This window comes from Brevundimonas sp. LjRoot202 (assembly GCF_964253355.1).
Lineage (GTDB): Bacteria > Pseudomonadota > Alphaproteobacteria > Caulobacterales > Caulobacteraceae > Brevundimonas.
In genome coordinates this window covers 158,770-214,030 of sequence record NZ_CAXUQW020000001.1, presented here as the reverse complement: position 1 = coordinate 214,030, position 55,261 = coordinate 158,770, and the positions used below count along the sequence as shown (strand labels likewise).

55 protein-coding genes (2 of these 55 running past the window's edge) are annotated in these 55,261 nt (G+C 69.5%); 28 read left to right on the top strand and 27 right to left on the bottom strand.

Translation table 11 applies throughout. The annotated features are described in order from the left end of the window. Together ACSQ1L_RS01160 and ACSQ1L_RS01155 are read right to left on the bottom strand one after the other, a co-directional pair. Positions 1–443: the 5' portion of a hypothetical protein gene (locus tag ACSQ1L_RS01160; protein ID WP_435991139.1), read on the bottom strand. 10 nt of this gene lie to the left of the window's left edge; the window shows 443 of its 453 coding nt (coding positions 1–443); it begins with the start codon at positions 441–443; the stop codon falls past the left edge of the window. A gap of 54 nt (positions 444–497) precedes the next feature. Further along, positions 498–1,367: a 50S ribosomal protein L11 methyltransferase gene (locus ACSQ1L_RS01155; RefSeq protein ID WP_435991137.1), complete on the bottom strand. Its 870-nt coding sequence runs from the start codon at positions 1,365–1,367 to the stop codon at positions 498–500. Positions 1,368–1,461: 94 nt separating this feature from the next. Here ACSQ1L_RS01155 and ACSQ1L_RS01150 point away from each other — a divergent pair, with 94 nt between their 5' ends. Beyond that, the gene (locus ACSQ1L_RS01150) at positions 1,462–1,938 is read left to right on the top strand and encodes a hypothetical protein (RefSeq protein WP_435991135.1); all 477 of its coding nucleotides are present in this window, start codon (positions 1,462–1,464) and stop codon (positions 1,936–1,938) included. Between the two features lie 85 nt (positions 1,939–2,023). Here ACSQ1L_RS01150 and ACSQ1L_RS01145 read toward each other — a convergent pair whose 3' ends face one another. The 3 genes from ACSQ1L_RS01145 to ACSQ1L_RS01135 form a co-directional block, all read right to left on the bottom strand. Beyond that, the gene (locus ACSQ1L_RS01145; protein ID WP_298743451.1) at positions 2,024–2,236 is read right to left on the bottom strand and encodes a DUF3126 family protein; all 213 of its coding nucleotides are present in this window, start codon (positions 2,234–2,236) and stop codon (positions 2,024–2,026) included. A 71-nt stretch (positions 2,237–2,307) separates the two neighbouring features. Then, positions 2,308–3,129, bottom strand: coding sequence for a serine O-acetyltransferase (gene cysE / locus ACSQ1L_RS01140; RefSeq protein WP_435991133.1), 822 nt, complete (start codon positions 3,127–3,129; stop codon positions 2,308–2,310). Positions 3,130–3,149: 20 nt separating this feature from the next. After that, positions 3,150–3,800, bottom strand: coding sequence for an NUDIX domain-containing protein (locus ACSQ1L_RS01135; RefSeq protein WP_435991131.1), 651 nt, complete (start codon positions 3,798–3,800; stop codon positions 3,150–3,152). Between the two features lie 45 nt (positions 3,801–3,845). On the opposite strand from ACSQ1L_RS01135, the gene ACSQ1L_RS01130 reads away from it, so the two are divergent. Continuing rightward, positions 3,846–4,445, top strand: coding sequence for a nitroreductase family protein (locus tag ACSQ1L_RS01130; protein ID WP_435991129.1), 600 nt, complete (start codon positions 3,846–3,848; stop codon positions 4,443–4,445). Here ACSQ1L_RS01130 and hutI read toward each other — a convergent pair. Genes hutI through ACSQ1L_RS01115 form a run of 3 tightly spaced genes read right to left on the bottom strand, consistent with a single transcriptional unit; the run spans position 4,363 to position 7,250 of the window. Next, positions 4,363–5,649 (bottom strand): imidazolonepropionase, encoded by a 1,287-nt coding sequence (gene hutI / locus ACSQ1L_RS01125; RefSeq protein ID WP_435991127.1) that lies wholly within the window; start codon positions 5,647–5,649, stop codon positions 4,363–4,365. The two genes, ACSQ1L_RS01130 and hutI, sit on opposite strands and share 83 nt — an antisense overlap. Further along, on the bottom strand, positions 5,646–6,539 hold the full coding sequence (locus ACSQ1L_RS01120; protein WP_435991125.1) for an agmatinase family protein: 894 nt from the start codon (positions 6,537–6,539) through the stop codon (positions 5,646–5,648). Before ACSQ1L_RS01120 ends, hutI begins: the two co-directional genes overlap by 4 nt. 3 nt (positions 6,540–6,542) lie before the next feature. After that, positions 6,543–7,250, bottom strand: a complete 708-nt coding sequence (locus ACSQ1L_RS01115; RefSeq protein WP_435991123.1) for a UTRA domain-containing protein — start codon at positions 7,248–7,250, stop codon at positions 6,543–6,545. Between the two features lie 66 nt (positions 7,251–7,316). On the opposite strand from ACSQ1L_RS01115, the gene hutU reads away from it, so the two are divergent. Both hutU and hutH read left to right on the top strand, forming a co-directional pair. Continuing rightward, positions 7,317–8,984 (top strand): urocanate hydratase, encoded by a 1,668-nt coding sequence (gene hutU, locus ACSQ1L_RS01110; RefSeq protein WP_435991121.1) that lies wholly within the window; start codon positions 7,317–7,319, stop codon positions 8,982–8,984. 2 nt (positions 8,985–8,986) lie between these two features. Next, a complete protein-coding gene (gene hutH / locus ACSQ1L_RS01105; protein ID WP_435991119.1) occupies positions 8,987–10,516 on the top strand; it encodes a histidine ammonia-lyase in 1,530 nt (509 codons plus the stop codon). Positions 10,517–10,519: 3 nt separating this feature from the next. On the opposite strand, the gene ACSQ1L_RS01100 is transcribed toward hutH, so the two are convergent. The 3 genes from ACSQ1L_RS01100 to ACSQ1L_RS01090 form a co-directional block, all read right to left on the bottom strand. After that, on the bottom strand, positions 10,520–11,284 hold the full coding sequence (locus tag ACSQ1L_RS01100; RefSeq protein WP_435991118.1) for a peptidase: 765 nt from the start codon (positions 11,282–11,284) through the stop codon (positions 10,520–10,522). Positions 11,285–11,662: 378 nt separating this feature from the next. Next, complete coding sequence (fni, locus tag ACSQ1L_RS01095; protein WP_435991116.1) at positions 11,663–12,685, bottom strand: type 2 isopentenyl-diphosphate Delta-isomerase; 1,023 nt, start codon at positions 12,683–12,685, stop codon at positions 11,663–11,665. Between the two features lie 37 nt (positions 12,686–12,722). Continuing rightward, a complete protein-coding gene (locus ACSQ1L_RS01090) occupies positions 12,723–14,555 on the bottom strand; it encodes a PPC domain-containing protein (RefSeq protein ID WP_435991114.1) in 1,833 nt (610 codons plus the stop codon). 96 nt (positions 14,556–14,651) lie between these two features. Here ACSQ1L_RS01090 and folD point away from each other — a divergent pair, with 96 nt between their 5' ends. The 5 genes from folD to ACSQ1L_RS01065 all read left to right on the top strand — a co-directional run bounded on the left by folD (position 14,652) and on the right by ACSQ1L_RS01065 (position 18,643). Beyond that, entirely contained in the window at positions 14,652–15,575 is a 924-nt protein-coding gene (gene folD / locus ACSQ1L_RS01085) for a bifunctional methylenetetrahydrofolate dehydrogenase/methenyltetrahydrofolate cyclohydrolase FolD (RefSeq protein WP_435991111.1), read from the top strand. Between the two features lie 61 nt (positions 15,576–15,636). After that, on the top strand, positions 15,637–16,308 hold the full coding sequence (locus ACSQ1L_RS01080) for a LemA family protein (protein WP_435991110.1): 672 nt from the start codon (positions 15,637–15,639) through the stop codon (positions 16,306–16,308). Beyond that, a complete protein-coding gene (locus tag ACSQ1L_RS01075; protein ID WP_435991108.1) occupies positions 16,305–17,132 on the top strand; it encodes a TPM domain-containing protein in 828 nt (275 codons plus the stop codon). Before ACSQ1L_RS01080 ends, ACSQ1L_RS01075 begins: the two co-directional genes overlap by 4 nt. Beyond that, positions 17,126–17,818 carry a TPM domain-containing protein gene (locus ACSQ1L_RS01070; protein ID WP_435991106.1) on the top strand — a complete coding sequence of 231 codons (693 nt, stop codon included), beginning with the start codon at positions 17,126–17,128 and terminating at the stop codon, positions 17,816–17,818. The genes ACSQ1L_RS01075 and ACSQ1L_RS01070 overlap by 7 nt, the downstream gene beginning before the upstream one ends. Before the next feature lie 90 nt (positions 17,819–17,908). Continuing rightward, entirely contained in the window at positions 17,909–18,643 is a 735-nt protein-coding gene (locus ACSQ1L_RS01065) for an endonuclease/exonuclease/phosphatase family protein (RefSeq protein WP_435991104.1), read from the top strand. On the opposite strand, the gene ACSQ1L_RS01060 is transcribed toward ACSQ1L_RS01065, so the two are convergent. Then, positions 18,633–20,099: a phospholipase D-like domain-containing protein gene (locus ACSQ1L_RS01060; protein ID WP_435991102.1), complete on the bottom strand. Its 1,467-nt coding sequence runs from the start codon at positions 20,097–20,099 to the stop codon at positions 18,633–18,635. The genes ACSQ1L_RS01065 and ACSQ1L_RS01060 overlap by 11 nt on opposite strands. Positions 20,100–20,246: 147 nt before the next feature. Between ACSQ1L_RS01060 and ACSQ1L_RS01055 the strand changes: the two genes are divergently transcribed. After that, complete coding sequence (locus tag ACSQ1L_RS01055; protein ID WP_435991100.1) at positions 20,247–20,435, top strand: hypothetical protein; 189 nt, start codon at positions 20,247–20,249, stop codon at positions 20,433–20,435. 115 nt (positions 20,436–20,550) lie between these two features. After that, a complete protein-coding gene (locus ACSQ1L_RS01050) occupies positions 20,551–23,070 on the top strand; it encodes a tipN (protein ID WP_435991098.1) in 2,520 nt (839 codons plus the stop codon). A gap of 129 nt (positions 23,071–23,199) precedes the next feature. Here ACSQ1L_RS01050 and ACSQ1L_RS01045 read toward each other — a convergent pair whose 3' ends face one another. Continuing rightward, entirely contained in the window at positions 23,200–24,168 is a 969-nt protein-coding gene (locus ACSQ1L_RS01045; protein ID WP_435991096.1) for an MFS transporter, read from the bottom strand. 105 nt (positions 24,169–24,273) lie between these two features. On the opposite strand from ACSQ1L_RS01045, the gene ACSQ1L_RS01040 reads away from it, so the two are divergent. After that, on the top strand, positions 24,274–24,645 hold the full coding sequence (locus ACSQ1L_RS01040) for a DUF423 domain-containing protein (RefSeq protein WP_435991094.1): 372 nt from the start codon (positions 24,274–24,276) through the stop codon (positions 24,643–24,645). A gap of 23 nt (positions 24,646–24,668) precedes the next feature. Then, positions 24,669–25,643 (top strand): prolyl aminopeptidase, encoded by a 975-nt coding sequence (pip, locus tag ACSQ1L_RS01035; protein WP_435991093.1) that lies wholly within the window; start codon positions 24,669–24,671, stop codon positions 25,641–25,643. Positions 25,644–25,675: 32 nt separating this feature from the next. Here pip and ACSQ1L_RS01030 read toward each other — a convergent pair whose 3' ends face one another. The 7 genes from ACSQ1L_RS01030 to ACSQ1L_RS01000 form a co-directional block, all read right to left on the bottom strand. After that, positions 25,676–26,164: a DUF6173 family protein gene (locus ACSQ1L_RS01030; protein ID WP_435991091.1), complete on the bottom strand. Its 489-nt coding sequence runs from the start codon at positions 26,162–26,164 to the stop codon at positions 25,676–25,678. 28 nt (positions 26,165–26,192) lie between these two features. Beyond that, positions 26,193–27,350 carry a rod shape-determining protein RodA gene (gene rodA, locus ACSQ1L_RS01025; RefSeq protein ID WP_435991089.1) on the bottom strand — a complete coding sequence of 386 codons (1,158 nt, stop codon included), beginning with the start codon at positions 27,348–27,350 and terminating at the stop codon, positions 26,193–26,195. Continuing rightward, on the bottom strand, positions 27,347–29,428 hold the full coding sequence (mrdA, locus tag ACSQ1L_RS01020) for a penicillin-binding protein 2 (RefSeq protein ID WP_435991087.1): 2,082 nt from the start codon (positions 29,426–29,428) through the stop codon (positions 27,347–27,349). Before mrdA ends, rodA begins: the two co-directional genes overlap by 4 nt. Continuing rightward, the gene (locus ACSQ1L_RS01015; RefSeq protein WP_435991085.1) at positions 29,425–29,943 is read right to left on the bottom strand and encodes a hypothetical protein; all 519 of its coding nucleotides are present in this window, start codon (positions 29,941–29,943) and stop codon (positions 29,425–29,427) included. The genes mrdA and ACSQ1L_RS01015 overlap by 4 nt, the downstream gene beginning before the upstream one ends. Beyond that, positions 29,940–30,953 (bottom strand): rod shape-determining protein MreC, encoded by a 1,014-nt coding sequence (mreC, locus tag ACSQ1L_RS01010; RefSeq protein WP_435991083.1) that lies wholly within the window; start codon positions 30,951–30,953, stop codon positions 29,940–29,942. The genes ACSQ1L_RS01015 and mreC overlap by 4 nt, the downstream gene beginning before the upstream one ends. A gap of 149 nt (positions 30,954–31,102) precedes the next feature. After that, positions 31,103–32,143, bottom strand: a complete 1,041-nt coding sequence (locus tag ACSQ1L_RS01005) for a rod shape-determining protein (RefSeq protein ID WP_168048822.1) — start codon at positions 32,141–32,143, stop codon at positions 31,103–31,105. A 251-nt stretch (positions 32,144–32,394) separates the two neighbouring features. Next, positions 32,395–33,114, bottom strand: coding sequence for a TVP38/TMEM64 family protein (locus ACSQ1L_RS01000; RefSeq protein WP_435991082.1), 720 nt, complete (start codon positions 33,112–33,114; stop codon positions 32,395–32,397). A 124-nt stretch (positions 33,115–33,238) separates the two neighbouring features. Here ACSQ1L_RS01000 and ACSQ1L_RS00995 point away from each other — a divergent pair, with 124 nt between their 5' ends. The 6 genes from ACSQ1L_RS00995 (at position 33,239) to ACSQ1L_RS00970 (ending at position 36,381) form a co-directional block, all read left to right on the top strand. Next, positions 33,239–33,562, top strand: coding sequence for an ArsR/SmtB family transcription factor (locus ACSQ1L_RS00995; protein ID WP_435991080.1), 324 nt, complete (start codon positions 33,239–33,241; stop codon positions 33,560–33,562). After that, positions 33,559–34,008: an SRPBCC family protein gene (locus tag ACSQ1L_RS00990; RefSeq protein ID WP_435991078.1), complete on the top strand. Its 450-nt coding sequence runs from the start codon at positions 33,559–33,561 to the stop codon at positions 34,006–34,008. Before ACSQ1L_RS00995 ends, ACSQ1L_RS00990 begins: the two co-directional genes overlap by 4 nt. 11 nt (positions 34,009–34,019) lie before the next feature. Then, positions 34,020–34,232, top strand: a complete 213-nt coding sequence (locus ACSQ1L_RS00985) for a hypothetical protein (RefSeq protein ID WP_435991076.1) — start codon at positions 34,020–34,022, stop codon at positions 34,230–34,232. A gap of 5 nt (positions 34,233–34,237) precedes the next feature. Further along, on the top strand, positions 34,238–34,666 hold the full coding sequence (locus tag ACSQ1L_RS00980; RefSeq protein WP_435991074.1) for a DUF1801 domain-containing protein: 429 nt from the start codon (positions 34,238–34,240) through the stop codon (positions 34,664–34,666). A 25-nt stretch (positions 34,667–34,691) separates the two neighbouring features. Further along, entirely contained in the window at positions 34,692–35,093 is a 402-nt protein-coding gene (locus tag ACSQ1L_RS00975) for a DUF1801 domain-containing protein (protein WP_435991072.1), read from the top strand. A gap of 82 nt (positions 35,094–35,175) precedes the next feature. Continuing rightward, positions 35,176–36,381, top strand: a complete 1,206-nt coding sequence (locus tag ACSQ1L_RS00970) for a pyridoxal phosphate-dependent aminotransferase (RefSeq protein ID WP_435991070.1) — start codon at positions 35,176–35,178, stop codon at positions 36,379–36,381. Here ACSQ1L_RS00970 and ACSQ1L_RS00965 read toward each other — a convergent pair. Next, a complete protein-coding gene (locus ACSQ1L_RS00965; RefSeq protein ID WP_435991063.1) occupies positions 36,378–37,406 on the bottom strand; it encodes a polyprenyl synthetase family protein in 1,029 nt (342 codons plus the stop codon). The two genes, ACSQ1L_RS00970 and ACSQ1L_RS00965, sit on opposite strands and share 4 nt — an antisense overlap. A gap of 101 nt (positions 37,407–37,507) precedes the next feature. Here ACSQ1L_RS00965 and ACSQ1L_RS00960 point away from each other — a divergent pair, with 101 nt between their 5' ends. Both ACSQ1L_RS00960 and ACSQ1L_RS00955 read left to right on the top strand, forming a co-directional pair. After that, entirely contained in the window at positions 37,508–38,266 is a 759-nt protein-coding gene (locus ACSQ1L_RS00960; protein WP_435991061.1) for a tRNA1(Val) (adenine(37)-N6)-methyltransferase, read from the top strand. 29 nt (positions 38,267–38,295) lie between these two features. Continuing rightward, complete coding sequence (locus ACSQ1L_RS00955) at positions 38,296–38,907, top strand: TIGR02466 family protein (RefSeq protein WP_435991059.1); 612 nt, start codon at positions 38,296–38,298, stop codon at positions 38,905–38,907. Between the two features lie 114 nt (positions 38,908–39,021). On the opposite strand, the gene ACSQ1L_RS00950 is transcribed toward ACSQ1L_RS00955, so the two are convergent. Together ACSQ1L_RS00950 and ACSQ1L_RS00945 are read right to left on the bottom strand one after the other, a co-directional pair. Continuing rightward, on the bottom strand, positions 39,022–39,471 hold the full coding sequence (locus ACSQ1L_RS00950; protein ID WP_435991057.1) for a ferritin-like domain-containing protein: 450 nt from the start codon (positions 39,469–39,471) through the stop codon (positions 39,022–39,024). Between the two features lie 94 nt (positions 39,472–39,565). Continuing rightward, entirely contained in the window at positions 39,566–40,186 is a 621-nt protein-coding gene (locus tag ACSQ1L_RS00945; protein WP_435991055.1) for a hypothetical protein, read from the bottom strand. A 153-nt stretch (positions 40,187–40,339) separates the two neighbouring features. Here ACSQ1L_RS00945 and ettA point away from each other — a divergent pair, with 153 nt between their 5' ends. The 3 genes from ettA (at position 40,340) to ACSQ1L_RS00930 (ending at position 43,904) form a co-directional block, all read left to right on the top strand. Beyond that, on the top strand, positions 40,340–42,007 hold the full coding sequence (gene ettA / locus ACSQ1L_RS00940; protein ID WP_435991053.1) for an energy-dependent translational throttle protein EttA: 1,668 nt from the start codon (positions 40,340–40,342) through the stop codon (positions 42,005–42,007). Between the two features lie 44 nt (positions 42,008–42,051). Further along, positions 42,052–42,984, top strand: a complete 933-nt coding sequence (locus ACSQ1L_RS00935) for a 2-hydroxyacid dehydrogenase (protein WP_435991051.1) — start codon at positions 42,052–42,054, stop codon at positions 42,982–42,984. A gap of 92 nt (positions 42,985–43,076) precedes the next feature. Then, positions 43,077–43,904, top strand: coding sequence for a DUF6065 family protein (locus ACSQ1L_RS00930; protein WP_435992481.1), 828 nt, complete (start codon positions 43,077–43,079; stop codon positions 43,902–43,904). Here ACSQ1L_RS00930 and ACSQ1L_RS00925 read toward each other — a convergent pair whose 3' ends face one another. Further along, on the bottom strand, positions 43,905–44,381 hold the full coding sequence (locus tag ACSQ1L_RS00925) for an EF-hand domain-containing protein (RefSeq protein WP_435991049.1): 477 nt from the start codon (positions 44,379–44,381) through the stop codon (positions 43,905–43,907). It abuts the gene before it with no gap. Positions 44,382–44,492: 111 nt separating this feature from the next. Here ACSQ1L_RS00925 and ACSQ1L_RS00920 point away from each other — a divergent pair, with 111 nt between their 5' ends. The 4 genes from ACSQ1L_RS00920 (at position 44,493) to metH (ending at position 50,303) form a co-directional block, all read left to right on the top strand. After that, positions 44,493–45,455, top strand: a complete 963-nt coding sequence (locus ACSQ1L_RS00920) for an ArsR/SmtB family transcription factor (RefSeq protein ID WP_435991047.1) — start codon at positions 44,493–44,495, stop codon at positions 45,453–45,455. Beyond that, the gene (gene metF, locus ACSQ1L_RS00915; RefSeq protein WP_435991045.1) at positions 45,452–46,408 is read left to right on the top strand and encodes a methylenetetrahydrofolate reductase [NAD(P)H]; all 957 of its coding nucleotides are present in this window, start codon (positions 45,452–45,454) and stop codon (positions 46,406–46,408) included. Before ACSQ1L_RS00920 ends, metF begins: the two co-directional genes overlap by 4 nt. Then, the gene (locus ACSQ1L_RS00910) at positions 46,405–47,472 is read left to right on the top strand and encodes a homocysteine S-methyltransferase family protein (protein ID WP_435991043.1); all 1,068 of its coding nucleotides are present in this window, start codon (positions 46,405–46,407) and stop codon (positions 47,470–47,472) included. The genes metF and ACSQ1L_RS00910 overlap by 4 nt, the downstream gene beginning before the upstream one ends. Positions 47,473–47,639: 167 nt before the next feature. Further along, a complete protein-coding gene (metH, locus tag ACSQ1L_RS00905; RefSeq protein WP_435991041.1) occupies positions 47,640–50,303 on the top strand; it encodes a methionine synthase in 2,664 nt (887 codons plus the stop codon). A gap of 6 nt (positions 50,304–50,309) precedes the next feature. Here metH and ACSQ1L_RS00900 read toward each other — a convergent pair whose 3' ends face one another. From ACSQ1L_RS00900 to ACSQ1L_RS00890, 3 genes are all read right to left on the bottom strand, one after another. After that, on the bottom strand, positions 50,310–50,858 hold the full coding sequence (locus ACSQ1L_RS00900; protein ID WP_435991039.1) for a hypothetical protein: 549 nt from the start codon (positions 50,856–50,858) through the stop codon (positions 50,310–50,312). 153 nt (positions 50,859–51,011) lie between these two features. Continuing rightward, positions 51,012–54,191 (bottom strand): TonB-dependent receptor, encoded by a 3,180-nt coding sequence (locus tag ACSQ1L_RS00895; protein ID WP_435991037.1) that lies wholly within the window; start codon positions 54,189–54,191, stop codon positions 51,012–51,014. A 456-nt stretch (positions 54,192–54,647) separates the two neighbouring features. Continuing rightward, positions 54,648–55,261: the end of a carboxypeptidase regulatory-like domain-containing protein gene (locus ACSQ1L_RS00890; RefSeq protein WP_435991035.1), read on the bottom strand. Its footprint extends 2,446 nt past the window's final position; 614 of the gene's 3,060 nt are visible here — the last part of the coding sequence; the start codon falls outside the window, past its right edge — the gene reads right to left on this strand; its stop codon occupies positions 54,648–54,650.

The window sequence follows — 55,261 nt, the reverse complement described above, 5'->3', positions numbered from 1 at the left end:
GGCGAGGTGGGCGACACCACCGGCGTGTCGGGCGCTGGCGCCGGAACCGGCACAGGGACTTCACGCTCGATGATCACCGGCTCGGCGGCGCGGGCTTCGGCCGCACGCGCCTCGGCGGCGGCGGCGGCGGCGTTGGCGCGGGCGATGTCGACGCTGGCCTGGGCGCCGGCGACCTGGCCCTGCACCAGGGCGGCGTCGGCCTGGGCCTGGGCCTCGGCGGCGTCGAGGCGGGCTTCCAGCACCTCCTCGTCGGTCTGCGGCGCGCCGCCACGGGCGAACAGGATCCACAGCACCGCCAGCAGCACCAGGCCGCCGAGGATGCCGGCGATCCACCAGCCGGTGTTGGACTCCCGCACCACCACGGTCTCGGTAGTGGTCTCGCTGTAGGCCGGCTCACCCGGACGGGTGCGGGTCGGATCGGTGTTCGGATCGTACTGGGTCACGGGCGGTTCTCCATTGAACCACCGCAACGGCTCCGGTTGCCGTCCGTTCCGCCGTCAGCCCACCCGGCGCAGCACCAGCGCGCTCCACGCGTCGCGGCGGATACGCCGCTCCAGCACGAAGCCACGCGACAGATAGGCCGCCGTCACCCGGCGCTCCTGCGTGCGCAGAAGCCCCGACAGAATGGCCACGCCGCCCAGCTTCAGCGCGCCCTTGATGTCCTGGGAGAGGCTGACCAGCGGTGGGGCGAGGATGTTGGCGAAGACCAGATCGTAGGGCCCCTGCCCCCGCACCTTGCGGTCGTTGAGGCCAAAGGCGTGCACGAACCGCGCGTCGGCCATGTTCAGCTTTGCATTCTCGTTGGCGATGCGCACCGACGGCGCGTCGATGTCGGTGCCCAGAGCAACCTTCGACCCGGTCTTCGCCGCGGCGATGGCCAGCACCCCGGTGCCGCAGCCGACGTCCAGCACCCGCTCGAACCGCTCGCGCTTCAGCAGTTCGTCGAAGGCCAACAGGCAGCCGACCGTGGTGCCGTGGTGTCCGGTCCCGAAGGCGGCGCCCGCGTCGATCTTCAGATTCACGGTGTTCTTCGGCACGACGCCCTGGTCGTGCGCGCCGTAGATGAAGAAGCGGCCGGCCCGCACCGGCGGCAGGCCGGACAGCGACATGGCCAGCCAGTCCGCGTCGGCCAGCTTCTCGACGATGACCGTCAGGCCTTCATGCGCCTTGAGCCGCCCCTCGATGCCCAGGGCGTCATCTTCATCATTGGGAAAGGCGTCGATGCGCCAGATGCCGCGGTCTTCGTCCTCTTCAAGAATCGAATAGGTGGCGCCTTCCAGCAACGGGTCTGAATCCAGCGACGCGGCCGCGGCCTCGGCGATGGTTCGGGGACCTCTCGCGATTATTTGAACTGCGGACTCGGACATTTCTCAAACACCGCTATCATTGCGAATCGAGACACGCGCTGGCGTGCTCTCCCGCGCCAGCATCAACCAACTGAACCGAGGGGTCGGGGAAACCATGGCTAAAGCACCGTCCAAGCCGAGCACCGCCAAACCGAAGGCGGCCGCCGCTTCCAAGCCGAAACCGGCGACAAAGTCGAGCGCCGCGAAAGCCGCGACCGCCAAGCCCGCGGCCAAGGCCGTCGCGCCCAAGGCCGCCGCCAAGCCCGCCGCTGTGAAGAAGCCGGTCGCCAAGGCCGCTCCGAAGGCCGCTCCGAAGGCCGCCGCCAAGCCCGCGGCCAAGGCTGCGGCTCCCAAGGCCGCGGCCGCGAAGAAGCCGGTCGCCGCGAAGAAACCCGCCGCCAGGAAGCCCGCCGCCAAGGCCGCTCCGAAGGCCGCCGCCCCGGCTCCGAAGCCCGCCGCTGCGCCGGCTCCGGCTCCGGCTCCGAAGCCGGCCGCCGCTCCCGCTGCCGCCGCTCCGGCCGCCGCCAGGCCCGCCGCGAAGAAAGGCTTCCTGACCGGCCTGCTCGACGCGATCTTCGGCAAGACCAACTGATCGGCGCCGGAAACGGAGCCTGAAACGACGAAGCGCCGGAGGATCGCTCCTCCGGCGCTTTTTCATGCGCGCTCGTCCGACGCGGTCAGGCTTCCGGCAGGTCTTCCGCCAGGATGGCCATCTCGAACATGAAGCTGCCCGCCTCGTCCTCGTCCTCGAAGACCACGCCGATGAATTCGTCGCCGACATAGACCTCGGCCGAGTCGCTGGGCTTGCCGCGTGGCTTCAGGATGATGCCGCCGGTGTTGAAGGTGCGCTTCAGGTGCGTCTCGACGCGCTTCATGTCGGCGGTGTTCATGGTCGGCCTCAGGTCTGTCTTGAAGCGGCGGACCCTAGAGAAAGCCCCGCCGGAGGGAAAGCCTCTAGGCCTCAGATCACGAAGTCATAGACGATGTCGGCCAGCGTATGGTCCATGGTCCGCGCCGGCGCCGCCTCGGTGGGGCAGTTGACCAGCCGGGCCGGGACACCCGCCACGGTGCAGCCCGCCGGCACCGGCTTCAGCACCACCGAGCCGGAGGCCACCTTGGCGTAGTCGCCGACGGTGATGTTGCCCAGCACCTTGGCCCCCGCTCCCAGCAGCACGCCCCTGCCGATCTTGGGGTGGCGGTCGCCGCGTTCGGCCCCGGTGCCGCCCAGGGTCACGGCGTGCAGCATCGACACCTCGTCGCCGACCACGGCCGTCTCGCCAATGACGATGCCGGTGCCGTGGTCGAGGAACAGGCCCGAGCCCAGCCGCGCGGCCGGGTGGATGTCGACCTGGAACAGCTCCGACATCCGGCTCTGGAAATGGAAGGCCAGCGCCTCGCGCCCCTGCCGCCACAGCCAGTGCGCCACGCGGTGCCCCTGCAGGGCCTGAAAGCCCTTGAAGTAGAGGAAGGGCTGCAACAGCGACTTGATGGCCGGATCGCGCTCGGCCACGGCGCGCAGGTCGGCCTCGGCCGCCGCGATGATCGACGGGTCGGCCTCGAAGGCGTCGCGGCAGATTTCGCGCACCGACATCGGACCCAGTTCGGCGTCGCCCAGCTTGCGCGCGATCTGGAAGCCCAGCGCCGCGGCCAGCTCGGCGTGCGACAGGATCACCGCGTTCATCTGCGAGGCCAGGTGCGGCTCGGCGCGGGCGGTCGCCTCGGCGGCCGCGCGCAACTGGCTCCATGTGTCGGAGCGCGCGGCGACGACTTCGAGCTTGGGCATCGGTGACTCCTTCGGCGGCATCATACGCTTGCCAGCATGGCCTTCGCCAATTCCGCCGGCAGTTCGCCCTCGCGCGCCATATGGTAGGCGCGCAGGGTGGTCGCCACCGTGAACATGTCGCGCACCGCGCCGCGCCCGACCTCGCGCAGCAGGTCGCCGAACGGTACGCGGGCGACGCGGATCACCTCGGTCGGGTCCGGCGCGACGGGCACGGGCGTCAGACCCCAGGCGATCCACGCTATGGCCCGCTCGTCGGTGATGGAGTTGGTCATCTCCGCCTTCAGGGCGTCGCGCCAGTGTTCCGCCCGCAGCCCCGCCTCCTCGGCCAGTTCGCGGCGGGCGCCCTCGATCGGATCCTCGTCGAACGGCGCGCCGCCCTCGGGCATTTCCCACGACCAGTTCATCAGGGCGAAGCGCTGCTGGCCGACCAGGGTCACGGTTCCGTCCCCATGCACCGGCAGCACCCCGACCGACAGGTTCCTCGGCCGCATCACCACATAGTCGCACGCCAGCCCCGTCGGCGCCGTCGCCGGATGCCGCGTCAGCCGCATCCACGGGCTCTCGAAGATCACTGTCTCGCCGTCGCTGCGCCACGGCGGCGGCCGGTCGGACGGATCGTCCCAGGCCGGCGTCGGGCGGTCGGCGTCGAAGGAATCGCGAGAGTCTGTCATCCGCCGCATATGGCGCAGGGAGGCGCGGACGCCTAGCTAGGCCGCATGACCGACGCCGACCTGGGCCAGGCCCTTCCCCTCCCGACCCCCTCGATCGAGCTGCAGACGCGGCTGGCCACGCGTCGCTCGGCGCCCGCGCAAGCTCTCGGCGCCCCCGGCCCCTCGCCCGCCGAGATCGAGCGCATCCTGACCCTCGGGGCCCGTTCCCCCGATCACGGCAAGCTGTTCCCGTGGCGCTTCGTGGTCATGGGGCCGCAGAGCCGCGCCGCGCTGGCCGAGGCCCTGCTCCCGCACGCCGCGCGACAGCCGGACCCGGGCAAGGCCCGCAAGGTGCTGACCAAGCTGACCGCCCCGCCCCTGACCATTCTGGTGATCTCCGCGCCGGTCGACAGCGCCAAGCCGGTCTGGGAGCAGGAGCTCTCCGCCGGAGCCGTGTGCATGAACCTCGAACACGCCGCCAACGCCTTCGGCTATTCGGCCAGCTGGATCACGGATTGGTACAGCTATGACCCGCAAGCTCTTGAACTACTGGGTGTAACATCCAGAGAACGGGTCGCGGGCTTCATTCACATCGGTACGCTGGCGGAGTCGCCGCTGGAGCGCCCCAGACCCGATCTGTCGACCCTGGTCGTCCACCGCCCCTGACGGCTCGGGCCGCAATGCCGCCGAGATAGCGCCGCGCCAGCAGCGGCTTGCCCAGCCAGTAGCAGAGCTCGGCCGGCCGCTCGATGTCCCACACCGCCAGGTCGGCCGCCTTGCCCGCCTCGAGAGTCCCGACATCGGCCAGGCCCAGCGCCTTCGCCGCGACCCGCGTCGCCCCCGCCAGCGCCTCCTCCGGGGTCAGGCGGAACTGCACGCAGGCGAGGTTCAGCGCCGCCGTCATCGAGGCCACCGGCGAGGTGCCCGGATTGCAGTCCGTCGCCACCGCCATGGCCACGCCGTGCCGCCGCAGCAGGTCGATCGGCGGCGGCGTGGTCTCGCGCAGCATCAGATAGGCCCCGGGCAACAGCACCGCGACGACGCCCGCCTCCGCCATCGCCTTCACCCCGGCCTCGCCGGTGTGCTCGATGTGGTCGGCCGACAGCGCTCCATATTTCGCCGCCAGCGCCGCCCCGCCGCCGTCCGACAACTGGTCGGCGTGCAGCTTGACCGGCAGGCCCAGCGACTTCGCCCTTTCGAACAGCCGCCCGACCTCCCCGGTCGAGAAGGCGATGGGCTCGCAATAGGCGTCGACGGCGTCGACCAGCCCCTCGGCATGGGCCGCGGGCAGGATTTCGTCCACAGCCTTGTCCACATAGGCCGCGCGGTCGGCGCGATGCTCCGGCGGCACCGCGTGCAGACCCAGATAGCTGGTCCGCACCCGCACCCCGGCCTCGCGCCCGATGCGCCGCGCCACGCGCAGCATCTTCAGTTCGCTGTCCCGATCGAGGCCGTAGCCCGACTTGATCTCGACCGTGGTCACGCCCGACGCCGTCAGCCCGGCCAACCGCGTCAGCGCGCTCGCATACAGATCGTCCTCCGACGCCGCCCGCGTCGCCGCCACGGACGAGACGATGCCGCCGCCGGCGCGGGCGATCTCCTCGTAGGTCGCGCCGCCCAGCCGCTGCTCGAACTCCCTCGACCGGTCGCCGCCGAACACCAGATGCGTATGGCAGTCGATCAGCCCCGGCGTGACCCAGCGCCCTTCCAGCCGGTCGGTCTGCTTCGCATCATGGGCGGGCAGCTCCTCGCGGGGTCCGGCCCAGACGATGCGGCCCTCCGCGGTCAGGATCGCCCCATCGTCGATGGCGCCATAGGGCTCCCCGCCCTCGGCCATGGTGGCCAGGCGGCAGTCGGTGATGAGCCTCATCGCCCCTCGAACCCCGCCAGCAGCTCGCAGAACCACCGCCCTGCCGTCAGCGAGCCGAGGTCGCCGATCTCCAGCGACGGATCGTATTCGGTCAGGTCCACGGCCCTCACCTTCGGATGGGTCCCGATCACCCGCGTGGCGTCGAAGAAGTCCTGAACCGACACCCCCCCCGGCCGCGCCCCCGGCGAGGCCGGCCACTGGCTGCGGTCGATGACGTCGATGTCGAAATCGACGTAGATCACCTCGCACAGGCTCGACAGCCGCTCGAGCTCCTCGTCGACCACGGCGGCCAGCCCGCGCTCGCGGCACTCCCGCGCCGTCCGCACCGAGATCCCGGCCGCCGTCGCCTTGTCGTGGGCCCGCTTGGTATTGGCGAAGGGCGCCAGACCGACCTGGCTGATCCGCCGCCCCTCCAGCCCGTCCTCCAGCAGCGCCTGCACCGGATTGCCGTTGGTCAGGCCCTGGTCGGTGTCGCGCAGGTCGAAATGGGCGTCCAGCGTCAGCAGCCCCGTCCGCGCCAGCCCCAGCCCATGCACGCCCGGCCGGGTGATGGCGTTGTTGCCGCCGATCAGCACGGTCAGGCCGCGCGTCCCCTGCCCCGCCACCGCGTCGCGCACCGGCCCGAACGCGTCGGCCGGCGACAGCGCCTTCACCGCCACGTCGCCCGCGTCATGCACCCGCGTCGACAGCTCGGCCCCAGTCTCCACGTCATAGGTCGAGAAGCGCGGCAGCGCGGCCCGAAACGCCCTGGGCCCGAGATCGCATCGCCCCGGCGTCAGCGAGCGCTCGTTCAACCCGGCGCCGATGAGGGCCACGGGCGCGTCCGGATGCGACCCGACCAGATCGGCGATCGAGCGCCAAGACAGGGCTTCGGAAGAGGTCTGGCTCATGCGTCAGGCTTTCGTCGGCTGGAATCGGGCGACCAGATCGTAGGCGTCGCCGGGAAAGGTCTGCCAGGCCCAGGTCACCCCAAGCCCGTCCCGCCACGTCCTGCGCTCCAGCCTCAGGCACGGCGCGCCCGGAGGCAACAGCAGACGTTCGGCGACCTCGCCGGTCGCACCCACGGCGGAGATGCGGTGTTCGGCCTCGGTCCACGGCGTGTGGGCCAGCAGCCAGCTGCCCGCCGCCTGCTCGCGGAAGTCCGCGGTCTCCGCCTCCGGCGCGCCCGTCAGCGAGATCAGCCGCCGCTCGTGCACGAAGGGGGCGTCGTCGGCGAGGTGCAGGGTCTCGAGCTCGATCACCCGGCCGCCATCCGCCAGCCACGCCTCAGCCTCGCCCGCCGCGCGGACGGTTCGCGCCAGCAAACGATGCGACCAGGCCAGGCCGCGTCCCTCGACCTCGACCTGGATGTCGGGGATCGCCACCAGCGCCGCCGAATGCAGGGGCGGATGGGCCACGATGGTCCCAGCCCGTCGCCGACGCGTCACCAGACCCCGCGCCGCCAGCCCCGACATTGCTTTCGAGGCCGTCATGCGGGCGCAGCCGTACTCGGCCATCAGTTCGCTCTCGGTCGGCAGCCGATGGCCCGGCCGCCACTCGCCGGACAGGATGCGCCGCTCGATGTCGCTTTCGATGCGCCGGTGGATGACCGTCATGTCCATGGCCGAACTATCCGGCTTGCGCCGATATATGTCTAGACATAATGATGCGCCGAACAGGAGGCCTCCATGAGCAACACGTCGAACGCCCGTGTCGTCCGCGCGCCCCGCGGCCCGGAGATGACGGCGAAGACCTGGGCCGCCGAGGCCGCCCTGCGCATGCTGATGAACAACCTCGACCCCGAGGTGGCCGAACGGCCCGAGGATCTCGTCGTCTACGGCGGCATCGGCAAGGCCGCGCGGGACTGGGCGTCGTTCGACCGCATCGTCAGCGAGCTGCGCGAGCTTGAGGCCGACCAGACCCTGCTGGTCCAGTCGGGCAAGCCGGTCGGCGTCTTCCGCACCCATCCCGACGCGCCGCGGGTGCTGATCGCCAACTCCAACCTGGTGCCGAAATGGGCGACCTGGGAGCATTTCAACGAGCTCGATCGCAAGGGTCTGATGATGTACGGCCAGATGACGGCCGGCTCGTGGATCTACATCGGCACCCAGGGCATCGTTCAGGGCACCTACGAGACCTTCATGGAGGCCGGGCGCCAGCACCATGGCGGCGACTGGTCGGGCAAATGGATCCTGACCGCCGGCCTCGGCGGCATGGGCGGGGCCCAGCCGCTGGCGGCGACCATGGCCGGCGCCTCCTGCCTGGCGGTGGAATGCCAGCGCAGCCGGATCGAGATGCGGCTGAAGACCCGCTACCTCGACGTCATGGCCGAGACGCTGGACGAGGCCCTCGCCCTGATCGAACAGTCGAAAATCGATAAAAAGCCGATATCCGTCGGCCTGTTGGGCAACGCGGCTGACGTCCTGCCTGAACTGGCCCGGCGCGGCGTGCGGCCTGATCTGGTCACCGACCAGACCAGCGCCCACGACCTCGTCAACGGCTACCTGCCGCAAGGCTGGACCGTCTCCGAATGGGAAGACAAGCGCGTCTCCGACCCCGAGGCGGTCAAGGAGGCGGCGCGCCGGTCCTGCGCCGTCCACGTCCGGGCCATGCTCGATTTCCAGAAGATGGGCGTGCCGGTGACCGACTACGGCAACAACATCCGTCAGGTCGCCTTCGACGAGGGCGTGGCCAACGCCTTCGATTTCCCCGGCTTCGTTCCCGCCTACATCCGCCCGCTGTTCTGCCGCGGGATCGGCCCGTTCCGCTGGGCCGCCCTGACCGGCGACCCGGAGGACATCCGCAAGACCGACGCGGCGATGAAAAAGCTGTTCCCCGACAACGCCGGCCTGCACCGCTGGCTCGACATGGCCGGCGAGCGCATCGCCTTCCAGGGCCTGCCCGCGCGGATCTGCTGGATCGGGCTGGGCGACCGCCACCGCGCCGGCCTGATGTTCAACGACATGGTCGCCTCGGGCGAGCTCTCCGGCCCCATCGTCGTCGGCCGCGACCACCTCGACTCCGGCTCCGTCGCCAGCCCCAACCGCGAGACCGAAGCCATGATGGACGGCTCCGACGCCGTCTCCGACTGGCCCCTGCTCAACGCCCTGCTCAACACCGCGTCGGGCGCCAGCTGGGTGTCGCTGCATCACGGCGGCGGCGTCGGCATGGGCTATTCCCAGCACTCGGGCGTGGTGATCGTCGCCGACGGCACGCCGGAAGCGGCCGCCCGCCTCGAACGCGTCCTGTGGAACGACCCCGCCACCGGGGTGATGCGCCACGCCGACGCCGGGTATGAGATCGCGAAAGAGGCCGCGCGCGAACACGGCCTCAACCTGCCGAGCCTGAAGGCCTGAACATGACCACCCTCACCATCGGCCAATCGCCGCTCACGCTCGCCCGGCTTCGAGGCGTGCTCGACGGCCCCGTCACCGTCTCCCTGACCGAGGCCGCCTGGGCCAATGTCGACAAGGGCGCGGCGGTCGTCGCGGCCATCGTCGCCGAAGGCCGCACGGTCTACGGCGTCAACACCGGCTTCGGCCTGCTGGCCAACACCTCGATCGCCACGGCCGACCTCGAGACCCTGCAGAAGAACCTCGTGCTCAGCCACGCCTGCGGGGTCGGGCCGCTGCTCGACGATGCCGTCGTCCGCCTGCTGATGGTGCTGAAGATCGCCTCCCTGTCCAAGGGCGCATCGGGCGTTCGCCGCGAGACCCTTCAGGCGCTGATCGCGATGGTGAACGGCGGCGTGCTGCCGTGCATCCCGTCCAAGGGGTCCGTTGGGGCGTCGGGCGACCTGGCGCCGCTGGCCCATATGAGCTGCGTCCTGATCGGCGTCGGCGAGGCGCGGGTGAACGGCGAGACCCTGCCGGCCGAGGCGGCGCTGGCCACGGTCGGGCTGAAACCGATCGTACTGGGTCCCAAGGAGGGCCTGGCGCTGCTCAACGGCACCCAGTGCTCGACCGCGCTGGCGCTGGCCGGCCTGTTCGCCGCCGAGGCCGCCTTCGCCGCCGGGATCGCGGCCGGGGCCCTGTCGGTCGACGCGCTGAAGGGCTCGGACGCCCCGTTCGACGCCCGCATCCACGCCCTGCGCGGCCAGCCCGGCCAGATCGCCGTCGCCGCCCGCCTGCGCGACCTGATGTCCGGCAGCGCCATCCGCGAGAGCCACCGCCACGACTGCGCCAAGGTGCAGGACCCCTACTCCCTGCGCTGCCAGCCGCAGGTCATGGGCGCGGTGCTCGACGTGCTGAAGAACGCCGCCGCCACGCTGGAGCGCGAGGCCAACGCCGTCACCGACAATCCGCTGGTCTTCATCGACGATGGCGACGTCATCTCCGGCGGCAATTTCCACGCCGAACCCGTTGCTTTCGCAGCAGATCAGATCGCCATGGCGCTTTGCGAGATCGGCAACATCTCCGAGCGCCGCACCTCCATCCTCGTCGATCCGAAGATGAGCGACCTGCCCGCCTTCCTCGTGAAGGAGAGCGGCCTGAACTCCGGCTTCATGATCGCCCAGGTGACGGCGGCGGCGCTGGTGGCCGAGAACCGGATGGTGGCCCACCCGTGCAGCATCGACACCGTGCCGACCAGCGCCAATCAGGAAGACCACGTGTCGATGGCGACGCACGGCGCCCGACGCCTGCTCGACATGGCCGAGAACACCGCCACGGTCGTGGCCATCGAACTGCTGGCCGCGGCGCAGGGGATCGAGTTCCACCGCCCGCTGACGTCGTCGCCCGCGCTGGAACAGGTTTACGCCATCGTCCGCGAAGCGGCCGCCGCCTATGGCAGCGACCACTATTTCGCGCCGGACATCGCCCGGGCGACCGACGGCGTCCGCGCCGGCCGCTATCGGGTCTTCGCCGGAAACCTGCCGCCTTCGGCCTGAGCCCTACTCGATTTCGAGCACCAGGGCGTAGCGGCCCGTCTCGCCTGAAGTGAAGCTGTTGGCGCGGATCGAATAGCGGCCGCTGCGCTCGATGACGTGCTCGATGTAGGCGTCGGTTCCGTCGCCGAGGCTGTCGTCGTCCGAGACGATCTCGACGTCGCAGGTCCCGCCTTCATGGAGCGAGAGATAGGCGTCGAAATCCTGCGAAGTCAGGCCGATCCCGACCGTTTGGCCCGAACGGGCGTCGAAGGCGTAGCAGTCGAACCAGGACTCGTCGTCAGCCAGGGCGTCGCCCGCGGCCAGGTCCCCGAACCACTGGCCCGACGCGCGGCCGAGATAGATCGGATCCACCGGCCGGACAGCCGCCAGACCCTCGACGGCCAAGGTGTAACGGCCGACCTCGCCTTCGCTCAGGCTGTTCGCACGGATCGAATAGGGACCCGACCCGAGCGTCATCTGAACGCGGGAATCGGTGCCGCCGGCGCTGTCGTCGTCGGTCTCCACGCTTGCCTCGGACGAGCAGTTCCGCCCCTCCACAACCGCCAGATAGGCGTCGAAATCATTCGATCTCAGGGTGATGCCGATCCGCTCTCCGGCCCGGGCCTGCAGGTTGAAGCAGTCGTAATGGCTGCCGTCTTCAAGCGAGGGGTCGGAAGAGCTCAGCGAGCCCTGCACGCTGTCGCCTGCCCGGATCGTGGACTGGGCCGCCGCCGGCAAGGCCGTGACGAGGAGACCGCCCGCCAAAAGCACACTGGTGAACCGCTTCATGTCGATCTTCCTGTTGAGTTGACGCCGCAGCGTTATCTGAAACCTTTGCCGTTGTAAGGCCCAGTTTCGCGTGGCGCCTCCCACGATATCTGACGCGACACTCCCATACCCTGTCATCCCGACACTTCAGGGGTCGCGAGCGGTCATCCCGCACCCTTCCGCGGCGGCGCCGCGCGTGCGTTCGCGCCCCTACGACCGCTCTTGTCGCAGGCCCGTGCTCTAGTGCCCAAACGCCCGCCGGGCCTGGTCTTTGACATCCCTGTCGCACGCCGCGCCGCCGTCCAGGCGCGGCCCGGGGCGGTTTGACGTCCCCGCTCGCCCTTCATGAAAAAGACCGCATCGCATTTTTTGGGATGAACCCTGCCATCCCGAACCCCCTCACCCCTGCAGCGGGGCCCGGCGCAGGGCGGTCAGATTGGCCGAGCCGGTGCAGAAGCAGACGGTCCTCAGCTGGCGGATCACAGTCTGGAAATGCTCGACCACCGCCTCGGTCGAGACGGTCGCAGCGGCCAGGACCCCCGCCGCCTGCCCGACCATGTCGGCCCCCAGCCGGATGGCCTTGGCCGCGTCGACGCCGTCGGCCACGCCGCCGGAACCGATGATCGTCGCTTTCGGGCAGGCCCTGCGCGCCTCGGCGATCGCCATGGCCGTCGGGATGCCCCAGTCGGCAAAGGCCGCGGCATGGGCCTTGTCGTCCGCTTCGGTGGCCCGCTCGCCCTCGACCATGGCCCAGTTCGAGCCGCCGGCCCCCGCCACGTCGATCGCGGCCACGCCCATCTCGATCAACCGCCTCGACGTCGCCGCCGAGAGGCCGGCGCCGGTCTCCTTGATCACCACCGGGGCGTCCAGCGCCTTGACCAGGGCCTCCAGCGCCGCGCCGACGCCCCACCAGTCGCGATCACCCTCGGGCTGGCAAGCCTCCTGCAAGGGATTGAGGTGCACGATCAGTCCGTCCGCGGCGATCATGTCCAGCACCCGCCGCGCCTCGTCGACGCCAAAGCCGCGGGTCAGCTGGGCCGCGCCGATATTGGCCAGGATCGGCGTGTCGGGGGCCTTCAACCGCAGCGCCATGTCCAGCCCGGGCGTCGTTCCTTCGGCCTCCAGCGCCGCCCGCTGCGAGCCGACCGCCAGGGCGATGCCCAGATGCTGGGCGGCCTCGGCCAGCCGGGCGTTGATGGCCTCGGCCCGGGTCGGCCCGCCCGTCATCGAACTGATCAGCAGGGGCGCCTTCAGGCGGCGACCGAGGAAGTCCGCGCCGAGGTCGATCTTGCCGTGGTCGAGGTCGGGCAGCGCCTCGTGCACGAAATGGATGTCGGCGAAGCCGCTGTTCCGCCCGTGTCGCGCCTTTCCCGCCAGGATCACGTCGAGATGCTGGTCCTTGCGGGCGGTGATGTCGGTCAAACGCATACTCCGCCCAACGCGGTGGCCCGAAGAAGGCTCAGGGCTGCTTTTCGACCGTCAGGGCGTACACCCCGGTCTGACCGTACTGATACGCCCCTGCGCGGATCTCGAAAGTCCCGTCGTCCGGCGCGGTCCATTCCAGTTTGGCGTGGGTGTCGGCCAGGCCATCATCGTCCGAGCCCAGCACCTCGAACTCCCCGTCATCCTTCTCGCGCCCGATGACGACAAAGCTGTCGACGTCGTTCGAGACCATGGTGATGAGCAGCTTCTCGTCCTCGCGCAGGGTGATGCGGTAGGCGTCGTAATGGCTGTTGCTGTCCGTGGTGGCGTCGGTCTCCGTCAACGTCCCCCAGGCCGTCGAGCCGACCAGGATGCTGCCCGGTTGCGGCTGGGGTCCGCGATCGATCAGCTCGAGCGCATAAAGGCCCTTGCCGTCCGAGCCGTACGGCAAGGCGCGCAGGATATAGTCGCCGTCTTCCGGCAGGGTGAAGTTCAGCCGCGAATCCGTGCCTTCCATCAGGCCGTCGTCGTCCGAGGCCAGGGCGGTGAACTGGCCGTCCGTCTTGCCGATCTGCAAGAGGGTGTCGAAGTCTCCGGACCGCATGGTCGCTTGGATCCTCTGCCCCTCGCGGCCGGAGAAGGTGAAGGAGTCGTAGCCGCGGTCGTTATCGTCGCGTGGGTCGTCCTCGCCGATCTCGCCCTGCACGGAGGCGCCGAAGGCGATGCTGTCCGGCAGGCGATCCGGCTCGACCTCGCTGATCGACAGGCTGTAATCGCCGGTGGCCTCGGCGAAGGCCCGCGCCTCGATGATGTAGGAGCCCGTAGCCGGCAGGGTGAAGGTCAGCCGCGAGTTGGTCCCCTCCGGCCCGCCGTCGTCGTCATCGTCGAGACTGACGCGGTTCTCGTCGAACAGTTCGAGATAGGTGTCGAAGTCACGGGAGGTCATGTCGATCCGGACCCGTTGGCCCTCCCGCCCTTCGAACCGATAAGCGTCGGCGGGCGTGTCGCTCTCGCTCTTGCCGTCATCCTCCGTCAGCTCACCCTCGACGGTGGCGCCGATGGCGATGGACCGGGCCGCGGCCGGGGGCGGACCCTCCTGAAGGCTCAGCCTGTAGGCCCCGACATCGGTCCCGTTCAGCGGCGTCACCCGGATCAGGTATTCGCCGTTCTCCGGCGCGGTGAAGAGCAGGCGCGAGTTGAGGCCGCTGTCGGGACCGTCGTCATTCTCCGCCAGTTCGACGAAGACGCCGTCCGTCATTCGGCCGAGCCTCAGCACCGGATCGAAGGCTTCGCTGTCCAGCGCCACCGCAAGCCGGTCGCCCTGGCGGGCGCGGAAGCTGAAGGCGTCGTACGGCAGGCCGTCGTCGGTTTCCGGATCACGGCTCGACAGTTCGCCGTTGACGCTCTGCCCGACGCGGACCCCGGACGGGCGCGGGGCGCGAGGCGCCGGCGGCCGTTCCGTCAGGCTGAGCGTGTAGGCGCCGCCCTCGAGTCCAGACAGGGGGCGGGCGCGCAGGATGTATGTTCCGGCTTCGGGCGCCGTGAAGCGCAGGCGGGAGTCGGTGCCCTCGCCGAGGCCGTCGTCATCGGAGGCCAGCGCGTCCGCCGCCTCGGCCGGCGGGAACACCTCAAGATAGGTGTCGAACTCACCGGACCGCAGAACGGCCTCGAACCGCTGCCCGGCCCGAGCGGTGACCGCGTAGTCGTCGTAGCGGTACGAGTCCTCGACCGCGGTCAGATCCCCGTCCTCGATCGCGCCCTCCACCGTCGCGCCCGGCGCGAGGGGCGAGGCGGCCTGCGCCAGGGCGGAGCCGGCGCCCAGAACGAGCGCGAGGCCGCTGGCGGCGGCGAGAATGGTCTGACGGCGCATGCGGTCCCCCTGAATACGGTCTCGATCATAGACGCCGAACCGCCCCATCTGTAAATCGCGCTCACCGCACGATTCCTGACGACCGGAGCCGAAACCATGACGGCCGATCCCACCCGCGCGACCCTGATCGACGGCAAGGCCTTCGCGGCCGGGCTGGTCGAGCGCGTCGCCGCCGCCTCGGCCCGGCTGGAGGCGGCCCACCGGGTCAAGCCCGGCCTCGCCGTGGTCATCGTGGGCGACGACCCGGCCAGCCAGATCTACGTCCGCAACAAGGGCGAGACGACGCTGCGCGCCGGCCTGCGCTCGGACACTCACCGCCTGCCCGACGAGACCGATCAGGAGACGCTGCTGGAGCTAATCGCGGCGCTGAACGCCGACACGGGCATCCACGGCATCCTCGTCCAGCTGCCCCTGCCCCGCCACATCGACTCCGCGGCGGTGCTGGGCGCGATCGATCCGGACAAGGACGTCGACGGCTTCCACGTCGTCAACGCCGGGCGGCTCGCCGTCGGCCTGCCCGGCTTGGTCCCGTGCACGCCGCTGGGCTGCCTGATGCTGCTGAAGCACGAGCTTGGCGACCTGTCGGGCCTGAACGCCGTCATCGTCGGGCGGTCCAACATCGTCGGCAAGCCGATGGCCCAGCTGCTGCTGGGCGAGAGCTGCACGGTGACCATCGCCCATTCGCGCACCCGCGACCTCCCCGCCCTGTGCCGCACCGCCGATATCCTCGTCGCCGCCGTCGGTCGCGCCGAGATGATCCGCGGCGACTGGATCCGGCCCGGCGCGACGGTCATCGACGTGGGCATCAACCGGGTCCCGTCCCGCGATCCGATGAAGGCGGCGCAGGGCAAGACACGGGTCGTCGGCGACGTGGCCTTCGTCGAGGCGGCGGCGGTCGCGGGACGGATCACCCCGGTCCCCGGCGGCGTCGGACCGATGACCATCGCCTGCCTGCTGGCCAACACCTATACAGCGGCCTGCCGCGCGGCCGGCGTCGCGCCCGAACCGCTGGACGCTTGAACGGCGGAGCCTAACCTCCGATAGTCATCTGATTGGGACTACAGCCTGTCAGGAGACGACGATGATTCCCTTGAACGCCCGCGCGGCCGCCCTCGCCGCCGTGGTGGTCCTGGCCCCCGCCGTCACCGGCTGCGGCGTCAACGCCATCCCGACCAAGGAAGAGACCGCCGAGGCGCGCTGGGCCGACGTGCAGTCGCAGTACCAGCGGCGCTCGGACCTGATCCCGAACCTCGTGGCCACCGTGCAGGGCGCGGCCATCGCCGAGCGCACCACCCTGACGCAGGTGATCGAGGCGCGGGCCCGCGCCACGGGCGTCACGGTGACGCCGGAAACCCTGAGCGACCCCGCCGCCTTCCAACGCTATCAGGCCGCGCAAGGCGAACTGACCCAGGCCCTCTCCCGCCTGATGCTGGTGGTCGAGCGCTACCCGGAGGTCCGGTCGAACCAGAACTTCATCGCCCTGCAATCCCAGCTGGAGGGCACCGAGAACCGCATCGCGGTGGCGCGGCGCGACTACAATGAGGCGGTCCGCGACTACAATACGTCGCTGCGGACCTTCCCGACCGTGATCTGGGCCAAGACGATCCACGCGGGCTCCGACCCGATGCAGCTGTTCACCGCCACCGAGGCCGCCCAGACCGCCCCGACGGTCAATTTCGATGCGATCAACCCCGCCGCGCCCGGCGGGACCGCAGCTCCGACCCAGCCCGGTTCGGCTCCGCCCGCTCCGTGATCGCCGTCCTGACCAGAGCACGGACGGGTCTCGCCGGGCTGCTGATCGCCCTGTCCGCGTCGGCTTGGCTGTGCCTGGCCGACGCCGCGGCGGCGCAGGCCTCCACCCAGCCGACCTTCCCCGCCCTGACCGGCCGGGTCGTCGACCAGGCGCAGTTGCTGTCGCCGGAAGCCGAGACCGCGCTCACGGCCAAGCTTGAGGCGCTCGGGCGCGACACCTCCGACCAGCTGGTGGTGGTCACCGTCGACAGCCTGCAGGACCGCGAGATCGAGGAATACGGCTATCAGCTCGGCCGCGCCTGGGGCATCGGCCAGGCCGAGGACGACAACGGCGTCCTGCTGATCGTCGCCCCGGAGGAGCGGAAGGTCCGGATCGAGGTCGGCTACGGCCTGGAGCCGGTGCTGACCGACGCCCTCTCCGCCCTGATCATTCACAACGAGATCCTTCCGCCGTTCCGCGAGGGGTATTTCGAACGCGGCATCCAGCAGGGCGTGGACGCCATCGACGCCCAGCTGCGGCTCGACCCGGCCGAGGCCCAGGCCCGGGCGGCCGCGGCCGCCGCGCCCAAGGCGGGGATGCCGGTCGGGCCCATGATCATGATCGGTTTCATTTTCTTCCTGCTCTTCACGAGCGTGATCGGCGGTCTGGCGCGGGGCGGCCGGCCCCGGCGTGGCTCCGGCGTGGCTCCGATCCTGATCTGGGCGGCGGCCGAGGCGATGCGCAGCAGCGGCCGCGGAGGCGGTGGCGGCTCGTCATGGGGCGGCGGCGGCTTCGGCGGCGGCGGGGGCAGCTTTGGCGGTGGGGGCGCGTCCGGCGGATGGTGATCAAACTCACGACCGAAGCCCACGACCGGATCGCCACGGCCATCGCCGCGGCGGAGGCGCACACCTCGGGTGAAATCTTCTGCGTTCTGGCCCGCCGGGTGTCGTCCTATCACGACGTCTCGCTGGCCTGGGCGGCCGCGGCCGCGCTGATCCTGCCGCTCGCCCTGATCCCCCTGGGATTCGAGCCGGCCTGGATTCCGGGCTTCGCCGACGGCTGGGAAGCGGCTCACCTGGCGGCGCGCGATGTCTCGCTCGGACAGGCCCTCGGCGCCTACGCCCTGGTCCAGGCAGTGGTGTTCCTGACGGTCTACCTGCTCACGCGGGCGCCGGCGGTGACCCGCTGGGTGACGCCGCGCGCCGTGCGACGCGCCCGCGTCCGCGACGCGGCCGTGCAGCAGTTCCTTGCGCATGGCCTTCACGTCACGGAGGCCCGCACCGGGGTGCTGATCTTCGCGGCCCTGAGCGATCACCAGGTGGAGGTTGTCGCGGACAAGGGTATCCACGCCAAGGTGGACCAGGCGGTCTGGGGCAACGCAGCCGAGGCCCTGTCCCAGGGTCTGAAGCGGGATGATCCAGCGGGCGGCTTCGAGGCGGCGGTCCGGCTGTGCGGCGATGTTCTCGCGACGCATTTCCCGCCAGGCTCGGACAACCCCAATGAAGTCGTCGACCGCCTCGTGGTGATCTGAGGCGGAACCGGAACGCGCCCCCCGGGGGTCGCATTCCTTATGGAAATGGCCTAGCCCGGCCGTCGAGCGCTCCGGCCCGTCCAGGACTTCATGCCCCGCCTGCTGACCTACAATGTGCATCGCTGCGTCGGCGTCGATCGCCGGCTGGATGTCGGGCGGGTCGCCGCGGTGATCGCCGAACACGAGCCAGACGTCGTCTGTCTGCAGGAACTTGACGTCGGCCGCGTACGCACCGGGCTGGTGGATCAGGCCAGCGCGATCGCAGACCGCCTCGCCATGACCTTCCACTTCCACGCCGCCATGAAGGTCGAGGCCGAACAGTATGGCGACGCCATCCTGACCCTGCGGCCCGAGCGACTGGTCAAGTCGGGGGCTCTGCCCAGCATTCGCGGCGTCCCGGGGCTGGAGCCGCGCGGGGCGCTTTGGGCGGCGATCGATTTCGACGGCGTCACCCTGAATGTCATCAACACCCACCTCGGACTCGTGCCGCGCGAACAGCGCCTGCAGGCGGCGGCCCTGCTGGGCGAAGGGTGGCTGGGTCATCCCTCGTGCGTCGGCCCCACCCTGCTGACCGGCGACTTCAACGCGACGTCGATCACCCGGCCCTATCAGGCGCTGGCGCGGCGGCTGTCCGACTGTCAGCGCGCGCTGGGGCTCCGGCCGTCGGTCAAGACCTTCCCCTCCAGCTTTCCGGCTATCCGCATCGACCACTGCTTCACCAGCCCGGAGGTGGTGGTGACCGGGGTGACCGCGCCATTCTCGCCCCTCGCCCGCATGGCGTCGGATCACCTGCCGCTGATCGTGGACTTCGAGATCAGGAGCTGATCCGCGGCGGCCGGTTCCGCTGCGACGGACTCCGCCGCTTCCACGGCCGGAAGGCGTCGGCCGGCGAGGTCGGATCCCCCAGCTGGAACTCGGCGATGAAGCGCTCGACAGACGACGGCGGAGTCGCGCCCAGCATCTGCATCCGGCCTGTGTCGAAGCGCTGGATGGCCTCACCCACGGACCCGACCAAGGCCTCGGCGGAGGCGAACTCCTCGGCGCTTTCCCCGATCCAGTGGCCGATGGTGCGGTGACGGAACCGCTGGATGGCGGCCCGGCCGGCCTCCGTGGTCGGCGCGGCCGCCACGTCGCATTCTGTGTCGAACCCGAAGGAGCGGTTGTTCAGATTGGTCGATCCGATCCGCAGCACCTCATCGTCGTAGATCGAGACCTTGGCGTGCACGATGATCCGCTCGCCGCCGGTGGTATGCGGCGCGAAGGCGAAGAAGCGGTTGTTTCTGTCCGCCTGCTCCAGCCGGAACAGCACCTCCGAACGGGCCGTATCCATGGTCATCTGGTCGAACCAGCTGGGGCTGCCGCCCGTCGAAACCAGCACCACCTCCGGACTGTCGGGCTCCGACAGCCGTCGCGCCAGCGCCTCGGCGATCTTCGGCGAGGTGAAATACTGGTTCTCGAGATAGATCAGCCGGCGCGCCCGGCCGATGGCGTCCAGGTGCAGGCGTTCGTTCTCGCGCACCTCCGCCCTGCCCCCCCAGGCCGGTTCGGTCCGCGCGATCCCCACCGGGGTGTCGAGCAGGTCAGGTTCGACGCCTTCCGGCCAGGGGTCGTTGTCGACGTCAACGGCGAAAACGCGTTCCGACGTCGCCCGGAACCATCGTTCGCGAGCCAGATCGCCCAGCGCCCGGGCGGCGGGTCCGTCCATCACGCACATGACCTCGTGCCGCGGGGAAGGGATCAGCCCGGAAGGCTGGCAACGGCGGGGATCGCCGTCCAGATGCTCGTCGGAATCCCAGCGGTCGGTGCCGATATCCCCACCGCCGCAGAAGGCCACGGCGTCATCGATGATGACGACCTTCTGGTGATGGCACGCGCCCGTCGGACCCGCGCGGTCGAGCCGGAACTCCACCATCCGCTTGCGGAACCAACTCTGGGCTCGGTGCGGGAAGAAGCCCTGCGATGCGGCGATGACCAGCGGCGATTTCCAGATCAGCAGCCGGACGTCGACATCCGGCCGGGCTTTCACCAGCATGCGCAGCTGGTGGCCGATCTCCGCCTGATGATCGCCGGGCTCGGTCTCGGGGTCCAGCCGGGTCCGCGGGTCGAACTGCCAGCCCAGCATCACGACCGAGCGTTGCGCCTTCTCGAGGGCGGACCGGAGCGCCTCGAAGTAGGCGGCGTTCTCCATCAGCACGGCGAACCGCCCGGCGGTCTCCGTCCGCCAGCAGTTGTCCCCCGGCGCCAGCCAGGGCTCATTCTGTTCGTCCGCCGAGAGGCTCATGGATGCAGCCTGACCGATTCGCATGACGGCGGCATGCGCCCAAGCTTTACAGGACGCATGCCGCCCGGTTCCGTTCCATGCCCGGATTGCTGGAACGTCGTTTTAAAGGCATAAGACGCTGTTCATTCCGGACAAGGGAGGTCGGCGATGCAGGCGCTGATCGAAATGATCATCGGCTTTGTCGCCATGCTCGCCGCCGCGGCCCTGTCGCAGTTCGGCTTGCAGCTTGACGCCCCCGAGAAGCCCCAACGCGAGGTTCACCGCGTCCGGGACTGCGGCGGCGACAGGCCCGCCGCGACCATCCTCGCCGCCGCCGACCGCCAGCAGGACTGCTGAGCCGACCGTCGTTTTGTCGGCGCTCGCCTTTGCGCGCCGCGAATGAGCCGCTAGGGTTCCGCCGGGTCGCGCGCCCCGGCTGCGCGACGTCGCATCCTGACGAGATCGCCGCCTCATGAAGTCCCGCCAACGGCCGCCGCTGAACCTGACCGACCCCGAGCCGGAGGTCGACGCCATGGCCGAGATCAAGGCCGCGCTTGAAGCGCCCGATGAGCCAACGCCGGAGCCCGAGACGACCGAGCGCCCGATGTCCGAACGCCGCCGTCGCCGGCTCGCCGAGGAACGTCGACAGGCCGAGCAAAGGGCGGCCGAGGCGGCCAGGCGCACGGAAGGGGCGGACGCCCCCGTCGCAGCCGGGATGAACCAGTCCGCCGACGCGCCGCCCGTCGCCTACGATCCGCCCCCACCCCCCGCCCCGCTGCGGCGGCCGACCGAGCCGGCCCCCTCCGGACAGCACGCCTATCTGCTTGCCGGGGTGTCGGCGGTCCTGTGGATGGGCGGCGTAGCGGCCTGGCTGGCCTATGAGATCGGGGCGGGCGCGGCCGAGCTGGAGCCGCTTCGACTGGCCATCTACGCCCTGATCGCCCTCGCCCCGGCCGGCCTCGCCATCATGCTGGCCCACGCCATCCGGCAGGGCGCCGGACTGGCCGCCGAGACCCGACGGGCTCGAAACCTGTCCGAGGCGCTGGTCGCCCCGACGGCGCTGGCGGCCCAGCAGACCGGCGAGGTGCTGCACTCGCTGCGCAACGACATCGACCAGGCCTCGCTCGCCGCCGAACGGGCGCGCAACGACATGACCTTGCTGCGCGAGGCGTTGGCGCAGGAGACCATCCGCCTCAACGAGGCCGCCGAGACCGCCGGCCGGACCGCCCGCCGTCTGGCCGAGCAGCTCGGCCAGGAACGCGACCAGATGCAGACCCTGGGCGTCCAGCTCGACAGTCAGGCGACCGGCGTCCTCGACGCGGTCGAGCGGCAGTCGCGCATGGTCGTCGACGCTTCCGACCTGGCGCAGACGCAGCTGCGCGAGGCCGAGGCCGCGCTGGCCGCCCGCGCCGCCGACCTGGCCGCCGCCGCCGGCGAGGCGCAGGACGCCGCCCGCGTGGCCGCCGACGATCTGGCCCGCCAGACCCTGCGGCTGGAGAACGCCGGCTCCGGCGTGGCCGAACAGATCCAGTCGGTCGAGGAAGGCCTGGGCCAGCAGCGCGCCGCCCTGGTCACCGCAGCCTACGCCCTGCGCACCGACCAGGAGGATTTCTCGGCCCAGGTCGAGAGCCAGCGCGCCCAACTGACCGAGCAGCTGTCCGCCACCCGCGCCGTCACCGACGAACTGGGCGTGACGTCCGCGAGGACCACCGAGAGCATCAAGGATCTGGTCGAGGCCGCCACGGACCAGTTCCGGGCCCTGGTCGAGATGTCCCAGCGCGAGGCGGACGGCTTCGACAGCGCGACCAAGCTGGCGCTCGACAAGTTCGAGAGCCTGGCCGCGGAAGCGCGCGACGCGCTGGTCGAAGAGACCCGCCGGGCCCTCGCCGCCCTGCAGGCCACAGCCGAAGACTCGCGGTCCGCCGCCGCGGAAGCGGCCGAACAGGCGCGGGTCCGCGCCGACAGGCTGGGCGAAGCCCTGTTCGAGGCGGCGCAGAAGGCCGATCAGGCCGCCGACGCGCGGGTCGACAGCGCCCGCCGGATCGTCGCCGAGACCAGCGGCCTGGTCGACGAGACCGGCCAGAGGGCGCTCGAGCAGCTCGAAACCACCGTCGAGCGCATGAACACGGCGCTGGCCCGCATCGACGAGGCCATGGCCAATCTGGATGAGCGGGCGTCCCGTCTGCCGGAGGAAGCCCAGCAGCGGGTCGAGGCCGTGCGCGCCTCGGTCGAGGAGGGCCTCGCCGCCCTGTCGGCCGCCTCGCAGAAGGCCGCCGCCGACACCGAGGCGCTGGACGCCGGCTTCCAGGAGCGGGTGCGGCGTAACTACGACATGCTGACCGAGGCCGTCCGGCTGATGGGCGTGGTCTCGGGCGACAGCCCGACCACCCGCCGCCGCGAGATCGTGGCTCCAACCGTCGAGCCGGAGCCCGAGACGCCGCCGCGCCCGCGACCTGAGCGGTCCGGCGAGCCGCGCGGCTTCGGCCTGCGCGGACGGCTGAAGCTGGCGCCGATGCCGGGCTCGAACATTCCCAACCAGCCAGAGAAGGACCGGCTGGGCTGGAGCGATCTGGAGGACGGAGGACCGGGCGAGGCCCCGCTGGATCTCGACACGCCGGTGATGCCCGCCGCCGACGGCGAGGCGCTGGAGGAGCGGATCACCGCCGCCATCCGCCGGATGGGCGTCGATCCCAACGCCCTGCTGCCCCGCGCTCGTGTCGAGGAAGCCGCCCAGGCGGTGGCCGGGGGCGACCCCGATCGGGCCCGGCAGATCGTGCGCCGGGTCGCGCCGGCGGCGGTGCGCAGCGTGTCGCGGCGGGTGCTGACCGACACCGACCTTCGCGCCGACGCCGAAGCGTTCGTGCGGGTCTTTTCCAGCGACCTGTCCGCGCGGGCGGCGGCCCGGGACGAGGCGGGCGTGCTGGGACGGCTGACGTCCGACGGCGGCCGCGCCTTCATGCTGCTGGACGCCGCGATCGGCGATCTGGCCTGACGTCGCCCAGCCTGCGCCGCAATGGAACGGCGGCGAGCAGGCCGGCGACGGCCATCGCGGCCATGGCCCAGTAGCCGCCCGCGCCGAAGCGATCATAGAGCGGCCCCGACGCCGCCGTGGCGAGACCGATCAGCAATCCGGCCGACAGCACCGAGCTGAGCGTCTGGGCCGCCGTCTGGCTGTCGGGCGGCGACAGGCGTTCGACGATCTGCACCCGGCCAGGAAGGTGGCGGCGAAGGTCAGGGCGTGCAGGGCCTGCAATGGCCAGAGCAGCCACAGCGGCGGCGCGAAGGCCATGGCGCTCCAGCGCAGCACCGCCGCGGCCGAGCCGGTCATCAGCAGACTCCACGGGCCGATTCCGACGCGGCGGCGCCACGGCTCGAACATCCACATCAGGGCGATCTCGACGCCGACGCCAAAGGCCCAGAGCTGGCCGGTCACCGCCTCACTTATCCCCTGGGTTTTCCACAGGATGGCGGAGAAGCCGTACTGGAAGGCGTGGGCGGCCTGAACGGCGCCGACAGCGAAGATGGCGGTCAGGAAGACAGGATCGGCGAGCAGGCGGCCGAGGCCGTGGAACCGCTCGAGCCCGGCCAGCGCCATCCCGTCGGCGACCGGTTCGGGCGGCAGGGCGAAGGCGGCGACCGCGGCGACGCCCAGGGCGGCCAGCGTCACCCAGACGATGATCACATCGACCGGCGCGGCCAGCAGCAGCGCCCCCATGCCGACATTGCCTGCGACGAAGGCGGCCGAGCCGCAGCCGCGCGGCAGGGAGAAGCTGAAACCCTCGCGCGCCGCCAGCCGAAGGGTCAGGACGTCGGTCAGCGGGATCAGGGCCGCGGCGGCCGTCGCGCCGACGAACCAGAACGCCGCCCAGGCCGCGACCCCCTCGACCAGACCCGCCCCGCCGTAGCCGGCCGCCATCGCCAGGCCCAGCAGGGCGATCGGCGTGCGGCGGCGGCCAAAACCGTCGGCCCAGACCGCCAGCAGCGGGCCGGTGACGACGCGGGCCAGCATGGGGGCGGCCAGCAGGGTCCCGATCTCGGCCCCGCTCAACCCCTGCGCGCGAAACCACAGGCCTGCAAACGGAAGGGACACGCCACTGGCGCCAAAGAGCAACACATACTGCAAAGCCAGGCGCTGGGCGGCGGTCATGGCGGGCGAATAGCAGACGCGCGGGATTCTGTCGGCTACCGTTCACTCATGACAGTGTCTCGCAGTCTGGCGGTGTTCGCCGCGCTGAACGGCGCGCTCGCCGTGGCGGTGGGCGCCTTCGCTGCGCATGGCGCGGGACCGCAGGTCAAGCCGTTGCTGACCACGGGCGCACACTACGAACTGGCGCATGCGGTGCTCGCCCTCGTCTGCGCCGTCTGGCCCGTCCGGAGCCGGACGATCATCCTCGCCGGCTGGCTGGCCGCCGGGGGCGGCCTGGTCTTCGCCCTCGCCCTTTCGGCCGTCGCGCTGCTGAGCCTGCCGGTCATGGGCGCGGTCGCTCCGGTCGGCGGGCTGCTGATGATCGCGGCTTGGCTTTTGATCGGCTTTGCCGCATTGCGGACACAAACCACCCCCGTCTGACACGAAACGAGACCGAGTACCGTATGGCCTTCCCCGTGCCCGAAACGCCCCGCCGCGACCTGTTTCCCGAGATCGAACCCTACGCCACCGGCTTCATGCCGACGGCCGGCGTGCACGAAATCTACTACGAGGAGTGCGGCAACCCGCAGGGCCTCCCGGTCGTGGTGCTGCACGGCGGCCCCGGCGGGGCGGTCAATCCGGGCATGCGGCGCTATTTCGATCCGTCGAAATACCGGATCGTACTGTTCGACCAGCGCGGCTGCGGCAACAGCCGGCCGAACGCCTCGCTGGAGGACAACACGACCTGGACCCTGATCGAGGACATCGAGCGGCTGCGCGAGCTGCTGGGCATCGACAAATGGGTGGTGTTCGGCGGCAGCTGGGGTTCGACGCTGTCGATGGCCTATGCGATCACCCATCCCGAGCGGGCGGCGGCGCTGGTGCTGCGCGGCATCTTCCTGCTGACCCGGCCCGAGCTTCAATGGTTCTACCAGGACGGGGCCTCGAACCTGTTTCCGGACGCCTGGGACCGGTTCGTCGAGCCGATTCCGGAGGACGAGCGCCACGACCTGATGGGAGCCTATTACAAGCGGCTGATCGGCGACGACCGGGCGGAGAGGGAGCGCTGCGCCATCGCCTGGTCGAGCTGGGAGGGCGAGACGGTCAGCGTGCAGGGGCCGGACGCCAGGCCCGACAAGTTCGCGGAGCCCGAGTTCGCGGTGGCCTTCGCGCGGATCGAGAACTGGTATTTCACCAACGGCGGCTTCTTCCCCGAGGAAGGCTGGCTGCTGAAGAACATCGGGCGTATCCGCCATATCCCGTGCTGGATCGCCCAGGGACGGTTCGATGTGGTGACGCCGATGTCGGGGGCCTGGGCGCTGCACCGGGCCTGGCCCGAGGCGAAGCTGGACATCGTCAAGGACGCCGGCCACGCCTCGACCGAGCCGGGCATCATCGACAGCCTGCTGCGGGCGACGGACTGGGCCGCTTCGCTGTAGGGGTCAGGCAGTAGGCGCTTGGGCCTCAGTCCTCACTTCGGGTTGGTCTTCTGGACCATTTCGGAGAGCTGGAAGCCGATGCGGCGGGCCGGGCGTTCCTCGGGCTTCTTGCGGATATCGAGGAAGACGTTGATCTGCGCGTAGTGCTGGATCAGGCGTACCGGCCGACCGTCGGCGTTCTTGCCGAGGAACAGGATGAAATCCGGCCCCCAGAAGCCGACGTCGTCGATCGACATGGTCCCGTCGCCGGGCAGGCCGACGATGCGGGCGCCCACCTCCTCGTCCTTGTCGAGGCCCTTCTCGAAGTCCTCGATCAGTTTGGACAGGCGGACAAAGGCCCATTCGGCCGGGTTCTCGCGCATGCGCACGCCGTCCATCAGGGCGGCGGTCTGTTCGGGCGAGGCGGCGGGAAGGACCGGCTCAGGACACGGGGCGTCGCCGCAGTCGGAGAACATCGAGGGCGGCGCAACCACGGGCGCGTCGGCTTTGGGGGCGGCGGAATCGGCTTTGGCTTGGGTCATGGCCCCAGCCTAACGCCTCAGCCCCCGATCAGAACAGTCCGTGGCCCTTCGGCAGTTCGGCGTAGCGGTGGACGCGCGTGGCCAGCACCAGGCCGAAGCCGATCATCACCGTCATCATCGACGATCCGCCGTAGGACAGCAGCGGCATCGGCACGCCGACGACCGGCGCCAGCCCCATGACCATCGCGCCGTTGATCAGCACGAACAGGGCGAAGAAGGCCGTCATCCCCGCCGCGGCGATGCGGCCGAAATGGCTGTGCGCCAGCGAAGCGATGCGCAGCGCGATCAGGATGACGGCGACGTAGCAGGCCAGAACGGTGAACGAGCCGACGAAGCCGAACTCCTCAGCCAAGGTCGAGAAGATGAAGTCGGTATGTCGTTCGGGCAGGAATTCGAGCTGGCTCTGGCTGCCCAGGCCGTATCCCTTGCCCAGGAGCCCGCCGGAGCCGAGGGCGATCTTGGACTGGATGATGTTGTAGCCCGTGCCCGCGGGATCGGATTCGGGACTCAGGAAGGTGAGCACGCGGTTGCGCTGGTATTCGTGCATGCCGAACATCACGAATGGCGGGATGACGGCGACGGCGGCGGCGGCCCCGGCGGCGATGACCCGCCAGCTGAGGCCTGCCACGAACATCATCACGCCGCCCGTCAGCCCGATGACCATGGCCGAGCCCAGGTCGGGCTGCTTGGCCACCAGCAGGAACGGCAGGCCGATCATTCCCGCCGGGATCAGCAGTTTCCACGACCAGCGGGCATCCTGGGCCGAATGGTTGTGGTACCAGCGCGCCAGAGCCAGAACGAGGCCCAGCTTCATGAACTCGGCCGGCTGGATGCGCATGAAGCCAAGGTTGAGCCAGTTCCGCGCGCCCCCGGCCGTATAGCCCAGCGGCGTGAACTCGATCATCAGCACGAGGACGAGCAGCAGGCCGTAGAGCGGATACGCGCCGCGGAACCACCATTTGGGGTGAACCATGGCGAGGCCCAGCATGGCGATCAGCATGACGCCGAACCGGATCATCTGGTCCGCGGCCCAGGGCTGCCAGCGACCGCCGGCGATCGAATAGAGCATGGCCCCGCCGACGCTGGCGATCAGGCACAGCAGGCCGACGAGACGCCAGTCCAGCTCGGCGATCTTGGTCGAGAGCCGGTCGCGTTCGCCGGGGCGGGTCAGGGCGGAAGCGGTCATCGGCGCGGCTCCGACAGATAGGGGCGCGGGCCCGAGGTGGCGGTGGGCGCCGGCCGCGTGACCGGCGGCGGCGCGACTTCCGCCGCGGCGGGGCCGGTAACCTCGCCGCCGGGCCCCGTCCCGCCCTCGCCCTCGTCGACGCCGGCGGGCGCCACGGGCTCGGGCGGCAACGGACGCTCGATGCGGGCGCGCATGTCGGGATCCTTGAGCAGCACGGTCTTCATGATCTCGCGGGCCTTGGGCGCGGCGTCGGCGGCGCCGCCGGCCGGGGCGTGCTGAATGATCAGGGCGATGGCGTAGCGCGGCGCGTCATGCGGCGCGAACGCGACGAACAGGGCATGGTCGCGCCGGGTCCATTGGGCGTTGCGGGGGCCTCGAGACTCGCCAGGCTTGTAGTCGCGCGACTGGGCGGTGCCGGTTTTGCCGGCCATCTGGATATCGCCGAGGCCGAGCTGGGACGCGCGATAGGCGGTGCCGGTGACGTCGTTGGCCACGGCCGCCATGCCGCCGCGGACGATGTCCAGATGTTCCTTGCTGAACGGCAGGTCGGGGAAGGCGGCCGCCGCCTCCCGTTCCTCGCCGCCGACCGACTTGACCAGGCGCGGCTGGACGGCCTTTCGGCCATTGGCGAGGCGGGAGGCCATCACCGCCAGCTGCAGGGCGTTCACCTCGAGCGCCCCCTGCCCGATCGCCACCGACAAGGTCTCACCCGGATACCAGGTGCCGTCGTCGTCCCAGCTGGTCGCCTCTGTGTAATCGCGCTTCCATTTGGTCGAGGGAACCGTGCCGTCGGACTGGCCGGCGATGCCGATCTCGTACACCTGGCCGAAGCCCAGGGCCTTTGCCGCTTGGGCGATCCGGTCCACGCCCGCCCGGTTGCACAGGTGATAGAAATAGGTGTCGCAGGAGTTCTTGATGGCGTTGTGCATGTCCATCGCGCCGTGGCCGCCGGCCCGCCAGCAGCGGAAAGTGCGGGCGCCGTAGCGATAGCCGCCGGTGCAGACCACCCGCTCGGTCGGGTCGATCCCGGCGTTGAGGAACGCCAGCGCGGAGGTCATCTTGAAGGTCGAGCCCGGCGGGAAGGTGCCGTAGATCGCCTTGTCCAGCAGCGGCAGGCGCTCGTAATCGCGCAGGGCGTTGTAGACGCTGGACGGCACGCCGCCGACGAACAGGTTGGGGTCGAACGACGGGGCCGAGACCATGCACAGGATGTCGCCGTTGCGGACATCCATGACCACGCAGCCGCCGGACTCTTCGCCATAGACCTCGAGCGCGCGGTTCTGCACGTCGGCGTCGAGGGTCAGCACAATGTCCTTGCCCGGAACGGCGGGCCTGGACCCGCCGATGTCCTCGGCCACGACGCGGCCGCGGGCGTCGACCTCCACGCGATTGCCGCCGGCCTCACCCCGCAGATCGGTGTCGAAGGCCTTCTCGACCCCCTGCCGGCCGATGCGGAAGCCGGGGTTGTAGAGGATCTCCGGAACCTTCTCGCCGCGGTCCTGGATGGCCTTGATGTCGCGGTCGTTGGGCTTGGCGACATAGCCGATGACGTGGGCGAACGAGCCGCCGAACGGGTAGTAGCGGGCCTCGTTCATGTCGGCCATCACGCCGGGCAGCTCGTTGGCGTAGAGGTTGACGCGGGCGAACTCCTCCCAGCTCAGGTCGCTCTTGACGGGAACGGGGCTGAAGCGCGGGGCGGCGTTGACCTCGCGGATGATCGAGCGGCGGCGGTCGAGGGTGTCGGGCAGCAGGCGGCCGAGCAGGTCGAGGGTCTGGTCCAGGTCCTTGGTCTCGTCGCGGACGACCAGCACGCGGAAACTGGGGCGGTTGCCGGCGATGACCACGCCGTTGCGGTCGAGGATGCGGCCGCGAGGCGGCGGCACGAGGCGGAAGTTGAACTGGTTGTTGGTGGCCAGGGTGGCGTATTCGCCCGCCTGGAAGACCTGCAGCTGGGCCAGCCGGCCGGTCAGGGCGACGCCGCCGAGGGTGGTCAGCGCGCCCATCACGAAGGTGCGGCGCAGGAAGGAGCCCTGCCGCTCGTTGGTGTCGGCGAAGAAGATGTGGGGTTCCGAGCTCATCGGAACCTCACGTCGCCGTCCTCGAACCGTTCGATCAGCCGGTGCGCGAACGGGAACAGCAGCAGGGTCGGCAGGATCTGGAGGAAGACCGAGATCAGGCTGGCCGGGGTCGGGGCGATGAACAGCATGACCACATAGGCCAGCAGGAAGGCCAGGGCGCAGCAGGCGGCGTACCAGACGAACAGCACCGCCGTGTCCTGCCCCGCCAGGAAGCTGCGCGACGCCAGGACGACGCTGTAGATGGCCAGGAAGGTCAGGCCCCAGAGGCCGAGCGGACCCCAGGTCAGGATGTCGAGCATCAGCCCGAGAACGACGAGCACCGCCGGCGCCAGGACCGAGGGCCGGATCAGCGGCCAGGCGAAGGCCAGCACCATGGGGATGACTGGCTCGGGCAGGTGCAGGCCGAACAGCTCGACGGGAGTCTGGAGGACGATGGTGGCCGCGACGGCGATCAGGGCCGGATAGACGATCCACTGCATCGGCCCGACGACGCGGACCGCGACGGGGCGTCTCATTCGGTCCCTCCCGGCGTGGGCCGGGCCGACGGCGTGGTCGGGGCGGCGGCCTCGCGCGCGGCGGTGCGGCGGGCGGCGGAGTCGGCGATGGCGGTGGTCTGGGCAGGCGTCGCCTCGGCCAGGGTGTCGAGCGCGGTCAGCGGCGGGGCGTTCAGATCGTCGGCGCCGATGAGCTGGCCGAAGTCCTCGAACAGCATGATGCGGACATAGTCGATGGCCCCGCGGTCGCTGAACAGCTTGACCCGCCACGAACCGTCGATGCCCTTGGCGGCGACGCCGATCGGCACGCCGCGCGGGTAGCCGCCGCCGTCGCCGGAGGACAGGATGCGGTCGCCGACCTGGACCGAGCCGACCCCGCGCACGAACTCGAGCCGCGGATTGCCCGAGCCGTCGCCGGTCAGCAGGGCGCGGGCGTCGGTGCGGTCGACCAGCACGGGGGTGCGGCTGGCGACGTCGGTCAGCAGCAGCATGCGGCTGACGTTGTTCGAGGTTCCGACCACCCGGCCGACCAGGCCGTGCTCGTTGATCACCGGATTGCCGACCTTGACGCCCTTGGCCGCGCCGACGTCGAGCAGGCGGGCCTTGGAGAAGGGACCGCGGGTGTCGGAGATGGAGCGGGCGGTGCGCATCTCGACCGGCGGCTCGGGCCGGATGCCGAGCATCGCCTCGTAGCGGGCGTTGACGTTCTTCAGGGCGATGGCCTGGTCGCGCCACGGCTGCAGTTCGGCCAGTTCACGCTTGAGCCGGCGGTTCTCGGAGACGGCGAAGAAATAGCCGCCGACATAGTCGGAGGCGTGGCCGAACCAGCGGACCGGGGCCGCGAACACGCCGCCCACCGGGCCGGACACGCTTTCGACGCCGGCGCGCACCGGCTGGTAGGGGGAGTTCTGGGCCCGGGCGTCGCTGATCAGCAGCAGCACGCAGCCGACGGCGGCGACCACGACGGCGACCGCCGCGGTCCAGACCAGCGGCACCCTGATATTTTCGAACGGTCCGTCGCGAAACGCCACGGCGCGCCTTCCTGAAATGAGGGAATCAACGGGACGCCCCCCGCTGACATGTCAGCCTATCGCAAAATCCGGCCCGGTTGGGAACCGGCGAACGGCCCGTAATGACAGGGATTTGAGGCGGTCGTTCGACCTGAGCCGCAAACCCCGCGTCAGAGGGCCGAGTCGAGGACGCCCTTCATCCAGCGCGGATGCTCGAGCACGCGGCCGCAGCCGATGGCCACGCAGGACAGCGGATCGTCGGCCACCGACACCGGCAGGCCGGTGTGGTCGCGGATCTCGGCGTCCAGGCCGCGCAGCAGCGCACCGCCGCCTGTCAGCATGATGCCCTTGTCGGCGATGTCGGCCGCCAGTTCCGGCGGGGTGGCTTCCAGCGCGACCTTCACGGCCTCGACGATCTGAGTGACCGGCTCGGCCAGGGCCTCGGCGGCCTGGCGCTCGGAGATGCGGACCTCCCGGGGCACGCCCTGCATCAGGTCGCGGCCCTTGACGTCGATCGACAGACCCTCGCCGTCGGCGGGGATGCGGGCGGTGCCGATATCCTTCTTGATGCGCTCGGCGGTGGTCTCGCCGATCAGCAGGTTATGGTTGCGGCGCATATAGGAGATGATCGCCTCGTCCATCTTGTCGCCGCCGACGCGGACCGAGCGCGAATAGACGATGCCCGACAGCGACAGGACGGCCACCTCGGTGGTGCCGCCGCCGATGTCGACGACCATGGAGCCGGTCGGCTCGTGGATCGGCAAGCCGGCGCCGATCGCGGCCGCCATCGGCTCGTCGATCAGGCCGACGCGGCGGGCCGAGGCGTTCAGGCAGGAATCGTTGATGGCGCGGCGCTCGACGGCGGTGGCGCCCGACGGCACGCAGACGATGACCTTGGGGTTCACGAAGCCCTTGCGGTTATGCACCTTGCGGATGAAGTGCTTGATCATCTCTTCCGCGACTTCGAAGTCGGCGATGACGCCGTCGCGCATCGGGCGGATGGCTTCCATGTGGCCCGGGGTCCGGCCCAGCATCTGCTTGGCCTCTATGCCCACGGCGTGGACGATCTTGCGTCCCCCGACGTTTCTGAGCGCGACGACGGACGGCTCGTTCAGCACAATGCCCTTGCCCTTCATGTAGATCAGGGTGTTGGCGGTGCCGAGGTCGATGGCGATGTCGTTGGAGATCGCGCCGAAAATACTGTTGAACATGGTTTCGGGATACCGTTCGTTCGGGCCTGGAAAGGGCGTTCGCTGTCTCGATCCGCTTCGGCGACGCCCCGGCGGCGCGCATCCCCTGCACACCGCCTCCTGATCGTTATCGCCTGACCGACCGAAGGCCCGTTTGCCCTTGTGCGGAGGGGATTACAAGTCCCATGCGACGCGTCCGGCGCGCCCGCCCCCGGTATCCCCGGCTTGGCCGTTCACGTTCCCGTCAGCCAAGCTTGCTGTCGGCCTTCCCGCTAGTCCGGCGCGCCGGCCGCGCGTTCGCGCCGCTTGACCAGTTCGCGGACGCCCAGCATCAGGCCCAGCCAGACCACGGCGACGCCGGCGAGGATCAACGAGGTCCACACCCCGTCGCCGCTGACCGCCGACACCACCGCCCCGCCGAAGAAGGCCACCAGAGCGGTCTTGGGCAGCACGCCCAGCCCGCAGCCCAGCAGGTAGGCGGGAAAGGCCGCGCGGGTCGCGCCGAAGGCCATGTTGACGACGATGAACGGCGCCGAGGGCACGTTGCGGATCATGAAGCTGGCGTAGAAGGCGTTCTTGCCGATGAAGCCCCGGAGCCTTCGCAGGGTGCGCCCGCCGTAACGGTCGAGCATCCGCGCCGTCGGGCCGCGCCCCAGCCAGTAGGTCACCCCGGCCGAGGCGATGGTCGCCACCCAGCTGTAGAGGAAGCCCATCCACGGCCCGAAGGCGACCACGCAGGCGGCGATCAGGATGAACTGCGGCGCGCCGATGAAGGCGGCGAGGATGAACAGCACGACCGTCGCGGCGAAAGCCCAGGGGCTGCCGGCGTAACCCTGGAGCCAGGCTTCGAGATTCTCCTCCGCCGCCAGACCCAGCTGGCTCTTGCCGATGGCCAGCAGGCCGACGGTGGCGCCGAGCAGCAGCGCCGTCGCCAGCAAGGTCCGCCAGCGGCGGCCTTCCATGTTGAGGATGAAGTCGAGAAGGCGACGCATGGACGCCGATTAGCATCCGGCGCGGGCGGCGGCGAGGGTCGCGGGAGCCCGCCGCGGCCGCGTTTGACTCATGCATATCCGCACGGTTATAGGTCAACTCATAGCCAACGGGTTATCGAATCCCATGCCCACCGCCCCCGACATGCTTTTCCGAACGCTCGCCGATCCGACCCGGCGGGCCATCTTTGAGCGACTGTGCCGCGAGGGAGAGCAGACGGTCGGGGCCCTGACGGCTCGCGCCGGGGTCTCGCAACCCGCCGTTTCCAAGCACCTCGGTGTTCTGAAGCAGGCCGGGCTGGTGCGCGATCGCCCGGCCGGTCGCCAGACCCACTACAGCGCGCAACTGGGCGCCCTCGCCCCGCTGATCGACTGGACCAGCGAGATGGCCGGATTCTGGGAAACCCGGCTCGACCACCTCGAAGACCTGCTCAAAAGGATGGACCAATGACCGACGCCACAACCGAAACCCGCTCCGTCGTGGTCGAGCGGGAGATCCCGTTTCCGCCGGAGAAGCTGTGGCGTGCGCTGACGCAGCCGCAGCTGATGGAGGAATGGCTGATGAAGAACGACTTCAAGCCGGTCGTCGGCCACGGCTTCAAGCTCAGGGGCGAATGGGGCGGCGTGCTGGATTGCGAGGTCCTGGCCGTCGAGCCGAACCGGACCCTGTCCTACACTTGGGATTTCGCGCACGACGATCCGGCCTATGCGCTGAAGAGCGTCGTGACCTTCACCCTGACCCCGTCGGGCGCGGGCACTCGCCTGCGCGTGGAACAGGCGGGCTTCCGCCCCGACCAGAAGCAGGCCTTCGGCGGCGCCCATGCCGGCTGGCGGCAGTTCCTGGAAAACCTGGAGCAGTTGCTGGCGCGGGACAACGATCCCGCCCGGCCGTCCTGAGAGGAGGTTCCATGAACGCCTGGATCCGGTCGCTGCACCGCTGGACGTCGATCGTCTTCGTCGCGGTGGTCGCCGCCATCTTCATCGCCCTGGGCCTCGGGAAACAGCCTCTCGAATGGGTCTATTTCCTGCCGCTGGCGCCACTCGCCTTGCTTGCGCTCACCGGCCTGTACATGTTCGCCCTGCCCTACGCCGTCCGGTGGCGCGGGCGCGGATCGGAGTGAAGGCCATGGCCCAGAAACCGAAAGAGGCGGCACAGCCGCCCCTGCTCTCCGGCGGCAATCCCCAGATCGCCAAGGGTTATGGCGACGCCCCGGTGCAGGCCTGGATCGCGGCCGCGCCGGGCTGGAAGGGCGACGTCGGGCGCCGCCTCGACGCCCTGATCGAGCGCACGGTTCCGGGTGTGAAGAAGGCGGTCAAGTGGAACACGCCGCTGTATGGCGTCGAGGAAGGGGCCTGGTTCGCCAGCTTCCACGCCTTCGATCGCTATCTGAAGGTGGCCTTCTTCCGCGGCGCGGCGCTGGATCCTCTGCCCCCGGTCGGGTCGAAGCAGAAGGACGTGCGTTATTTCCACATCCACAAGGACGACCCGTTCGACGAGGCCCAGCTGGCCGACTGGATCAGACAGGCCAGCCAGTTGCCCGGAGAACGCATGTGAACGGTCGACGCGAGGAACGACAGCCATGACCAGGATGACCAGCGACGCCGCCGACAACGCCTCCGCGTCGCAACGGATCGACGCGAAGATCGCGGCCCTCGGGGACTGGCGCGGCGAAACCCTGGCCCGGATCCGCAAGATCATCCATCAGGCGGACCCGGAGGTGATCGAGACGGTGAAGTGGGGCCGCGTTCCGGTGTGGGAGCACGCCGGCATCCTCACCACGGGTGAGACCTACAAGACGGCCGTGAAGATGACCTTCGCCAAGGGCGCCTCGCTGGCGGATCCGTCCGGCCTGTTCAACTCGAGCCTGGACGGAAACACCCGTCGCGCCATCGACTTCCATCAGGGCGACACCATCGACGAAGAGGCGTTGAAGGCGCTGATCCGCGCCGCCGTGGCCCTGAACACGTCGAAAGGCGTCTGAAGCGCGGCGCCCGCGCTCTCGCGGCATTTGATCGTCCTTTCGCAACTGCGTAAGGATTGCGCCGCCGTTCCCGGGAGTCGCCATGTCCAGCCTGCAGTCCGCCGCCCTCGCCCGCGTCAAGCCGTCGGCCACCCTGGCGGTGACCGCCCGGGCGCGGGAGTTGAAGCGCGAGGGGCGTGACGTCATCGGCCTGGGCGCCGGCGAGCCGGACTTCGACACGCCCGACAACATCAAGGAAGCGGCGATCGCGGCGATCCGCCGGGGCGAGACCAAATACACCGACGTCGACGGCATCCCCGAGCTGAAGGCGGCCGTGGCCGCCAAGTTCAAGCGCGAGAACGGCCTCAACTACGATACCAGCCAGGTCCATGTCGCGCCGGGCGGCAAGACGGTGATCTACAACGCCCTGGTGGCGACGCTGTCGGCCGGCGACGAGGTGATCGTGCCCGCACCCTACTGGGTGTCGTATCCCGACATGGTGCTGCTGGCCGGCGGCGAGCCGGTGACGGTGGTCGGGCACGAGGCCGACGGGTTCAAGCTGAGGCCCGAGGCGCTGGAGGCCGCGATCACGCCGCGGACGAAGTGGCTGATCCTCAACTCGCCGTCGAACCCGACCGGGGCCGCCTATACAGGGGCGGAGCTGGAGGCGCTGGCCGCCGTGCTGCGCCGCCACCCGCAGGTCTGGGTGCTGACCGACGACATGTACGAACACCTGATCTACGGCGACTTCGACTACCGCACCATCGCCGAGGTGGCGCCGGACCTGTACGAGCGGACGCTGACGGTGAACGGGGTGTCGAAGGCCTACGCCATGACCGGCTGGCGCATCGGCTACGGCGCGGGGCCCAAGCCGCTGATCGACCTGATGCGCAAGATGGCGGGGCAGACGACGTCGAACCCCTCGTCGATCAGCCAGTGGGCGGCGGTCGAGGCGCTGAACGGACCGCAGGACTTCATCGCCGAGCGGGCGAAGCATTTCGAGGCCCGCCGCGACCTGGTCGTGTCGATGCTCAATCAGGCGGCCGGCATCCGCTGCGCCACGCCGGAAGGCGCCTTCTACGTCTATCCGTCGATCGAGGGGCTGATCGGCAAGCGGACCGAAGGCGGCGTCGTGATCGACGGCGACGATACGTTCGCCGCCGAACTGCTGGACGCCGAGGGCGTGGCGGTGGTGCAGGGCTCGGCCTTCGGATTGAGCCCGTATTTCCGCATCAGCTACGCGACATCCGAGAGCGCGCTGGAGGAAGCCTGCCGGCGCATCCAGCGCTTCAGCGCCTCGTTGCGCTAGGCAGCGCGGCTGACGGCGAAGTCGGCCAGCTGTTCCAGCGCCGAGCGCCAGTCGCTCGCCGGGAGCGGCTTCAGCGCCTCCTGGGCGGCGGCGGCGTAGTCCCAGGCGGTGTCGAGGGTCGAGCCGATCGCGCCCGTGCCGACGATCAGTTCGCGGGCGCGGCGGAAATCGTCGTCGGTGCGCTCGCCCTTGTTGATGGTGCGTTCCCAGAAGGCGTCCTCGCGGCCGCGCGTGCGGGCGGCGGCGAGTAGCAGGGGCATGGTCACCTTGCCTTCGTGGAAGTCGTCGCCGGCGTTCTTGCCCAGGGTCGCGGAGGCTCCGCCGTAGTCGAGCGCGTCGTCGGCCAGCTGGAAGGCGATGCCGAGGTTGAGGCCGTAGGCGCGCAAGGCCTGCACCGCCGCCTCGCCCGCTCCGGCCCCGACCGCGCCGGCCTCGGCGGCGGCGGCGAACAGTTCGGCCGTCTTGGCCGAGATGATGCGCAGATAGGTGTCCTGGTCGAGGTTCAGGTCGTGGGCGCGGGTCAGTTGCAGCACCTCGCCCTCGGCGATGACGCTGGAGGCGGTGGCGAGGATGCCGAGGGCCCGCATCTGGCCGGTCTCGACCATCAGCTCGAAGGCGCGGGCGAACAGGAAGTCGCCGACCAGCACGCTGGACGGCGCGCCCCAGATCAGGTGGGCGGCGGTCTTGCCGCGGCGCAGGTTGGAACCGTCAACGACGTCGTCGTGCAGCAGGGTGGCGGTGTGGATGAACTCGACCGCCGCGGCCAGTTTGCGCGAGGCCTCGATGTCGTCGGCCGGGCCGGACGCGCGCGCCGCGGCCACGGTCAGCAGCGGACGCAGACGCTTGCCGCCCGCGGAGACGAGGTGCTCGGCCAGCAGCGGAATCACCGGCACCTGCGACTGCATCCGTTCGATGATGAGGGCGTCGACCCTGACCATGTCGCGCTGCGCCAGCCGCACCAGCGGTTCTACGTCTCCCTTGGGACGGGATTGGGCGACGGTGACTGCGTCCAACGTAGAGCTCATGGGCACGGCGCGCGGGAGGATCGCGCCTGAAAATCCGCTCGCCGCTTGCAGGGCGACGACGCGGCGCACAATGGTGATCGGGCCATGAAGGGTCAAGCCACGTGACGGTCGCACCGTACGTTCCGCAGGGCGGAGACATCGTCGAGGACGCCCTGCTGGGCGGGCGCGTCCGGCTGCGTCAGCCGGCCCGGGGCTATCGCGCCGGCATGGACGCAGCCTTGCTGGCGGCCGCGGCGGGCGCGGGACCGGGCGAGCGGGTGATCGAGGCGGGCTGCGGCGCGGGGGCGGTCTTGATGCAGGTGGTGGCCCGGACGCCTGGCGTGCGCCTGACCGGCGTCGAGCGGGATTCGGCCATGGCGGCCCTGGCCCGGGAGAATGCGGCGCTGAACGGGGTTGAGGCCGAGATCGTCGCCGCCGACGTCGCGGCCGGCTTCCGGGCGCTGGGGCTGGAGCCGTTCGACCGGGCGATCAGCAATCCGCCCTTCTTCGACGATCCGGGCGCGCTGCGGGCCCCGGCGGCGGGCAAACACGCGGCGTGGATGGCCGATGACGGGCTGGCGGCCTGGACGCGGTTCCTGCTCAAGGCGGTGCGCGAGGGCGGGCGGATCGTGGTCGTCCACCGCGCCGACCGGCTGGCCGACCTGCTGGCCCTGCTGGGCGTGAAAGCCGGGTCCTTCTCGGTGAGGCCGGTGCATCCCTATGCGGACGAGCCCGCCAAGCGGGTGCTGGTCCAGGCGATCAAGACCGGCAAGGCGCCGCTGCGGCTGCTATCGCCGCTGGTGTTGCACGACCGGTCAGGCGGCAAGCACACGGCCGAGGCCGAGGCCATCCTGCGCGGGGAAGCGGCCCTGCCCTTCTGATCCCCCGCCCCTTGCGCTAGAGAGCCGCCATGTCCCTGCGCCCGCTGTTCGTCACCCAGGTCTATGAAGCGTCGCTGGCGGCCGCGCCGGGCTTTGCCGCCTTCAACACCGCCCTCGCCGACGCCTGCCGCATGCTGGCGGCGGAGGATCAGGCCGGGCGCGCCTGGTGCCGCGAGCACGGCTATCGCGGCTACACCTCCTACGGCTCGCTGGCCGACCTGCCGCACCGGATGCCCGAGTTCGCCGAGCTGAAGCGGCATCTGGACCGGCACGCCCTGCTCTATGCGAAGGCGCTGAACTTCGACCTGGCGCGCAAGCCGCGGCTGGACAGCCTGTGGGTCAACATCCTCAAGCCGGGCGGCGGCCACAGCGGCCACATCCATCCGCACGCCTTCCTGAGCGGCACGGTCTACGTCGAGGTCCCGGACGGCGCCTCGGCCCTGAAGCTGGAGGATCCGCGCTTGCCGATGATGATGGCTCGCCCGGCCGTCCATGCCGACGCGCCGGAGACCGAACGGCCCTTCGTCTACCTCGCTCCGCAGGCCGGAACGGTGCTGATGTGGGAAAGCTGGCTGCGCCACGAAGTGCCGCCGAACGCCGCGAAGAGCGAGCGGATCTCGATCAGCTTCAACTACGCCTGAGGCCGGCGAAACCGTCCCAAGCCAGCTATGTCACCGGCATGGCAATCCTCGTCGATGGCGGGGCCAACGCCTGAGCACGGCGGGGGCGTCCGCGCCCCCGCCTCCCTCTCCGCCTCAGTGTATCCCGGACTTCATCCGCTTCATCTCCTCGTGATCCGTGCGGATCGCGGCGCATTCGGATTCGATCAGACGGCGAACGTGGTCGGGCAGGTCGGGGTCCCGCGAGGCGCTCTCGAACTTCTCCTCGATGAAGCTCTCGCCCCGATCGACCTCGGCGAGCACGCTTTCGTCGTCGCGACCCATCACCTTGCCTTTCAGCTCGGTGAAGATGTTGTGGGCCTTGCCCATGGCGGACTGGTCGGTTTCCGGTTCGGCGCCGAAGCTGCGGACCTCGGACTGGAGACGGCGAGAAAGCTCCTCGCGGGTCGAGGCCTTGTGCGACAGCAGGGAGCGGATCGGCGGGCTCTCCGCGCCTTCCGCCGCGTCGCGGTAGCCGTTGGCGCTGTCGAGCGTGGTTTCGATGAGGCTGTTGAGGACCTTGACGGCGTGATCCTGGTTTTGCACGGCACTCTCCTTTGGCGGGGGGAAAGCCGACAAACCGTTTCGAACGCCCGGACGTTCCCGGCGGGACGTGGGTATTCCGTGTTCGCGCGCCGTGTCAGTCGAAACTGGCGGGCGAGGAGAACGGCTCCGACGCGTCCAGCACGAACATCACCCACTGGTCGAGGTCGCTCGCGCCGCAGCTGGTCAGCTGCATGACCGCGCCCGGATCGTGGCCGTTCATGGCCTGACCGGCCGCGGCCTCCGCGTCGCCATGCATGGTTTTCTGGCACAGGCGACCCGACCGGACGAAGAATGCTTCCGAACCCGGATGCCTGTGCACCGGAGTCTGGGCGCGGGGCGAGCCGCCGGCGCGGTTGAGCCGCAACACCCATGCCGACGCCTCCGGGACAGGCACGGGTCCGATCTCGGCCTCAAGCCGCATGCCCGGCGTGCGTTCCCCTGGCGGGCCGAGGGTAAAGCGCCACACCCGGCCGTCCGCCTCGCCGGTCAGGGACAGGTCGGGATCGGCCGGCCCGACCGCCGCCTCCGTCGGGGCCGTCTCCACGCGCCAATGAAGCGGGCCGGCGGGCAGGACGGCGACATGACGCTCAGCCACCAGATCGACGCGGAAGGCGTTTGGCGCCGCGGGTGTCTGCGCCGACGCCGGGTGCGGCGTGAGCCCGCACAGCAGGCCCGCGCAAACGGCCGATATTCCGCGCACTTCCCGGAGATCCATGGTGACGCCTCCGCGTGACGCGGCACTGTATCATGCCCGGGCCGCCTTCAAACCGCCGCGCGCTGTCGCTAGACATTTGCCCTGACGGCGCGCGGTCGCTACATCCCGCGCCAACCTCCCCCCATTTCCGGACGACAGGGCGCACCGCACCTCATGGCGCAGCAATACATTTTCCAGATGCAGGGTCTGACCAAGACCTTTCCCGGCGGCAAGAAGATCTTCGAGAACATCTGGCTGAGCTTCTACAACGACGCCAAGATCGGCGTGGTCGGGGTCAACGGCTCGGGTAAATCCACCCTGCTGAAGATCATGGCCGGCCTGGACAGCGAATTCACCGGCGAGGCCAAGGCCGCCGAGGGCGTCAAGCGCGGCTATCTGGAGCAGGAGCCGCAGCTCGATCCGGCCCTGAACGTGCGCGAGAACGTCGAGGCCTGGTGCGAGGAGAAGCAGTGGGTCACCCGCTTCAACGCCATCGCCATGGAAATGGCCGAGAACTATTCCGACGAGCTTATGGAGGAGATGACCGCCCTCCAGGAGAAGATCGACGCCGGCGACGTCTGGGACATCGACAGCCGCATCGAGATGGCCATGGACGCCCTGCGCTGCCCGCCGGACGACTGGGAGGTGACCAACCTCTCGGGCGGTGAGAAGCGCCGCGTGGCGCTGGCCCGGCTGCTGCTGTCCAAGCCGGACATGCTGCTGCTCGACGAACCGACCAACCACCTCGACGCCGAGTCGGTGGCCTGGCTCCAGCACCACCTCGAGAACTTCCCCGGCTGCGTCATCCTCGTGACCCACGACCGCTACTTCCTCGACCTCGTCACCAAGTGGACGCTGGAGCTGGACCGCGGCAAGGGCCACCCGCACGAGGGCAACTATTCCAGCTGGCTGGAAGCCAAGACCAAGCGCGTCGTGCAGGAGCAGTCGGAATCCGAAGCCCGCCAGCGCGCCCTGACCCGCGAACTGGAATGGGTCCGCTCGGGCGCCAAGGCCCGGCAAGCCAAGTCCAAGGCCCGTCTGGCCGCCTATGAGCGGATGGTCGACGAGCAGGAAAGCATGCGCGGGGCCCAGACCCACGCCGTCATCCAGATCCCGCCGGGCCCGCGCCTCGGCAATGTGGTGCTGGAAGCCGAGGGCCTGGAGAAGTCCTATGGCGACAAGCTGCTGTTCAAGGACCTGACCTTCAAGCTGCCGCCGAACGGCATCGTCGGCGTCATCGGCCCCAACGGCGCCGGCAAGTCGACCCTGTTCCGCCTGATCACCGGCCAGGAGCAGCCGGACGCCGGCTCGATCCGCGTCGGCGAGACGGTCAAGCTGGCCTATGTCGACCAGAGCCGCGACGACCTGAAGCCGGACGAGACCATCTGGCAGGCCATCTCGGGCGGCACCGACGTGATGATGGTCGGCAAGCGCGAGATCAACACCCGCGCCTATGTCGGCAGCTTCAACTTCAAGGGCGGCGACCAGCAGAAGAAGGTCGGGCAGCTGTCGGGCGGCGAGCGCAACCGCGTGCACCTGGCCAAGACCCTGGCCACGGGCGGCAACCTGATCCTGCTCGACGAACCGACCAACGACCTCGACATCGAGACGCTGCAGAACCTCGAGGAAGCCTTGGAAGGCTTCGCCGGCTGCGCCGTGGTCATCTCCCACGACCGCTGGTTCCTCGACCGTCTGGCCACCCACATCCTCGCCTTCGAGGGCGACAGCCACGTGGAGTGGTTCGAGGGCAACTTCGAGGCGTACGAGGAGGACAAGAAGCGTCGTCTGGGCGTCGAAAGCCTGATCCCCCACCGGATCAAGTTCCAGAAGTTCGGGCGCTAGGACGGACGCTTGGCGACGGCGGTCGGGGCTGGTCTAATCGGGCCATGCCCCAACGCCCCGCCCTGTTGATCATGCAGCGCCACCTGGCGCCGCTGACGGCGTTCCTCGAGAGCGCCTACGACGTCTATCGCTTCTGGGAGGGGCCGCCGCTGGAAGCGGAGCACGACATCCGGGCGCTGGTGGTGGCGGGCGAGTTCCCGCTGGACAAGCATCTGATCGAGAGCCTGCCCAACCTTCAGCTGATCGCCTGCTTCACCTCGGGCTATGACCGCATCGACGTCGAATGGTGCCGGGCCCGGGGGCTGGCCGTGACGCACGCCCCGGGGGTCAATCACGAGGACGTCGCCGACCACGCCCTTGGCCTGATCCTCGCCGCCCGCCGCCAGATCGCCGCCGGCGACCGGGCCCTGCGGGCCGGGGACTGGACGGTCGATTCCAAGATGATCACCCCGTCGTTGAACGGACAGCGTCTGGGCGTGGTCGGGCTGGGGAACATCGGCGAGGCCGTGGCCCGCCGGGCCGAGGCCCTGCGGATGACGGTCCGGTGGTGGGGGCCGCGCGACAAGCCCGCCGCCTGGCCGCGCGCGGCCTCGTTGCTGGAACTGGCGCGGGACAGCGACATACTGGTGGTGGCCTGCAAGGCGGACGACGGCAATATCGGCCTGGTCTCGCGCGAGGTCATCGAGGCGCTGGGGCCCGCCGGCCTGCTGGTCAACGTGGCGCGGGGCCAGCTGGTCGACGAAGCCGCCCTCATCGCGGCGCTGAAGGACGGGCGGCTGGGCCAGGCGGCGCTGGACGTGTTCGAGGAGGAACCGACCGACGCGAGCCGCTGGGCCGACGTCCCCAACACGCTGCTGACGCCGCACACCGGCGGGGCGACGACCGAGGCGGTTCAGGGCATGCTGATGCTGCTGATGCAGAACCTTCAGGCGGCGTTCGCGGGCGAGCCGCTAAAGACCCCGGTCCCCGAAGACTGATCAGATTCGGACACTGGCGCGGCCGGTGCGGCATGGCATAGTCGGGCTCGTCCTCAAGTTGCGAGTCCGCCTTGTCCGAAGCCGCTCCCGCCCTGCGCCTCGAATGCTTTCCCACCCGCCCGTCCCCGCCGCCGCTGGTTCCCGGCCGGCCCGACCGCGACTGGATGGACGCCTTCACGGCCCGCCACCCGTATCGCTGCCTGCCCCTGAGCATGGCCAATACGACCGGATGGGAAATCCTGTGTCCGTTCGGCTTTGAGGCGGAATGGGACGGCGGCCTCGGCGCGGAGGCCATCCAGTTCAAACCTGACGCCGACGCCACCTTCTTCGAGCATTTCGCCGCCTCGCACTTCACCCATGGCATCATCACCTTCCACACGGGGTGGCTGTTCCGGACGCCGCCGGGCTGGGCGCTGCGGGCGTCCGGCGCCCCCAACCGGTTCAAGCACGGGCTGGCTCCGCTGGAGGGCCTGGTCGAGACCGACTGGCTGCCCTACCCGTTCACGATGAACTGGGCTTTCACCGCGCCGGGCAAGGTGCGGTTCGAGAAGGACGAGCCCTTCTGCTTCATCCAGCCGGTCGAGCACCGTCGCATCGAGGCCTTCGAGCCGGTCCGGGCGTCGATGGACGACGACGCCGATCTGGCCCGGCAGTACGAGACGTGGAAGGAGACCCGGACGCTGTTCAACAACAGCATGGCCGCCGGCGATCCGGAGGCGATCAAACAGGCCTGGCAGCGCTACTACTTCCGGGGCGAGTATCCGGACCAGGCCGAGCCCAGGCCCGAGGCCCACGTCAACAAGCGGCGGCTGGCCGCCCTGCCCGACGCGCCGCCCACGCCCACGATTCCGGCCAAGGTCGACTTCAGGGGCTGGTCGGCCGTGGGCGCCGCGACCCCGAGGACTCCGGACAAGGACTGATCAGTCGCCTCCGGGCATCTCCGGCATCGGCATGGGTTCGGGCGCCGGCATCGGGATCGACGGCGGCCGCGGGGGCGCCGGCGGCCGGGGCAGTTCGGCCTCCGACAGGGTCCCGTCTCCGTCGGCGTCCATGCGGGTGAACATCCGCTCCGTCCCGGCCGTCAGTTCCTCACGCGAGATGCGGCCGTCGTTGCTGGAGTCGGACTGGGCGATCATCCGGCGCAGACGTCCCCCGCCCATGGCCGCGGCCGGGCCGCTGCTCAGGGCGGCCAGTTCGTCGCCGGTGATGGCGGCGTCCTGATTGACGTCGAGGTGGCCGAACAGCCCGTCGGTCCAGGCCGGGATGTCGGCCATGGTGCGCGGCGGGCCCATGCGGGCTCCGGGGCCGGAGGCGGGGCCCGGCGGCGTCTGCGCCACGGCGGGAGCGGACAGAAGGCACAGGGCGCCGATGGAGGCCGCGAGGGCATGGAGGATCATCTGACGGGTCCCCGGAAGACTTGCTCGATCCCGGCAGAGTGTGCCCGATCCCCGCCGGTGACCAGCGGATTCCGCTTGCATAACCATATAAGGATATCTTTATATGACCTCATGTCACTGACTGCCGACCAGACCGTAGAAGCCCTTCGCGCCGCGGGTGAGCCCACCCGCCTGCGGATTCTGTCCCTGCTGGCCGGCGAGGAGCTGTCGGTGATGGAGTTGTCGCGCATCCTCGACCAGAGCCAGCCGCGCGTGTCCCGGCACCTCAAGCTGATGACCGACGCCGGGCTGATCGAGCGCTTCCCGGACGGGGCGCGGGTGTTCTATCGCCTGACGTCGGAGGCCCCGGCGCGGCTGCTGATCGACACCGTCCTCGACGGGCTGGACGCCTCGGCCGGCGAGACGGACGACCGGCGGCTCGAAGAAGTGCGGCGCGATCGCGAGATCGCCGCCGGCGCCTATTTCGAGCGCATCGCCCCGCAGTGGGACCGCATCCGATCGCTCTACGTCTGCGAAACGGCGGTCGAGGCCGCCATCCAGAAGGCGGCGGGCGACGGGCCCTTCGAACGGGTCGTCGATCTGGGCACCGGGTCCGGCCGGATGCTGACCCTGCTGGGCAAGAAGGCGAGGATGTCGCTCGGCCTCGACCTGAGCCACAACATGCTCAACATCGCCCGCGCCAATGTGACGAAGGCGGGTCTCGACAAGGTCGAGCTGCGCCACGGCGACATCTTCTCGACCCGGCTCCCGGAGGGCAGCGCGGATCTGGTGCTGGTGCATCAGGTGCTGCACTACCTCGCCGATCCGGCCGTGGCGGTGGCGGAGGCGGCGCGACTGGTCATGCCGGGCGGACGGCTGCTGATCGTCGATTTCGCCCCGCATACGCTGGAGCACCTGCGCGAGGAACACCAGCACCGCCGTCTGGGATTCGCCGACGAAGAGATGCGCCGCTGGCTGGGCGAGGCCGGGCTGGTCCCGTCGGCGCCGATCGCCCTGCCCCCGGACACCGACGGCCTGACCGTGGTCATCTGGACCGCCGAGCGCGCGGCCGAGGCCAAGGCGCAGGTCGCGTGACCGCCCCGGCCCTCAGTCTCGCCGAGGCCCGCGCCCTGCTGCTGTCCCCGCTGGGGCCGGTGGCGCGGGCCGGGCGCGACTCGTCGCGGCCGCGCGTGTCGTTCGAATTCTTCCCTCCCAGGAGCGATGAAGCCGAGGCCAATCTGTGGAAGGCCGTCACCCGGCTGGCGCCCCTGGACCCGGATTTCGTCTCGGTGACCTACGGCGCCGGCGGCTCGACGCGGGAACGCACCCACCGCACGGTGCAGCGCATCCTCGCTGAAACCGCCCTGACGCCCGCGGCCCACCTGACCTGCGTCGAGGCCAGCCGGACGGAGATCGACGCCGTCATCGACGGCTATCGCGCCGCCGGGGTCCGTCACATCGTGGCCCTGCGCGGCGATCCGCCGGCCGCGAACCCGAGCCTCGGCGGGGTCTATGCGCCGCGCGCCGACGGCTACGCCAACGCCACCGAGCTGACCGCCGCCGTGGCGCGTCGGGGCGGTTTCGAGATCAGTGTGGGCTGCTATCCCGAGGGCCACCCCGAAAGCCCTTCCCTCGCCCACGACATCGACGTGCTGAAGGCCAAGGTCGACGCTGGAGCGACCCGGGCCATCAGCCAGTTCTTCTTCGACATCGATGTGTTCCTGAGGTTCCGGGACCGCGTGCGGGCCGCGGGCGTCACGATTCCGATCATCCCCGGGGTCATGCCGGTGAGCAATTTCGCCGGGCTGAAGCGGATGTCGGCCGGCTGCGGCGCGACCGTGCCGGACTGGCTGGCGGCGCATTTCGACGGGCTGGACGACGACCCCGAGACGCGCAAGTTGATCGCCGCCTCCGTGGCCGCCGAAACCTGCGCCCGGTTGCAGGAGGAAGGCTTCGCCGACTTCCACTTCTACACCCTGAACCGCGCCGACCTGGTCTATGCGATCTGCCGGGTGCTGGGCGTGCGCGAGCAGAGGGTCGCCCATTGACGCGTCCGGACCGCATCGCCGCCCTCCGCGCGGCCGCCCGGGACCGCATCCTTGTCCTCGACGGCAGCTGGGGGGTGATGATCCAGCGCCGTGACCTGTCGGAAGCCGAGTTCCGGGGCGACCGCTTCTCCGGTCATCCGGTGCAGATGAAGGGCAACAACGACCTCCTGTGCCTGACCCGCCCGGACGTCGTCAGCGACCTGCACGACCAATATTTCGCGGCCGGCGCCGACATCACCGAGACCAACACCTTCTCGGCGACGACCATCGCCCAGGAGGACTACCGCCTGTCGGCCGACGACGTATTCGACCTGAACCTGGCGGGCGCGCGGCTGGCGCGGGCGGAGGCGGACCGCTGGACCGCGAAGACGCCGGACAGGCCGCGCTTCGTGGCCGGCGCGATCGGGCCCCTGAACAAGATGCTGTCGATGTCCTCGGACGTGAACGATCCGGGCGCGCGGCTGGTGACCTTCGACCAGGTCTACGACGCCTACAGGCAGGAGGTCCGGGCGCTGAACGAGGGCGGCGTCGACCTCTATCTGATCGAGACCATCACTGACACGCTGAACTGCAAGGCTTGCATCAAGGCGATCAAGGACCTTGAGGATGAAGGGCTGGAGCCCCTGCCGATCTGGATCAGCGGCACCATCACCGACCGCTCGGGCCGAACCCTGTCGGGCCAGACGGCCGAGGCCTTCTGGAACAGCGTGCGCCACGCCAAACCGTTCGCGATCGGCTTCAACTGCGCGCTCGGCGCCGACCTGATGCGGCCGTTCATCGCCGAGCTGAGCCGGGTCGCCGACACCCTGGTCGCCGCCTATCCGAACGCCGGCCTGCCCAACGCCATGGGCCAGTACGACGAGCAGCCGCATGAGACGGCGCATTTCATCGAGGAATGGGCGGCCTCCGGCCTGGTCAACATCGTCGGCGGCTGCTGCGGAACGACACCGGAGCACATCCGGCATGTGGTGGATGAGGTGGCGGGCCTGCCGACGCGAGAGATTCCCGAACGGCCGGTGGCGATGCGGTTGTCGGGACTCGAACCGTTCGAGCTGGTGGCGTGATGGGACAGCGCACGATTTCCCTCTCCCGAGGGGAGAGGGAGGGGCCCGCCGCGAAGCGGTGGGAGGGTGAGGGCCCACGCTCTTTCCGGGCGGGCGCCGTAACCCCTCATCCTCCCACGCCTGAGGGCGCGGGCCCCTCCTTCTCCCTCTGGGAGAAGGTTTCCTAGATGCGCCCCACCTTCATCAACGTCGGCGAACGGACCAACGTCACCGGCTCGGCCAAATTCAAGAAGCTGATTATCGAGGGCGACTATCCCGCCGCCCTGTCGGTGGCGCGTCAACAGGTCGAGGCCGGGGCCTCGGTCATCGACATCAACATGGACGAGGGCCTGCTCGATTCGAAGCAGGCCATGGTCACCTTCCTCAACCTCATCGCCGCCGAGCCCGACATCGCCCGCGTGCCGGTGATGATCGACAGCTCGAAATGGGAGGTCATCGAGGCGGGGCTGAAATGCGTCCAGGGCAAGCCGATCGTCAATTCGATCTCCATGAAAGAGGGCGAAGCCGCCTTCCGCGAACACGCGGTGAAGTGCCTGCGTTACGGCGCCGCCGTGGTGGTCATGGCCTTCGACGAGCAGGGTCAGGCCGACACCGCCGCGCGCAAGATCGAGATCTGCACCCGCGCCTATCGCATCCTCGTCGACGAGGTCGGCTTCCCGCCCAAGGACATCATCTTCGACCCCAATATCTTCGCCGTGGCGACCGGGATCGAGGAGCACGACAACTACGCCGTCGACTTCATCGAGGCGACGCGGGTGATCAAGGCCACCCTGCCCTATGCGCGGGTGTCGGGGGGGGTGTCGAACGTCTCGTTCAGCTTCCGCGGCAACGAGCCGGTGCGGCGGGCCATCCACTCGGTGTTCCTGTATCACGCCATCCAGGCGGGCATGGACATGGGCATCGTCAACGCCGGCGACCTGCCGGTCTATGACGACATCGATCCGGTGCTGCGCGAGGCGGTCGAGGATGTGATCCTGAACCGCCGCCAGCGGACCAATGTCTCGAACACCGAGCGGCTGGTGGACATGGCGCCCGACTACAAGGGCGAGAAGGGCGCGGCGCGCGTCGTCGACCTGAAATGGCGTGACGCCCCCGTCGGCAAGCGCATCGAACACGCCCTGGTGAACGGCATCACCGAGTTCATCGAGCAGGACACCGAGGAAGCGCGACTGCAGGCCGAACGTCCACTGCATGTCATCGAGGGCCCGCTGATGGACGGGATGAACGTCGTCGGCGACCTGTTCGGCTCGGGCAGGATGTTCCTGCCGCAGGTGGTCAAGTCGGCGCGGGTGATGAAGCAGGCGGTGGCCTGGCTGGAACCCTTCATGGAGGCCGAAAAGGCAGGCAAGCCGCGCGAACAGGCCGGCCGCATCCTGATGGCCACGGTCAAGGGCGACGTCCACGACATCGGCAAGAACATCGTCGGCGTCGTGCTGCAGTGTAACAACTACGAGGTCATCGACCTCGGCGTCATGGCCCCGGCCGACCGCATCCTCGACGCCGCGGTCGAGCACGAGGTCGACATCGTCGGCCTGTCGGGGCTGATCACGCCGTCCCTCGACGAAATGGTCTTCGTGGCGCGCGAAATGGAGCGCCGCGGCTTCGACATTCCGCTGCTGATCGGCGGCGCCACCACCAGCCGCACCCATACGGCGGTCAAGATCGAACCCGGCTACAGGTCCGGATCGACCACCTATGTCATCGACGCCAGCCGCGCCGTCGGCGTGGTCGCCGGCCTGCTGTCGAAGACGGAGCGGGCGAAAAACGAGGCCGCCACGCGGGACGAATACGTCCGTATCCGCGAGCAGTACGCCCGCGGCCAGACGGCCAAGGCCCGGACACCGATCGACAAGGCGCGCGAGAACCGCTTCCCCATCGACTGGGCCGCGCCCCGGCCGAAGGCGCCGTCCTTCCTGGGCGTGCGGGCTTTCGACAGCTGGGATCTGGCCGACCTGACCGACTATATCGACTGGACGCCGTTCTTCTCGAGCTGGGAGCTGACCGGCCACTTCCCGGAAATCCTCAAGGACGAGATCGTCGGCGAGGCGGCGCGCGACCTGTACCGCGACGCCCGCGCCATGCTGCGGCGGATCGTCGACGAGACATGGTTCCGGGCCAGCGGCGTGGTCGGGTTCTGGCCGGCCAATGCGATCGGCGACGACGTGGCCGTCTACGCCGATGAGGGCCGGACGACGGAGATCGCCCGCTTCCACACCCTGCGTCAGCAGATGGCCAAGACCAACGGCAAGGCCAATCTGGCGCTGGCCGACTTCATCGCGCCCGAGGGCCAGGACTGGATCGGCGCCTTCGCCGTCACCGCCGGTCACGGCGAACTGGAGGTGGCCCAGCGGTTCCGCGACGCCGGCGACGACTATTCAGCCATCCTGTCGACGGCCCTGGCCGACCGGCTGGCGGAGGCCTTCGCCGAGGCGTTGCACCGGAAGGTGCGCACCGAGCTGTGGGGCTATGCTCCTGACGAGACCGCCTCGACCGAGGACCTGATCGCGGAAAAATACCAGGGCATCCGCCCGGCCCCCGGCTATCCGGCGCAGCCGGATCACACCGAGAAGGCCACCCTGTTCCGCCTGCTGAACGCCACCGAAAACGCCGGCATCGTCCTGACCGAAAGCTTCGCCATGACGCCGCCGGCGGCGGTGTCAGGCCTGTATTTCGGACACCCCGACAGCCACTATTTCGGCGTCGGCAAGATCGACCACGACCAGGTCGAGGACTATGCCCGCCGCAAGGGCTGGGATGTGGCGATCGCCGAACGCTGGCTGGGGCCGATCCTCAACTACGACCGGGACACGGCGAAGGCGGAAGCGGCCTGAACCGCCCTACTCCAGCCCGACCTCTTCGGGCGTGGCCGGCGGGGTGGTGATGTTCTCGCGCAGGCGCCGCGCGGCGTGCTCGCAGCGCCCCGGCAGGCCGAAGAACAGGCCGAAGGCCTGACTGCGCACCGCCTCTTCCTGACCGGCCAGCGGCGCCCATTTGGCGGCGGCCTCGGCGGCGGCCGCCTCGGCGGCGGCGCGGCTGCCGGCCGACTGGCGCGGCCCGGCGGCGTCGAGGGCGGCGCGGAAATCGGCGGCCTCAAGCTTGCCGAGGCGGACGATGTCCCGGTCCAGCGGGTCGGCGTCGGTCAGGGTCTCGCCCAGCGCCACGTGCCCGTTCACCAGCGCCTCGCACCAGGCGACCAGCGGATAGTCCGCCTCGGGCGCGCCGCGCGGCAGCGGGTTAGCGTAGGCCACCGCCTCGCGGATGCGCAGGGCGTCGGCCGTCTCCCCCGTGGCCGGGCCGGCGGTGACGACGGGACCGTCCTGGCGGGCGGCGGCGGTCGGAGCCGTCTGGGTCATCAGGGCGGCGGCGAGGGCGAGGCTGGCGATCATGTGGGCTCCGGAGTTGTGCGCCGCGTCGGCGGGTTCGGATGCCGCAACGCTTCAGACCCCGCAATGGTTTTTCCATGGCAGGCGTTCAGCAAAGAAAAAGGCGGCGGATCCGAAGATCCGCCGCCCGGTAGTCTGGTCTTTTCCGACCGCTGATTAGAAGCGGTAGGCGATGCTGAAGCGCACCGAACGCGGCGCCTGGTAGGCCGAAGCCTTGCCGTAGTTCGGGTCACGCGGATCGACGTCGACTTCGTCCTGCGCCACATCCCCGAACTCGTTGAAGTCCTGGGCCGACGAGAAGTCGAACACGTTGAAGACGTCCGCGCGAAGCACGAGGCTGTCGCCCGGGATTTCAAACACTTCGCCCAGATCGTAGGCGAAGGTCAGGTCCAGGTTCTTCAGCCACTCGCTTTCGAACTGCGAGCCCCGCGGCGTCGCGACACCGTCGATGACGTCGTTGTCCGTGAAGTCGCAGAACCACGACGCCGCCTGGTAGCCCTGGGCGAAGACGTCGGTCGGGTGGAAGCCCTGGCAGCCGAACTTACGCGGCGACTGAACGATCAGGTTGGCGCCGATGTTCAGAGCCGGCGTCGCTTGCCAGTTACCGAAGACCTTGAACGTGTGTTCGCGGTGGTTGGGCAGGAAGCCGAACGAGTTGTCGGTCAGGCCCGGCTGGTCGAAGTCCTGCGACAGACCGGGGTCGGTCTGACCGTTGTCGGACTTCAGGGCGCCTTCGTAGTTGCCTTCGCTTTCCGACCAGACGTAGCTGAAGCGCGCGCCCCACACGCCGTCGAACGGCTTGTCGAGCGAGAACTCCACCGCTTTGTAGGTGCGGTCCGGCACGGGGTAGTTCAGGGCGTCCGCGGTCAGGGTGATTTCCCGGTCCTCGGTGATCGCACCACCCGTGGCGCGCGACAGGTCGGCGCCCGAGAGCGTGATGACCATGTCTTCGCCGGGGTTGGTCAGCACGTATTGGTGGAAGCCGTACCAGACGTTGTAGCAGATCGCCTCGGACAGACCGCCGCCGGCCGCCTCGCAGTAGTCGAGGACGGCGGCGTCGATGGCGACGTCATCGATGGCCGTACCCAGTTCGCGGTACGTGCCCTTGATGCCCATCGTCCAGTCGCCGAACACGCGCTGCTCGTAGCCGAGAATGAACTCGTCCACGAACATCGGGTCGATTTCCTTGTCGACCGAGGTCGCCGTGCCCTTGATCGTGCCGTCGGCGAGGTTGGTGGCGCCGACGAGGTTGAGCAGGAACGGCTCATCCGTGGTGTCGTGGATGCCGTCCTGGTTCGCGTCGTTCACCAGGTCGCCGTTGTTGACGTCCAGGTTCCAGGTGTCCTGGAAGAAGAACTCGGCGCCGGCCAGACGCTGGTTGGTGTTGACCGCAACCGGCAGGAAGTAGCGGCCCCAGAAACCGAACAGCTTGGCTTCACCGTCGCCGAAGACGTCATAGGTCGCGCCGAGACGCGGAGCCCACTGGTTCTGCAGGTCGATGAAGGCGACGCCGGCGCCGTTTTCGTTCTCGAAGCCCTCGTTACGAACGCCGAGGTTCAGGGTCAGGCGGTCGGTGACCTCCCAGGAGTCCTGGATGTAGTAGGCGTTCTGGGTCGAGGTCCAGGAACCGTCGTTGTCGTAGGCGCGGATACGGACGCGACGCGGTGCGCCTTCCAGTTCCGGGCGGCCGAGCGCGAGGGCCTGGGCTTCGGTGAACAGCGTCTGGTAGCGGTACCAGAGACCACCCGTGACTTCACCCGAGCAGGCGATATCCGGGGTGATGCCACCCGGACGGCAGTAGTTGTAGCCAGAACCCGAGTAGTCGAGCAGCTGGGTGGATTCCAGCGTCTCCTGGTCGATGCCGAGGCGGAAGTGGTGCGAACCGAAGAAGTCGGCGTAGATGTCGACGTCGGCGCGCAGAATGGTGCGCTCGTCTTCGTTCGTCGACGGCTGGCCGACGCCCCAGATGCCGCGGCGCGGGAAGCCCGGCAGCTGATCGGTGATCAGCGCGCCGGCGTCGCCGGGCGACGAGTTGTACTCGTTGTACTCGTTGACGCCGTAGGCCAGCGAGGTGGTCAGCCAGTCGGTCCACACGCCGGTGTAGCGGGCGATCCAGTTTTCACCACCGAACTTGAAGGTCGAGGGCGTGAACGAACCGATCTCCTCGCCATCGGCGTTGACGAAGATGTTCTCGGTCTGCTGCTCCTGCTCGTCGGAGAAGTAGGTGAACTCCAGACGGTGGTCATCGGTGATCAGGAAATCGACCTTGGCGCCGTAGAACGGGTCGTCCGAAGTGACCCGCGTCCCGTTCGCACCAGCGCCGAACGCCGGATCGACCGTCGGCGTGCCGATGTTGACGGCTTCGCGATCGCGGATGTTGTACAGGCCGAAGATGAACAGACGGTCCTGAATGATCGGGCCGCCGAAGTCGAAGATGATGTCCGAGGACTCGGTCTCGTCGAAACGGTTCTGGGCCAGGTAGGTGTCCGGCGAGTCCTCACGGAGCGAGTCGGGCTCCCAGTAGGCGGTGACGCCGAATTCCCACTCGTTGCCGCCCGACTTGGTCGTGCCGTTCAGCACGCCGCCGGTGCCACGGCCGAACTCGGACGAGTAGCCGCCGGTCTTGGTTTCCAGCGTCTGGTAGAATTCGAACGGAACCACCGACGAGCCGGTGAAGTCACGGAATTTCGTGATGTTCAGGCCGTTGATGAAGTAGGTGTTCTCGCCGGCCGAGGCGCCGCCGATGGTCGGGATGCCGCCGAAGGCCGTATCCGAGGCGGTGACGCCCGGGGCCAGCAGGGCCACGGCGCCGGCGTTGCGGGCGATAGGAACGTTACGCGACAGTTCCTCGACGTTGACCGTCAGGCCGGTCGTCGTGGCGTCGAATTCCGAAACCGCGCGACGAACGCCGACGACGACGACTTCGTCGATCTGCGTGGCGTTGTCGGCCGCGGCGCCCATGGTCAGGGTCAGCGAAGCGGTGCCGCCCGACCCGACGTTGACCGTGTCGGCCAGGGAGTTGAAGCCCGGCGCGTTAACGACGACTTCATACACGCCCTGCGGCAGCGCCACGGCGCGGAAGCCGCCCGAGGCGTCGGTGGTGAAGCTGCGCGAGAAACCCTGGCTGACCGACGTCAGGACGACTTCGGCGCCCGCGACCGGGGTGCCGGCCTGGTTGGTCACGGTGCCGGCGACGGCGCCCTGGGTCAGGTTCTGCGCGATGGCGACCGAGGGCGTCATCAGGGTGAGGGCCGGAGCCGCCACCAGCGCCATAAGCGCCGTTCCGCCGATCATGGTCGAGTGCAACAAGCGCTGCTTGATGGTTTGGGTCTTCAAAGGGTGGTCCTCCTGAGACCGCCGGACGCTTCTCAAAGGAAGCGATCGTCGACGGTTAACCAAACTCCGCGCACCCCAATGCACGCAGATTGCCTTGACCTTAGACTTGGCAATGAGCGGGCGCAGCATAATTACGTCGGCGTAACCCGATCGCTGCCACTCTGTCGCAATCCCGCCACACACGAGGTGAACTCATTGAAATCGCGCCGCAAAGGGGCGCCATGATTGCGTCGCTTCGCGGCCCCTCGTTGCAGGTCCGGGCCGCTGGACGGACCCTGCCGATCCTTTGAGGAGCCGCGCGAGGGTGAGAGGCGCCGTGTGGAATCACTCGTGCAGGGGCGCGCCCCATGGGGTCGCGCGGCGCAGGACGCGATGGAGCGGACGACAACGGTACCAAAGAAAATGCCGGCGCTTTCGCGCCGGCATTGAAGTTTATCCGACAGGCGGACCCTCGGATCAGAACGAGTAGCGCACGCCCAGATAGGCACGCCGCGGCGCGACCCAGCTATTGGCCTCGCCGTAGGCGTACTGACCACTGCCCGCGAGCAGCTTCTGCTCGTCGGTGGCCGCCTGGTTGTTGAGCACGTTGAAGACGTCGAGGAAGAACTCGACCCCGCCGATCGGCAGGTCGTAGTCATACGCAAAGCGCATGTCGAAGGTGTAGTACGACGGCGTCGTCTCCGAGCCGACGAAGCCCTCCGACAGGTAGGAATCGGTCACGCCCCAATACTCGTAGGGAGCGTCCATCGGCGCGAAGTAACGGCCGCCGATGAGTTGCGCCGGGGTGTAGAGGGCCCCGCTGTTCCAGTTGAACACGCCGCTGACTTCCAGGCCGAAGTCGAACTCGTAGGCACCGTAGGCCTTGAACTGGTGCTTGATGTTGCCCGGCTGGTCTCCGTACACGTTCGGCGCACGGGGATCGAGCGCGATCCAGTCGCCTTGGTAGTCGGCGTTGCTGTCCGAGTTCGAGTTACCCTCGGCGGCGTTGTGGGTATACGAGACCTGCCCGAACCAGTTGTCGGTCCTGAACTTCGTCAGGCTGACCTCGAAGCCCGTATAGTTCCGCTCGC

Bases quoted from the DNA above. Each gene is read 5' to 3' on its own strand.
- ACSQ1L_RS01000 (WP_435991082.1), bottom strand. From the start codon at position 33,114: ATGCGTCGCCTTCTCGACTTCATCCTCAACATGGAAGGCCGCCGCTGG.
- ACSQ1L_RS01005 (WP_168048822.1), bottom strand. From the start codon at position 32,143: ATGTTCAACAGTATTTTCGGCGCGATCTCCAACGACATCGCCATCGAC.
- metH (WP_435991041.1), top strand. From the start codon at position 47,640: ATGCGCCCCACCTTCATCAACGTCGGCGAACGGACCAACGTCACCGGC.
- hutU (WP_435991121.1), top strand. From the start codon at position 7,317: ATGAGCAACACGTCGAACGCCCGTGTCGTCCGCGCGCCCCGCGGCCCG.
- ACSQ1L_RS00955 (WP_435991059.1), top strand. From the start codon at position 38,296: ATGTCCCTGCGCCCGCTGTTCGTCACCCAGGTCTATGAAGCGTCGCTG.
- ACSQ1L_RS01055 (WP_435991100.1), top strand. From the start codon at position 20,247: ATGCAGGCGCTGATCGAAATGATCATCGGCTTTGTCGCCATGCTCGCC.
- ACSQ1L_RS01090 (WP_435991114.1), bottom strand. From the start codon at position 14,555: ATGCGCCGTCAGACCATTCTCGCCGCCGCCAGCGGCCTCGCGCTCGTT.
- ACSQ1L_RS01040 (WP_435991094.1), top strand. From the start codon at position 24,274: ATGACAGTGTCTCGCAGTCTGGCGGTGTTCGCCGCGCTGAACGGCGCG.
- ACSQ1L_RS00985 (WP_435991076.1), top strand. From the start codon at position 34,020: ATGAACGCCTGGATCCGGTCGCTGCACCGCTGGACGTCGATCGTCTTC.
- ACSQ1L_RS00925 (WP_435991049.1), bottom strand. From the start codon at position 44,381: ATGATCCTCCATGCCCTCGCGGCCTCCATCGGCGCCCTGTGCCTTCTG.
- ACSQ1L_RS00980 (WP_435991074.1), top strand. From the start codon at position 34,238: ATGGCCCAGAAACCGAAAGAGGCGGCACAGCCGCCCCTGCTCTCCGGC.
- ACSQ1L_RS00900 (WP_435991039.1), bottom strand. From the start codon at position 50,858: ATGATCGCCAGCCTCGCCCTCGCCGCCGCCCTGATGACCCAGACGGCT.
- ACSQ1L_RS00975 (WP_435991072.1), top strand. From the start codon at position 34,692: ATGACCAGGATGACCAGCGACGCCGCCGACAACGCCTCCGCGTCGCAA.
- ACSQ1L_RS01050 (WP_435991098.1), top strand. From the start codon at position 20,551: ATGAAGTCCCGCCAACGGCCGCCGCTGAACCTGACCGACCCCGAGCCG.
- ACSQ1L_RS01070 (WP_435991106.1), top strand. From the start codon at position 17,126: ATGGTGATCAAACTCACGACCGAAGCCCACGACCGGATCGCCACGGCC.
- folD (WP_435991111.1), top strand. From the start codon at position 14,652: ATGACGGCCGATCCCACCCGCGCGACCCTGATCGACGGCAAGGCCTTC.
- ACSQ1L_RS01145 (WP_298743451.1), bottom strand. From the start codon at position 2,236: ATGAACACCGCCGACATGAAGCGCGTCGAGACGCACCTGAAGCGCACC.
- ACSQ1L_RS01120 (WP_435991125.1), bottom strand. From the start codon at position 6,539: ATGAGCCAGACCTCTTCCGAAGCCCTGTCTTGGCGCTCGATCGCCGAT.
- ACSQ1L_RS01065 (WP_435991104.1), top strand. From the start codon at position 17,909: ATGCCCCGCCTGCTGACCTACAATGTGCATCGCTGCGTCGGCGTCGAT.
- pip (WP_435991093.1), top strand. From the start codon at position 24,669: ATGGCCTTCCCCGTGCCCGAAACGCCCCGCCGCGACCTGTTTCCCGAG.
- cysE (WP_435991133.1), bottom strand. From the start codon at position 3,129: ATGCCCAAGCTCGAAGTCGTCGCCGCGCGCTCCGACACATGGAGCCAG.
- hutH (WP_435991119.1), top strand. From the start codon at position 8,987: ATGACCACCCTCACCATCGGCCAATCGCCGCTCACGCTCGCCCGGCTT.
- ACSQ1L_RS00920 (WP_435991047.1), top strand. From the start codon at position 44,493: ATGTCACTGACTGCCGACCAGACCGTAGAAGCCCTTCGCGCCGCGGGT.
- mrdA (WP_435991087.1), bottom strand. From the start codon at position 29,428: ATGAGCTCGGAACCCCACATCTTCTTCGCCGACACCAACGAGCGGCAG.
- ACSQ1L_RS01015 (WP_435991085.1), bottom strand. From the start codon at position 29,943: ATGAGACGCCCCGTCGCGGTCCGCGTCGTCGGGCCGATGCAGTGGATC.
- ettA (WP_435991053.1), top strand. From the start codon at position 40,340: ATGGCGCAGCAATACATTTTCCAGATGCAGGGTCTGACCAAGACCTTT.
- ACSQ1L_RS00945 (WP_435991055.1), bottom strand. From the start codon at position 40,186: ATGGATCTCCGGGAAGTGCGCGGAATATCGGCCGTTTGCGCGGGCCTG.
- ACSQ1L_RS01060 (WP_435991102.1), bottom strand. From the start codon at position 20,099: ATGAGCCTCTCGGCGGACGAACAGAATGAGCCCTGGCTGGCGCCGGGG.
- ACSQ1L_RS01100 (WP_435991118.1), bottom strand. From the start codon at position 11,284: ATGAAGCGGTTCACCAGTGTGCTTTTGGCGGGCGGTCTCCTCGTCACG.
- ACSQ1L_RS00995 (WP_435991080.1), top strand. From the start codon at position 33,239: ATGCCCACCGCCCCCGACATGCTTTTCCGAACGCTCGCCGATCCGACC.
- hutI (WP_435991127.1), bottom strand. From the start codon at position 5,649: ATGAGGCTCATCACCGACTGCCGCCTGGCCACCATGGCCGAGGGCGGG.
- ACSQ1L_RS01115 (WP_435991123.1), bottom strand. From the start codon at position 7,250: ATGGACATGACGGTCATCCACCGGCGCATCGAAAGCGACATCGAGCGG.
- ACSQ1L_RS00935 (WP_435991051.1), top strand. From the start codon at position 42,052: ATGCCCCAACGCCCCGCCCTGTTGATCATGCAGCGCCACCTGGCGCCG.
- ACSQ1L_RS01130 (WP_435991129.1), top strand. From the start codon at position 3,846: ATGACCGACGCCGACCTGGGCCAGGCCCTTCCCCTCCCGACCCCCTCG.
- ACSQ1L_RS00990 (WP_435991078.1), top strand. From the start codon at position 33,559: ATGACCGACGCCACAACCGAAACCCGCTCCGTCGTGGTCGAGCGGGAG.
- ACSQ1L_RS01135 (WP_435991131.1), bottom strand. From the start codon at position 3,800: ATGACAGACTCTCGCGATTCCTTCGACGCCGACCGCCCGACGCCGGCC.
- ACSQ1L_RS01080 (WP_435991110.1), top strand. From the start codon at position 15,637: ATGATTCCCTTGAACGCCCGCGCGGCCGCCCTCGCCGCCGTGGTGGTC.
- ACSQ1L_RS01150 (WP_435991135.1), top strand. From the start codon at position 1,462: ATGGCTAAAGCACCGTCCAAGCCGAGCACCGCCAAACCGAAGGCGGCC.
- rodA (WP_435991089.1), bottom strand. From the start codon at position 27,350: ATGACCGCTTCCGCCCTGACCCGCCCCGGCGAACGCGACCGGCTCTCG.
- ACSQ1L_RS00970 (WP_435991070.1), top strand. From the start codon at position 35,176: ATGTCCAGCCTGCAGTCCGCCGCCCTCGCCCGCGTCAAGCCGTCGGCC.
- ACSQ1L_RS00965 (WP_435991063.1), bottom strand. From the start codon at position 37,406: ATGAGCTCTACGTTGGACGCAGTCACCGTCGCCCAATCCCGTCCCAAG.
- ACSQ1L_RS01155 (WP_435991137.1), bottom strand. From the start codon at position 1,367: ATGTCCGAGTCCGCAGTTCAAATAATCGCGAGAGGTCCCCGAACCATC.
- ACSQ1L_RS01030 (WP_435991091.1), bottom strand. From the start codon at position 26,164: ATGACCCAAGCCAAAGCCGATTCCGCCGCCCCCAAAGCCGACGCGCCC.